This is a genomic window from Leptolyngbya sp. AN02str, from assembly GCF_050565595.1.
GTDB lineage: Bacteria > Cyanobacteriota > Cyanobacteriia > Elainellales > Elainellaceae > Kaiparowitsia.
The window spans coordinates 1-57671 of sequence record NZ_JBNXVR010000029.1; the positions used below are offsets into that span (position 1 = coordinate 1).

A 57671-nucleotide genomic window follows, 5' to 3' on the forward strand; every position below is an offset into this window, starting at 1 on the left:
TAAAGCTTCCCGCGTTGGCATTGGTCGGAGTGCCGCTAAACGCGCGGGTAGATGGGTTGAACGTTAGCCAGGCAGGCAGTGCCGTTCCGTCGCCTCGGGTGGCGCTGTAGGTTAAGGTATCTCCATAAATTGAGTCTGGATCAGAAAACGTTGTGGATGGCACGACATAGCTGAAGGGACTACCCGCATTCACCGTTTGGACGGCGATCGCCTGATTCACAATTGGAGGATTGTTGACCGCATTCACCGTCAGGCCAAAGGTTGTGCTCGTTGTGGCATTTTGGGAATCCCTCGCAATCACCCGCACGTTAAAGCTTCCCGCATTGGCATTGGTCGGAGTGCCGCTAAACGCGCGGGTAGATGGGTTGAACGTTAGCCAGGCAGGCAGTGCCGTGCCGTCGCCTCGGGTGGCGCTGTAGGTTAAGGTATCTCCATAGATCGAGTCTGGATCCGTGAATGTCGTTTCCGGAACTTGAAACGTAAACGACTGCCCGGATGTTGCGGTTTGAGACGAGATCGTTTGACTCACTACCGGAACATCATTCATATTCGCGATCGCCAACACAAACACATCTGAAGCGATCGCGCCGTAGGGATCGGTCACCGTAACCTGAATCGTCAGGTCGCCGACATCTGCATTGCCTGGTGTTCCATCAAATTGTTGAGTTGAGCCATTAAACGAAAGCCATGTCGGTAATGCTCCACCACCCAACAAGGTCGCAGCATATGATAGCGGATGATTGTCTGCATCTGAGAATGTACCACCCGGAATCGTAAAGGAAAATGGCGCACCCTGACTGCCAGATTGATCGCTAATGGCAACACTCAAAACGGGCGATCGATTATCCGCGATCGTGACGGTCGCACCGCCTGCCACCGAGCTAATACTGTAATTGCTAGGGCTAGCAGCAATATCCAGGGAAACCGCTTCGTTGCCTTCCGCATTATCACTATCCGTAATGGGAGTAACATCCACATCAATCGAAGAGGCTCCCACCGGAATCGTGACAGTATAGGTCGTCCCGCTAATGCTGCCTGTACTAAAGGCATAGTCAACATTCGCTTCTGCTGCACCCGATACATTCAGTGTGACAACCAATGCACTCGTGGTTGAGCCATTACGGGCAATCCGAAAGGTTCCTTTACTCCCCACTACAGCTTCAAACGCAGAATTGGCGATCGCCTCAATCGACACCATAGGCACCGGCGGCACCGGCGCAAACGACAACCCGCGAAACACTCTATTCGTTCCTGCGGTGGCAATCGGGCTGATGCTTCCAACACTAAAGTTGGCATCAAACGCCGCCGTATCCTTCAACCGAACTAAGCCATTACCACTGGTGATTCCCAACACAGCAAACAGCTCAACCTCCGCCCCGTTAACACGCCCAGTCAAACCAGTAAACGTGTTCCCTGCAGCGTAGGAAGAGCGCGCTGTCCAATCCGATCCATCAAACGAATACTTATAGAGGCTATTCCCCGCAGCAACATAGAGCGTATCCACTCCCGCTACGGTCGCATCCCGATCCAACAGCACAAATTCCAACGCACCGTTAGGCCCGACTCCACCGCTCAGCAAAGGGGTAAGCGCCTGTCCTGTAGCACTCGAAACCCCCGTACCAACCGCATTGACAGGCCGAAAGCCAGTCGTATCTGCGGAGACATAAAGCTGGTTATTAAAAATTCGGAGCGCCCGAGTCGTCGCTAAACCAGAGGCAATTTGCGTGCTACCTGCTGTGCCACCATAACTCACGAAGCGGACACCGCCATTGCCACCACCGACCCAAAATCCTGTACCATCTACGCTGACAACGCTACGAATTCCCCCAGCAGCATTCTGCAACGAATCATTCAACGAAGTGGTCGTATCCACCACCCCAGAACTATCAACCCGAGCAATTACCCGCTTAACCGTTGCTGGAGCCGAGTTAGAAATACTCGCAGTGCCGGGCTCCGCATTATAGCCACCAAACGTTAAGTAGCGACCGTCAGACGATAACCCCAGTGTTCCTTCATACGCAGCGCTAATACTGAGGGTCAGCCCCAAATGGCTACCCACATCTGAAGGTGACACAGCAATCGTTTGCACGAGCTGATTCGTCGCCAAGTCATATTCATCCAAAAAAACAGGCGCAGAAGCGCCAGTGCTGTAAACCGCACCATCCCCAACCCGCAACACAACAATCGTGCCGCTGCTGAACGCTGCCAAGACAGAAGTAAAGCGTTGCTCCAACCCTGCAAGGTGAAATGCGCTGCCAGCTTCAATACTGCCCGCCGTATATTCCAGATTCCAATCTGCACCTTGCTGATGATTGCCAGTCAAATTGACAGAGGCTGCCACATCGGCACCTGTCAGCTGAGCCAGGCTCTGAACAAAATTTTGACCAACCGCCCCATGCGCGACATTGCAGCCGTACAGCAAAATATCTGCACCCGGCGCTAACGCATCAGACCAAGCAGCAATCTGTTCCTTACGTTGAGACAGGGTAACCGCATCCAAAACAGTGCTACCCAGTTGTAGGCTGCCTTGGCTTCCATGAGACACCACATGGATGCTCAACAATCCAACACGCTCAGCCAAAGCAACAGAAATCTGATCGAGTGCATCTTGGGTCGGATCAAGCAACACGACCTGAGCATCTGAAGCAGCTTGATCAACAAATATCTGGTAATTTGTGATGCTTGTATCTACAAATACGATAGATGAACTATTTCGAGTGAATGACATGCTACAACCCTGAAGTCTAAGTAGACATAAAATAAACTTAGGATTGTATTAGCGTGCCCAAGCCTAGTAGATGCATACTACAGTCAACTAGACTTCACGCAAAAATTCACATATCGCAAGCTAGATTTCAAGCATGAATAAATGTTTGAAAAATTAAAATAGATATGTTGATTTCTCTACTCTCTTGCCGCAGCAAGCCAAAAGTGTCTATAGTCGGCAGTAGCCAATTTGCAATCTCACTGGCTCCCCCTGAAATATGGTGCCCCCACCCAGTCTTGCAATTATTTATTGTATTGGTGCAGCAAGCGTACTCGTTTATTACATCAACGCGTTTTTACAAGACACAACAACATCAAAATCCGACAATATTTCTTGGTTGGTCGTCATGATTGGTACACTGCTGTGGCCAATCGTCCTACCAGTGTCACTCATCACAAAGTGGCGCAAAGCCAGTAAGTAAAGTCAAACTGCGATCTAAAACACAGTATGAGTTGACTGACACGCTTGAAAACTTAAGGCGGTCTAGTTCTTTTAAGCTAAGTATTGACAAAAGTTTCAACAATATCATCTATTCAAATATTGTTGAAACTTTTGCAATCATGTTGAAGAACATTCTTCTGCGATTCAAGCAAACAATGTAGTCTTCGGTTCTACGATTGTTTTGCCAAATCACCAGTTTGCGATACCCTCTTGGACGAACCCCGAGACCAGCGGGTAAGATGCCACATGTAAGCAAAGATAAAGCTGGAGATTAACGCGCTAAGGTTCCATTTCAGAGAGCTTTCCAGCAGAGTATTGCGACGGCTTGTGGATTGTGCGTTGAACTCATTTTCCATTCTTTGCTCGGCCGTTTCCAGTTCTGCTAGAAGCTGTTCTTTAGATGCTTCTGCTGAAACTTCGGCATCCAAGCCCTGACTTTCTAAGAAACTTGCAATATCTTCAACAGAAGCTTGGCTAAGCTGAGCTTCAACTGCAGCAATCTGTTCGCGCTGGGCGCTTAATTGAGTATTCAGCTCAGTCGAGTTTTGAGCATTGATACGTACTGTATTCATCACTCCCCACAATGGAGTAATGATCACGAGGAAGATTGCAAACGCTAAGGACAGCCAAGACAAAGCTTTCAATAAAGGCTTTTCCCATTTACCTCTCAGCTGCGATTCTCCAAAGAAGATGAGCACCAGAGCCAACAGGGGGAGAGGAACGCGTTCTACAATTTGCCCTAATGTTTGAAACTCCCATACTGGATTCATGAGTTGAGGAGGAAGCAAAATTGCCCCAAGATCCAGTGCTGTTAGAATGAGCAATCCATATCCAGCAAGCCGTAATAAGGCTAAGGATGCTGATTTATGTTGGGAAGGTTGGCCTTGTCCATCAGATTTCATTTGCATATTTGAACCTCAGTTAGTTGTGGAGAGTGAAGCGTTATTTACAGAGTTGGAAAGTTAGGTTGCCACCATTGAAGCCATAACTTCCAAAACTCTTCGAGCTGTTGAGCTGCGTCTTTTAGAGACTCTTGTTGAGTCGGCATTTTCATGTAGGTCCACAAGCAGCGACTGTCTTGTACTGTTTGCTGACCCACAAGCACAGGTAAAATTCTTTCAGGGCGAAAGTCGTAAATATAACGGTTATGAACAAACTGGGATGAAGTGACCGTGCTGCCTCCTCTGGGATTAATGCAGGAACTTAAATGCATGGCTTCATCACGGAAGAAAATGCTGTAATAACCGTCTTCATTTTGTTGAATCGTGCTGTTGAAATTGATCTCAGGTGCTCCTTTTCCATATTTCAACAGCAGGTTTCTAACACTAGAATCCATTTGGATTAAATAGCGCATCTCGACTTCAACATTATTTTCATCATTTTGGTATCGATAACTTTTTCCTCCAATTAATTCAGCCTCATCTGGTTCAGCAGAGTTAGCTAAGATCTCTTCATGAACCTGTTTCCAGCCTTTCAACTCTACTGTTTGGTTAAAAACTTCGGGAAGCTTCTTTTCTTGAGCCAAACCAGGCCGGAACAACAGTTGAGAGCATACAAGAACTGTTCCACCGAAGATGCTGGCCAAGAATGCAAGCCTTATGGGATTCTCTTCAGTCATACTCTTGGACATTCAATTCTTCTAAATAGGGCTGAGCATTCTTTTGGCGAAGCAGTAACCAGCAAAATAAACCTAAGATTGCAACAGAGATCATTGAAAAGATAAAAGAGCCATTGCCTTCGTGCCAATACTCAAAGGCTTCTGGAAGGGAAGCAGCAACAAGGTGAGCGAGGAGAGCGACTCGGAAACCATTGACGATAAACGCAATCGCGATCGCCAAGACTGCGACACCAACTTTCTCAATTCGGCGTAATGGGAACATCATGATAAACAGTCCCGCCAGGGAAAGTAGATAGCAAATACTCTCAATTCCAGAACATCCTGGAAAGACCTCGACAGCACTGTCACCAATCTGAATTTGATAACCATTGCGTGCAACTTCGAATCCCATATACCAAAGAACTAAGGCAGAGAATTTTGCCGTTAGAGCGGTTGGATCTATGAAGATTGGCAACAACAATCTTGGGAATCCCAAAAAAACCAGGATTAGAATTTCTTGTCTGAACTTAGACAGACCTGAAACACCCGAGGCAACGAGTGCTAATCCAACGCCAGCGATCGCCGGAAAAGCGAGTAAAAAACTATTACTCGAAATTCCTAAGCTGCGTATTAAAAGAAACGCAAGTAAAGTCGTTCCAACAATACTGGCAATTGAATTACTCTTCAAACTATGAAATGGCGCTTTTTCCTTAATCAAAGATGCGATCGCAGCAATGAAGAGTAGACTGTTACCAAACAGATCACTATTATCACTACGCCAAACCAGAGTTAGATAAATAGCGGTCAAGCCAGCCAAGATACCGAGTAGCCAGACTTGGCTATCCTTGATATTTAAAGAGCCTGATAAATTCATTGCGTGCTTACTAACCAACGGGGCAATTGTTTCTTTCGTGCAAATTCGTTGCTCTTGATTCGTATCTCCGGCTGATTTCATTCATCGTCATCAACCTTCTAAAGACCTTCCTTCAGCAACATTCGCCAAAGTTTTTGACGGAAAGCATAAAGTCTCATCAGCCAAAAAATTTAGGTCTTCCGCCAAATTCGGAATGGCAACAACTCTAGAATTTCGTTGCGCTTTTGCCTTCCCTCGCATCACCCTAAAGAAAGATTGCCCGAAAAAGGATGATAGCTAACACGACCATCCACTAAACTTAAGCCAAACAGAGCCAACTCTCACAATACAGCTCGATGATTGAGTGTGGTCACCAAACAAGGCGTAACGCCATACCAACCAGGCAAACGACACATATCCTGCTACCTGTCTGACAGGCGCTTGGCCAAGGGATAGTACACAGCTACTGATCAACCCTCGCAGACTTGTATCGTGGAGGCCCAACCCTCGTATCTGGCCTAAACGCTCAATCAACGGAAATTTGTCAATCCTATCTGACATTCATCGGCATTCATCACGCCTAACACCCCGGAAAACCCTGAGCCGAGTCTAGTATCATTACGTACAAACTTTATCCCAGCCACACGCAAGCAAGAGTTTGCATAAACTTCGGATTAACGTATCAAACGCCAGTAGCTGCATCTAGGCAAATAGGACTAAAAAGCATTTATTACGTAAGACTAAGCAGACACTCAACCCAAGAGAAAAACAGTCCGTGTTTTCTCCGTGTCCAGAGTCAAGTCAAGAATGTTACACCATGAGAAGAGGTGAGATAGCTCGGCTTTGGGCTCCGAAATGACCTCTAACAGGGTTGAAGGTAAAAGAATCAAGTCAGAATTTGTAGCAACTGAGACGCGGGTTTTCTATGTGCAGGTCTGGCATTTAGCCATAGTCAGCGATTGCGAAACTGAGTTAAGTAACTTTCGGCACAGGTTTCGAATAAATTGGCGCGGGTTATTTGTTAGGGATTTGCTTTCACAGTTTGGAGTTTTTGAATGGATATCGTCAAGATTTTGAACGTAGAAATCGACAATCTATCGATTCACGAGTTTCTGGAGAACCTAAAGGAAGGGTTTGTTGTAACTCCCAATGTCGATCATCTAGTGAAGCTGCAAAAGGATTCAGCGTTTGCTGAAGTCTATCAAGCTGCGGATTACCGGGTCTGCGACAGCAAGATGTTGATGTACGCCGCAAAGTTCCTAGGTACCCCCATTCAAGAAAAGATCTCGGGTTCTGACCTATTTCCAGCTTTCTACAATTTCCACCGAGACAATGAAGAAATTCGTATATTTCTGCTAGGAGCCCGCGAAGGAGTAGCAGCCGAGGCAGCTCGGCGCATTAATCAAGTAACTGGGCGCCGTATTATTGTCGATTATTACTCTCCTTCTTTCGGGTTTGAGAAGAATGAGCAGGAGTGTGCGTTGATTCTTGACAAAGTACGTCAGTCGGGCGCAACAGTTTTAGCAGTTGGAGTTGGCGCTCCCAAGCAGGAGAAATTCATCCACAAATACCGAGATCGGCTCCCTGAGGTCAAAATCTTTTTAGCAATTGGTGCCACGATTGATTTTGAAGCAGGCAATGTAAGTCGTTCTCCCCAATGGGTAAGTGAAGTGGGACTGGAGTGGCTTTATCGACTATTGGCTGAACCTAAGCGGCTTTGGCGCAGATATCTAGTCGAAGATCCGTTGTTCTTTTGGCTTTTGGTATTGCAAAAGTTAAATCTGTATCGGGAGCCATTTCAAGTGTCTCATAAGGTCTTTGAGTTAACCGATAGATACGTCTCAGAAGTGAGTGCGATCGCTGCCGATTAGTATATTTTCTCTCTAATATTCAGGTGTCTAAAAAACGCTCATCTTTCCTTCATCTGATATACACAGAAAAGAGAATTGGGTCGCTTATTTCTTCAGGAATGTGGGTAAAAGAGGATGTTTCTATACTTTATGAATGAATCACTCGAACGCTAAAAGCAGCGTCTAATGACCAGTTCCTCCTATGTTAAGCAATTCACTCGCAGTCCATTAGACTTGAATTCTTCAGTCACTTAGACAGTCCTAGATTTGCTGAAATTACTGAACCTTTAATTTTCAGCTTCTATTTAGATCATCGGGAGCTGTTCGTTATTTCAGACTTGATAAAGCTTGAGATACGAGGGAATCACTTTGCCCTAGATCAAACTAGAGTGAAATACGGAGTTTTCATCCAGCCGCCCATCCTGTTTCTGTAAAATTACTCAGGCATTCAGTCCGTGATTTTGCTGTACTAGAGATAAGGAAATGAGAGAGCCTTTTAGGCCAAATCGTAGGTTATTGAGAGGTTAGTTGCAGATGTTCAATGAAGGCTCACTCATTCAAGCAAGTTCAACCCAGGTTTCTTCCGATTTAGGAGGAGAGGTTATTATTCTTAGCCTTAAATCTGGAATTTACTATGGATTGAATGAAGTAGGAACAACGATTTGGAACCTCATTCAACAGCCCACAACATTTGAACAAATCTTCAAAACTGTTGTTGAAGATTATGAGGTAGAAGCCGAACAGTGCAAAAAAGATTTACTTGAAATTCTCGCAGACATGAGAAAAGCTGGGCTGCTTGAGGTTAATCATGCAATGGTTGTATAAGCTGTTCAATCTTTCCTGGAAAGAGCGCGCACTGTTGCTAGAAACTCTCTTTTTGATTGCTGGCTTTAAGCTAGCGCTATGGGCTTTGCCGTTTCGTTTTGTGCAGCAGTTCGCTGCACGGCCAGCTCAATCACACGCACGGAGTTCAACCGAAGGTTCGCTTGTTTTTAAGCAGGTTCTTCAAGCCGTTGAAATGGTGACTTGGCACATTCCAGGTAGAGCAAGATGCTTGGTACGTGCACTGACAACTCAAGTCCTGCTAAGCAGACGCGGTTACAAAACTGATCTTCGCATTGGAGTTTCAAAAGATGCGCAGGGCAATGTAGAAGCTCATGCATGGCTTGAATACAATGGACAGCTTGTAATTGGCGGAGTAAGTGGGTTTCACAGATACACTCCTTTATCCACCCTGTAGGAACGACAGCATGAGTGCGATCGCTGGTCTCTACAATTTGAATAAGCAACCTGTAGAGCAAGATCATCTCCAGCAGATGTCTGATGCGATGGCTCACCGGGGTCCTGATCAAAACTGCGTTTGGTTAGAGGGAGCAGTTGGTCTTGCCCATCGTATGTTGTGGACCACGCGCGAATCTCTGTTAGAGCAGATGCCACTGTTGTCGCAGGATCAGTCACTGGTTTTGGTTGCCGACGCCCGTATCGATAACCGTGAGGAGTTAATTGCCAGTCTATCTTTGAGCGATCGCCCCGCTGAAAAGATTACTGACAGCGACCTCATCCTTGCCGCTTACCAACAGTGGGGAGAAGACTGCGTTCACCATCTACTCGGCGATTTTGCATTCGCACTGTGGGATGCAACCCGAAACGCGCTCTTTTGCGCTCGCGATCATTTCGGCGTGAAACCGTTCTATTACTTCTATCAACCAGAGCAAGTTTTCTGCTTTGCATCTGAGATGAAAGCGCTCTTCTGCTTACCAAGCGTTCCACATGTCATTAACGAAAGCCGCATTGCCAATCATTTGACAATGATGCTACACGATCAAGCAACTACGTGCTATCAGAAAATTTTTCGGTTGCCACCTGCTCACACGCTCACCGTTGGAGCTGCGCTCGGAGCTAGACTACAGCGCTATTGGAAACTTGATGCGACTCGTGAAATCCATCTCAATTCTGATGAAGAATATGCATTGGCTTTCCGCGATATTTTTGCAGAAGCGGTTCGGTGCCGACTACGGAGTGCCTTCCCCATCGGCTCTCATTTGAGCGGAGGGCTAGATTCTACCTCTGTTACGTGCATGGCCCGACATCTCTTGCAATCCAAAGAACAACCTTTGCATGTTTTTTCAAACGTCTATAACGTTGTCACGGAATGCGATGAGCGCGAGTACATTCAACCGGTTCTGGAACAAGGAAGTTTGATTCCACATGAGGTATATCCTGACCAAACCGGGCCGCTGTCGAATTGGCAAGACTTACTCCAGCCATTGGAAGAACCCTGCTTAATTGGAGGTAATGGATACTTAATCTGGAACCTCAATCAAGCATCGCAGCAAGCTGGTGTGCGAGTATCGCTAGATGGATTTGATGGAGATACAACCGTTAGCCATGGTTTTAATCTTTTTGCAGAGTTGGCTAAAGCGGGTCACTGGCGAGACTTTGCAGACAATGCGGTCGCCCTCTCAGAGCGATTGAATACAAGCCCAGCAGCAATTTTGCAACGCTATGGTTTCGCTCACTTAGTTGATTTAGCTTGGAAGTGGCATTGGATATCCTTTGTCAAAGCGATCGCTGGCATGCAGCAAGTCTTCACGATTTCTCCACGAGTGTTATGGATTCAGTGTGGACTTAAGCCTATCGTTCCCCAGTTTGTGATGAACCTATGGCATTGGCTGAAAGGCCAACAGGGTTCTAGTCAAACATTTTCTAAAGTCATCAATTCCGAATTTGCCCAGCGCGTGGGCTGCGATCGTCAACCAACCGTGCAAGCTCCAGCAGCAGAACATTTGCGCTCTGTGCGAGAGCAGCAGTATCAAGACCTCACCTCGGGTGGTTTCACTTTTGTACTTGAGCTGCAAGATATTGCTGCCGCCGCATGCTCGCTAGAAGCACGGCATCCATTTATGGATAAGCGATTAATCGAGTTTTGTTTGGCTCTACCATCCCATCAAAAGCTAAAGCACGGATGGACCCGCATGATCATGCGTAGAGCCATGGAAGGTTTGCTCCCTGAGAAAGTGCAATGGCGCAGTGGCAAGATGGACGTCACTCCTGGCTTTTTGCACGGTTTGCTCAACATCAATCGAGAACTGGTCGAAGATGTGGTTCTCAATGATGCTGGGAGCATCAAAGCTTACGTAGACCTTAACCATCTACGTGGGGCCTATGACCGACTCACATCAAGCGCTCCAGCGCTTGATGATGATGTTAGAACGGTCTGGGCAGCAACGGCGCTAGCTTTGTGGCTACGCCAAACTGGGTTTACTGCTACAGTCAACCCAACCTAACGGCAACCATGCATGCTTATGCAGCATCGGTCGTACAAACCAACACAACCAACACCGTACAGGAGATAAAACTCATGAAGAAGGCATACACCGCTCCCAAACTGACCAACCATGGCAACGTTGAGTCCTTGACTCAAGCTTTCGGTTCCAGCCCTGCTGCAGACGTTGTCTACATCGGTGGTTCGAACGTTCCTACCAACGTTGGTTCCACTGGTTCTGTTGACGGCATCATCGTCATCAAGTAACCCCTAGGGAGATTTTGATGGTTTAAGGGTTGCTTAAGCCATCAAGCTTTTATTGAAAACCGGACTGCTAGACCGTGTAACACTAAGGCAGTCCGGCTTTTTATTGCGCTACTGCCTGTTGTTTCAGCCAATGGTTTGGGAATGCTGATGTAAACCTCTACAGCATTCTGTTCATCTTCAACCCGTCATTCTTGGATAGCCGGATGTATACCTACACTGCCTATACGTTAATCATCCAGTCTGAGTTGGAACTGCCTGAATTGGTTCCTGCCGAAGGAGCACCCGATGTCGTGATTCGATTCGGCAAGCTCAATGTACCAGGTTACAAAAGCAGCAACGGTGGAGATTACTTTTTAGGTGCTGTAGAGGGTGTTGCAACTTTTTTGGTGCAGAAAGGCTGCGAAATTGTTGTGGAGCCCGAGCCTCAGGTAGAAGAAGCGGTTTTGCGGCCCATTATTGAAGGGCCACTGCTGTCGACCTTACTACGCCAACGCAAAAAATTGGTTCTCCATGCCGGAAGTTTTGTGGCTCACGGTATGTCGTTTGGCTTTATGGCAGATTCGGGATGGGGAAAGTCTACCCTGATCAACACGTTTCATACAGCAGGCTATACGATTCTGACAGATGATGTCATGTCATTGAATTTGGAGGCCGAACAGGTCACGGTTGTTCCGGGTATTCCCCAAGTAAAGCTGTGCTTTGATGCAGCAGAGTTTATGGGGTATAAACCTGGGCAACTGCCGCTTTTGCACTCTCATGCACCTAAGGTAGGACATCGATTAGCTTCGGGATTTTCGGCTCGTGAATTTCCGCTGAAGCGGCTCTATGTGCTGGACTATGGCGATCGCCACGACATTATTCCGCTATCACCTCAAGAAGCGTTTGTTGCTCTTGTGCACCATTCACGAGCGATGACGCTGCTCACATCTGAAGAATTTCGAGTCAGACACTTGCATCAATGCTCAGCGTTATTGCAACATGTGTCGGTTTGTCGGTTAATCCGAAAGCGATCGCTCGAAGAACTGCCAGCCGTTGTGAAATTGATCGAATCTGATATTGCTCAGCTGACAAGACAGCCATCTCAGCATTCGGAACCAATGCTTCACGCTGCGCACTAAGACAAACCTCGCTGACAAACCTCGCTCCAGCAAACAGTTGAAGGGTTTGAAGATTAAGTCCAATCAGCGTTCTAATTCTGAGATATTCAATCATTCTCTGGGCACACTAAGAGAGACTTTTTGGGCTGAAGTCACCTATGGCTTTCACCACGATTTGCCCCCATTCGCTTGGGGTTCGAGCATTGATTAACCTAGCGGTAGCTGCATCGTGATCCAGACTCTTAAAAGAAAGCAGCAGAAAGTTGTCGCACAGCTTGCCTATCTCCCTAGAACGTTTGCCCTCATTTGGGAGGCTTCGCATCACTGGACGATAGCTTGGGTTGGCCTTCTAGTCGTGCAAGGAATTTTACCGGGTGCAACGGTTTATTTGACCCGGTTATTAGTTGACAGTCTGGTGGATGTTGTTGGCGTTGGGCTAGACTGGCAAGCCATCCAGCCTGTGGCCATTCCGGCGGCCTTGATGCTGGGTGTGATTGCACTGGGCGAACTCCTGCGCAGCGGAAGTGAGTGGGTGCGCACCGTTCAATCTGAGTTAGTGCAGGATCATGTGAGTCGGCTGGTTCACAGCACATCAATTGCCGTTGACCTGGCATTTTATGAGTCGTCTGAGTTCTACGACCATCTCGACCGGGCCCGCAGTGATGCAGCCGGGCGATCGCTCTCGTTATTGGAAAACACAGGTGGACTGCTGCAAAACACCATCACCTTACTGACCATGGCGGCAATTTTGCTGCCCTATGGCCTGTGGTTGCCCATTGTGCTGTGTTTGAGCACGCTTCCAGCGTTCTATGCCATGGTGCGCATCAATCGACGACAGCACCAATGGTGGCAGCAAACGACTCTGGCGCGTCGGTGGTTGCAGTATTACGAGCTGTTGTTGACCCAAGGGCCACCCGCCCCAGAAATTCGTCTCTTCGGTCTAGGTTCGTACTTTCAGACAAATTACCAAACTCTGCGCTATCGGTTGAGAATTGAACAACTGAAGCTGCTGAAGGATCAAAATGTATCGCGACTGTTGGCAGCAGCGATCGCTCTAGCATTTACAGGGGGAGCCTTGGCATGGATGGGGCGACAGGTATTGCTTGGCCTGTTGACTCTAGGAGATTTGGCCTTGTTCTATCAAGCCTTTAACCGAGGTCAAAGCATTATGAAAGTATTGCTGGGCAACCTTGGTCAGGTTTACAACAACAGCCTGTTTATTGGAAATTTATTTGAGTTTTTAAGTCTAAAGCCGCAAGTGGTCAGCCCAGAAAATCCGATATCGCTACCGCAGCGATTTCAAACTGGCATTCGCTTTCGCGATGTTACATTTAGCTATCCAGGACAGAGCGATCGTCCTATCCTGCAAAATTTTAATCTCGACATTCCAGCTGGGAAAATTGTGGCGATCGTTGGCGATAACGGAGCTGGAAAAAGCACACTCATCAAGCTACTATGCCGATTCTACGATCCGCAAATAGGAGCGCTCGAACTCGATGGGGTTGACTTTAGAGCTTATGACATTGACCAACTGCGGCGGCAAATTACCGTTCTTTTTCAAAACCCAATTCCTTACTACGTTACCGCCAGCGAAAACATAGCACTCGGGGATATCTCCTACAACTCAACCCCCGAAGACATTCAACAAGCCGCCCAATACGCAGGAATCCACGAAACCATTGAAAAGTTGCCGGAAGGGTATAACACTAAACTTGGTAAACTTTTTCCCAACGGAACAGAACTCAGTGGTGGACAATGGCAGCGTCTTGCCTTGGCACGCTCGTTTTTGCGTCGGGCAGAACTCATCATCCTTGATGAACCCACCAGTGCAATGGATCCTTGGGCCGAAACGGATTGGATCGAGCGCTTTCGAGCACTGGCCAAAGAGCGCACCGCCGTTGTCGTGACGCATCGATTCACCCTGGCCATGTGTGCAGACATTATCTATGTAATGCGCCAGGGACAAATTGTTGAGTCGGGCACCCATGCCGAATTGCTGGAGCAGGGAGGTTACTATGCCGAATCTTGGCGATCGCAAATTGGTGCACCCTCACCTGACCTAGAAAATGTAACAGAAGACCTTGCCCCATCTTGGTGCTGATGGTCGATTCACAAACGCAAAGCCTAGTGTCTTCACCGCTGCGGCCACCTATATCACGCGAAACTATCCGAAACTTGGAGTCTCCGTTGCATGTCTACAGCTTTAGTGCGTACTCTAATTCGAGCCTGTCTTACCCAACCTAATCCACAAAACCAGGCAGAAGTGAGAACTCAGCTAGTAAGCGCTACAGCCGCAGCATGGGAGCAAACTTTTATCACCCTTGCTTTGCACCGCTTGGTTCCCCTGGTTACTTACACCCTGCAAGAGTGGAATTTAACAGATGCACTTCCCAAAAAGTATTGGGAATCGATGCTAACTCACTATCAAGAAGTGAAGACGCGCAATACGTTGAATTTGCTAACACTGGATGGCATTTTAGCCGCGATGCAGCGGAAAGACTTGCACCCTGTTTTGTGGAAGGGTGTGGTTTTAGCCGACAGCTTTTATCCCCTGCCTGCCACCCGATCGATGGCGGATTTAGATTTCTCAATTCCGGCCGATGAAATGCCCCAAGTGGATGCTGTCTTTGAATCGCTAGGGTTTCAACGACGAGACAACATGGAAACCGAGGATGCGGTGTATTACGGCAACACGATGGGCATCTTGTGTGATGTGCATCATCGGGTTCGGTTGTTTGAAACGACAACCGTTAAAAATTTAACCACGTCCCTCACACCAAAACGGCTGAAATGTCCATCCATGACCGTTCTGGAGCCAAATGCAATGCTTGTCCATTTGGTGGTGCATATGGATGGGCACCTAGACGAGACAGGGCCAATTTTAATTTGGATCTTGGATGTAGCGTACGTGTTGCGCCAATGGAGAGACCAACTCGATTTAGCGCGGATTCAGCAATTGATGCCATCGCAGGATTCTGTTGATTCTTTAATGCGCTTGGTGCGATTTCTCCAAGTAGAATTTGGCGAACCCATCCCTGATGTACTGGCAGAATCTGCGCAACATTATCAGCCCTATACGCTAGATTACGTGCTGCGATCGCGACGGCTGACGGTATGGGGATTGCCCAGTGTCAGAGGATGGATGCGGTTGCTGGCTTGCCGCCTTGGCATTGCATCTGACAAAGGCAGAATTTATCCTTACTGGCGTGATTTAATGCCGTGGAGTGCCGCCTAATTCAAAGACTGGATAGAGCGATCGCACAATCTAGCGCAAGCTTTATTTACAAACTTCAGTAAACAACAGGTGACATCTCGCAAAACTCCACTCTGGGCACACCGTTTTTGGCTTGATCAGCCCACACAAAACTTAGTGAAGTGAATTTTTTCTAACTGTAAATCGTGAGTGTAAGGGATTGAGTTAATCTGATGCTATGCAGTAGAAGGTTCTCAATTCCCCGCTTCATCACCAAATTTAGCACCCAGAAATCATTTATATTGGCCGATTGATCGCTAGCCTCTACAAAATTCTAGCGATGCAATTTCCGTTTAGTTTGCCAATTTAAATTCGAATTCTAGGCCATCAAATTTGATGTGGTGATAGCAAATTCACTACACAAATTGGGAGGAAGTCCTAATGAATGAAAGAGTTCCTAATGGTATCCGAAATGTGGCGATTGTGGGTCCATATTTAAGCGGAAAAACGACATTACTGGAGAGCTTACTGTTCGTTACAGGTAGCACAACTCGTAAAGGAAGTGTGACCGATAAAAATACGGTTGGGGATAGCTCGCCAGAAGCCCGCGATCGCCAAATGACCCTTGAGCTTAATGCCGCCAGTACTCAGTATGGCGGCATTCATTTTAACTTTGTTGACTGCCCAGGCTCGATTGAATTTGTGCAAGAAGCTTACAATGCTCTGATTGGAGTAGATGCTGCAATTGTTGTGTGTGAGCCCGAAATTTCTCGGGTACTCACGCTTGCCCCCCTATTTCAGTTTTTGGACGATTGGCAAATTCCTCATCTCGTTTTTGTCAATAAAATGGATCGAGCCAGTGATGCTTTTCCAAACATTCTAGATGCGCTCAAAGGCGTTTCAAGTCGGCCGCTTGTTGTACATCAATATCCAATTGGTCAAGGCGAAACCCTGCAAGGTTTTATTGATTTGGTAACTGAGCAAGCGTACCAATATCATGCGGGTTGTCCTGCCGATCCCATTCCATTACCCGACTCGCTAAAAGAAGCAGAACATGCCGCTCGGGTGGAAATGTTGGAAACTTTGGCAGATTTTGATGACCATTTACTCGAGGAATTGTTAGAAGATATTGAGCCAAGCCAAGAGGAAATTGTACGAGATTTGCGGCTAGAGTTAGGAGCCGATCAAATTGTGCCTGTGTTTATTGGCGTGGCGACTCAAGATTTTGGCGTACGACCTTTGCTAGAGGCGCTCTTGCAAGAGACACCTGAACCAACGGTTGCCGCAGAACGGCGTGGCATTTCGGTATCGGATCAGGGGGCGATCGCCCAAGTTCTTAAAACTTACTACAGTCCTCAAGGCGGCAAACTATCGTTAGCTCGGGTGTGGAGTGGTACTCTAACCGATGGCATGACCCTGAATGGCATTCGAATGGGTGGCCTGTACCAGCTCAATGGGCAACAGCAGCAATCACTCACCAGCGCACCAACTGGAGCGATCGTTGCCTTAGGACGCATGGAAGGTATCAAGACAGGCGACACCCTCAGCGCGGGAACCGTTGCAGTCGATGAGTTGCCTAAGGCAGAAACGCTTCCTCCCGTCTTTGCCATGGCTATTACGCCCGAAAACCGCAATGACGAAGTCAAAATTACCGGAGCCTTGAGCAAACTGCTAGAGGAAGATCCGTCGCTCATGTGGGAGCAGCATGGTGATACCCATGAGGTCATTCTGTGGGGACAAGGCGATATTCATCTCCAGGTTGCCCTCGATCGGCTACGGCGGAAGTACAACCTGCCCATGAGCACTCACTTACCTCAAGTGCCCTACAAAGAAACAATCCGCAAACCAGCGGTCAAGGTGCATGGGCGTTACAAACACCAAACGGGTGGTCATGGACAGTTTGGGGATGTGTATTTGGATATTCAACCCACACCACGCGGCACCGGGTTTAACTTCGCTGAAAAGATTGTTGGTGGGGTCGTTCCAAGACAGTACATTCCTGGCGTAGAAATGGGGGTACGAGAATCGCTAGCCCATGGTCCGCTGGGCTTCCCAGTTGTAGATGTGGCAGTCGTTCTCAAGGACGGGTCGTATCACTCGGTTGATAGCTCGGAGCAGGCATTCAAAATGGCAGCTCGCTTGGCTATGCAAGAGGGAATGTCACTGTGTGAGCCTCAGCTGCTTGAGCCAATTGTCGCTCTGACCATCTCTGTCCCTAGCGACTTTACTTCCAAGGTGCTGCGGCTCGTCAGCGGTCGAAGGGGTCAGGTGTTGGGCTATGACGCCAAACCCAGTTGGCACGGTTGGGATGAGGTACAAGTTCATCTTCCCCAAGCCGAAATGCATGACCTGATTGTTGAACTGCGATCGCTCACCATGGGAGTAGGGTCATTCCGATGGCAATTTGACCACCTGCAAGAAGTCCCAGACAAGGTAGCCGAGCGCGTTCTGCAGCACGCTCCCTCTAACGGCCATCGTTAGCGCTACTGCAATTTCAAGAAACAAGCCAGTGGATTCTAGTATTACAATCCACTGGCTGTTTTTAAGCCTAATTCTTATAGATTACGCGTTCGATTGAAGTTGCAAATACTCGACTAGCGCCCGCAAACCGAGCAGGTAGCTATTTGGCCCAAATCCACTAATCTGCCCGATCGCTACTGGAGCAATATAGGAATGGTGTCTAAATGATTCACGTTTGTGAATGTTGCTGAGGTGAACCTCAACCGTGGGAAGACTTACTGCTGCGATCGCATCTCGAATGGCAACACTGGTATGGGTATAGGCCCCAGGATTGATGAGAATTCCATGGTGCTTGTCCATTGCAGCATGGATACGATCAATCAGTTCGCCCTCATGGTTAGATTGAAAAGTTGACAGCTCACAAGATAAGTGAACTGCCAACTTTTCCAGGGATTGATTAATTTCTGCCAGGGTAGATAAGCCATAGGTTCCGGGCTCACGCTTACCCAAAAGGTTGAGATTTGGTCCATGAAGAACCAAAATGCGATAAGAACGAGCCAAATCTACCAAAGCATTACACTCTAAATCAGTACCGAATCGATGCCTCTTAACGGCGATCGCGGTCTCTTACAGGAATTGGGATAGGCTCAGGTTCAGGCTGGACATCTGGACCCAGGAGAGCCTCAACCAACTTTTTGGCCCACTCCTTAAGCTTTTCCAGAACCTTATCAATATAGTCCATTAGCGAGTAACTCCTTCGGTTACAGACTTGAACCTAGCTGAATCGAGACCGAAATATTCATAGCCAACAGAAGTTAGGAATGAATACATATCCTGATCATAACGAATTCATCAAAATGATCAAGATCCTTACACCAGCATCATACAGGCATTCCCTAAGCGATGTCACTGACTCCAGAGGGATAGGCCTTGGCGAGGGTCCCTAATCCATCGCAAGAACCCCGAGATAGTGAACCCTCCAGTCCCTCTGAAGATTCGTTACGGGCTTAAGCAAGAGCCTCGCCATCCATTTCGGTAATTTGAGGAATGCTGACCACATAGCGATAACCAGACTCAGCCGAGCCTTGAATGGTGATGCGTCCACCGTGCATTTCTGCCAGCTGACGGCTCAAATTCAACCCAAGATTTTGGCGAGATAGGCTAGCTGGCTGCACATCCGCCTCTGGAGCATGAGAGCCTGGTTCGGATGAAGTGGTATGGGGCGATCGCAATAGGGGTTCATGGCCCCACCCTTCACCAGCATCAGTCAGTTCAGACTGGTTTGCATCCCACAGGTTTGCGGACCCATTCAAGCCGGCTCCACTGTCAGCATCTAAATGCATCAAACCATCCCCTAACCAAGGATGTGAGGCCGATACATTCATATTCAAGCGATTTTGTCGACGGGAAACATGAATGCGAATTGTGCTGTCAGTACTGGCTAGCTGAATCACGCTAAACACCAAGTGATACAACATTTGGCGAATCTTATCTTTGTCCAAAAGCCAGATGCGATTTCCTGGCTCAATGCTAAGCCGCAGTTTTTGATTGCGTCGGGATGCAGCTTGCTCCAGCGTATTGATCGCTTGCTGACATAGCATTTCCACGTCAATCGGAGCCAAGTTGAGTGAATAGTTGCGATCGTTGAGCCCACCTAGTTCTAGCATTTCTGTCAAGACCGACAGCAAATACTGTCCACTGTTGTGGATGATATCCAAATATTCCTTTTGCTTACCCGTCAACGGTCCGTAAATTTCACGGGTTAGAACGCTAGCCATGCCTAAGATGGAGGTTAACGGCGTTCTCAATTCCTGTGCCATCTGGCTCATCAGGCTAGCTTTTACAACACTCACCGAAGTTCCTTCTCCATCAAAACCTGATGGATTCCCCGTATCTAGTGACTCTTGCCGACGCAATTGATTGCGTTCATACTCGCTCATCGCCCAGCGTGCAATGAGTTCCAACAGTTCAATATCTTTGAACGAAAAGTTGCGCGGAGCCAAATCCATCACGGCCAGCGTGCCAACGCAGAGGCCAGAAGATGTCATGAGCGGCACCCCTGCATAGGCCTGGATGCCATACCGTTGTACTAGGGGAGCTTTTTTGTAGAGATCATCTGCTGACGCATGATTGATCACTAGAACTTTGCGGGTTTCAACGACCGCGACACAAAATGAATCTTGCCTTGGCAATTGTCGAGACGCAGCCAAGTCGTTCATCAAGCCAATGCGCGACAACCCAATGGCCGATTTGAACCACTGGCGTTCGTGATCCATTAGTCCCAAAATGCAGATAGGAGCACTCAGTAAATGGCCTGCCGTTTGGGTCGCTTCTTCAAAAATTGGAACGCTTTCAACGTCCATTAAGCCCAGTTCTGACATGACTTTAAGACGTTGCTGCTCTTGTCTGCCAACGTCAGTTGTGTCATCAACCTGGCAGATAGATTTACTCTCTGGGCTCAACATCGCAACCCTCTTGTTTACCATAACCTGCGGGAACTATCGGGATTTAATCTTTGTAAAACCATATGGGTTTTTCAATATACTCAGAGTTCCCTAAGTTGCTTCATTCAGAACAAATTGTACGGAAAGAATCTATTGCTTGGTTTACATGGTTTTTGAGAGCGCTTAAGTAACCAAAAAGCGTGTTATCAAACAGCCGTAAATGTACGGACTCGCTCATTATTTTTTACTCGGATCAATAAAACTGCACATAGTTCTACGGCTATCAGGTCGAATCAGATCTCCTTCAACGAAGAGCTGCGTCATAATAGGGATTGATTTGGATGTCGATTGATCCGGAAAAGGTCCGTTCGCATCTGTTTTTATAGTGTGATGTGACGTCAAGCACGCAAGGTCTTGCTGGATGACTGTGCCACAAGTTCCCCCTCCATCCCCTAATCCGACCCGAACTTTTTTGGGCACTTTGACTCAAGCGGTTCAGGCGGCTAAGGTTAATTTTTCGAAGCTCAAGCTTAAGCCCAATTCAAAGGTTCCAGAGCTTTGGGTTCAAGATTCTGATGTTGCCCAGCCGGAAGTTTATCCCCTGCTGGGCGATCGCTACCTGTTGGGACGCAGCTCTCGGTCATGTGACATTGTGGTGCGCAACCCGGTTGTGAGCCAGGTTCATCTATCACTTAACCGCGATAGCCGTAAACCAGGTGCTCCATTTGTCCTGCGCGACGAAGACTCAACCAATGGGATTTATCGCGGCAAGCGACGGCTTACAAAGCTGGCGCTACGCCATGGAGATGTTTTAACCCTAGGGCCAGCGGATTTGGCAACTGGCGTTGAAGTGCGATACATCGACCCGCCACCGTGGTATGTCAAAACCGCTAAGTATGCGATGTATGGGTTTACGGGGATTACCGCCTTGACCGCGGCTTGGATTGCCACCGAGTGGACCAAGTTCTCGGTGCGTCCGTTGCCGCCATCGGTAAATGGGCCTGTAATTGTATACGCCCGCGATAACCAGACTCCGCTCAATCCTCAGCGAACTCGAGGCCATACAGAACTCGATCGCCTTTCAGATTATTCTCCCTATCTCCCCAAGGCACTGACCGCATCAGAAGATAGTCGGTATTATTGGCACTTGGGTATCGACCCCGCCGGGATTGCGCGGGCGCTTGTCACCAACATTTTAGGTGGAGAGATTCGGGAAGGGGGCAGCACCCTAAGCCAGCAATTGGCACGCAACATTTTTCGATCGTATGTAGGAACCGAAGATTCTGCTGGGCGGAAGCTGCGTGAAGCGGTGGTGGCGCTGAAGTTGGAAACCTACTACAGCAAAGACTTTTTGATGTTGACCTATCTCAATCGAGTGTATATGGGATATGGCAATTACGGATTTGAGGATGCAGCACGGTTTTATTTTGGCAAGCCAGCTCGAGAGTTGACCGTTTCTGAAGCGGCCACACTGGTGGGGATGCTGCCGGCTCCGAACCTGTTTAATCCGATTCAAAATTATGATGAGGCAGTGGAGCTGCGCGATCGCGTGATTAACCGTATGGCAGCGCAAGGCAAAATTAGCCTGGAGGAGGCAGAACGGGCACGGCGATCGCGGATTGACATTAACCCCGAGGCCATTGAGGAGTTGCAGAGCAGCATCGCTCCTTATTTTTATAGTCAAGTTTTTTCTGAGCTAGAAGAGTTACTGGGGAGCCAGCTTGCTCAAGAAGGAAACTTTATCGTTGAAAGCACGCTCAATCCCCGGTTTCAAGACCAGGCCGAGCGAACCTTGAAGAGTAGTATCGACTCTCTAGGGGCCAGTGCTGGATTCTCGCAGGGGGCATTGGTCACGCTCGACTCTAGCAATGGAGAGGTGCTAGCACTCGTCGGTGGCTACGATTTTTTTGAGAATCAATTCAATCGTGTCGGTCAAGCCATTCGGCAACCGGGCTCAACGTTCAAAATTTTTGACTACGCCGCAGCGCTGGAACAGGGGGTATCTCCCTACCAATCCTTTTCCTGCTCAAGGATGGATTGGGAAGGCCAATCGTTTCGAGGGTGCGAACGCACGGGTGCAGGCAGCGCGGACATGTTTACAGGCATGTCCCTTTCTGAGAACGTGATTGCGTTGCGGGTGGCAAGAGAAGCGGGCCTAAACCAAGTGGCGCAATTAGCCAAGCGCATGGGCATACAAACAGAGCTGCAAACCGTTCCCGGACTGGCACTAGGTCAAAGCGAGGTTACGCTGCTAGATTTGACCGGAGCCTACGCCGTTTTGGATAACGACGGAGTGTATAACAAGCCCTACACAATTCGACGGATTCTGGACAGTAGCGATTGCGAGAATCCCGATGATTTAGCCACCTGCCGCGTCATTTTTGACATCAATCAGCAGCGTGGCCGCAGCAGGCAAGTCCTTTCAGAAGGAATTGCTTCAACCATGACCTCGCTGTTGCAGGGGGTGGTGCAATCTGGCACTGGGCGGGCGGCGGCGTTGGGCCGTGGCGAAGCTGGAAAAACAGGTACAAACAATGACAACCGAGATCTCTGGTTTGTGGGATACATTCCCAGCATGAATGTGACTACAGGGGTGTGGTTTGGCAATGATGACAACTCACCCACCAACGGTGCAAGTTCCCAAGCAGCGCAGCTTTGGGGCGACTATATGGGTCGCATTGTTCAGTAACTGCGAGAACATCAACGACGAAAACAGCTAAGGAGTCAGCCATCATTAAACATAAAACCTAAAATCTTGTACCATGCGCACAAGATTTTAGGGTCTGGACTTTAATGGTGTCGAGGTACTTAGAACAGCGAGGGCACCCAGCATTTTGAACTGTAAAGTCGAGTTTTAGCTACAAGCCATTGCCAACGAGCGCCCAGGTCTGATGAGATCTCGTTAAAGACGAAGGAGCAACTGTCGGTGCTGGATATGGCCTCACTCGCTGCATACATATACCGATTCACCGTTCATTTCAACCCTGCCACAGCGTCGGCTGACTCCTCGCGAACCCACAAGCTGGCTAAATTCATCTTCGTGAATATTGGCAAGTTCAACAGCTTTGGTAAAAGACAGCAACTCTTGCGAATAGAGAGCGATCGCCAACTCTTTTAATAGCTCAGGCTGAACTCGGCTTTCGGGCAAACGAATGGACTGAGTAACAGAATCTGGAATGGTTAATTGCATACAACACACCTCACCCCACGGACATGGTTGAAGTTTGGGGTTCAATCTCCATACTTCCCTATGGCGAGTTCGACACATGCAATTTGTAACGCAATCTTAATTAAGCGAAGGAATTATTTAGAACGGATGAGCGATCGCAACCTCCATGATGTGCGGAATGGCGATCGCACAGACTGCACCACAAACCGAACCAGGAGAAGCGTTTTGAAACCTGAACTATCCATCCAGGTTTCAAAACAACCGTTGTTGAGCGATGCAAAGGCTTAAAACCGCCAGAATTCGAGAATCATTTAAGAAGCTCATCGATCCAAATTCTGTGTGGTACCAACCGTTGCAATATCAAACCGCGTGAAGTTGAAACTCCGCAAAGTTGGAATATCAGAACTCACTCTTAGGGACAGTTTTCACCGACGGGCCTAAGACGGGTGACTTGCAGCGTAAACGAACCAGCGCCTTGCCCACCAAATGGAGAAACTCGCACAATGTAGTTTCCCGACGTGGCAATTCGCAAATAGAGCTGGGAATTTGTTGTGCCATCGGGGCCATCGTCGTTTTGCCCAACGGTCGTGCCTTCTGGGCTAATTAGCGTCAAAATCGTATCAAACTGATCCGACGTTAAATCCATAACGACCTGATCGCCTTCTTGCAGCGAAACAACGTAGTCGCGAGCATAACCGCCATCTCCAGTCGGAATATCTTGATTGCTGAGGGTGTCGGTAATTTGGTTTTCGGATGGCAAAGGAATGGGGTTATACAGCGGCGATCGCTGCGCAAAGGCAGGCATTCCCCCCAGGCTCATCGTCAAAGCGGTGGCTGGCAGCACACACGACAGTTTTAATAGCAATGAATTTAGAAGCGTAACTGGAGCTTGTTTCATTGGATAAGCAAAGGATACAGAGAATCCCGTTCATTATGCCCTCACTTCCTGGCGACGAATCGCAGGATTGATGAAGTTTTAGAATCGAAGCGCTTTTCACAAAGATTAGCCGATTATGTTCTAAACAGATGAACCACGGCCGATTAGCCGCTCCTCGCAGAATGGGGAATTGCACATTTGGCAACCGTTGTTGTGCGAATGGCTCACCTAGCCCCGCAGGCACTCGCAATACAAGCCTTAATAAAGCCAGTCGGATTTCTTGAACGCTAGTATGATGAAGAAATGTTGCTAGTCGAGAACCTCTATGGCAGCCAAGGTTGAAATTTACACGTGGAGTATGTGCCCCTTCTGTGTTCGAGCCAAAGCATTGCTCGACCGGAAACAGGTTGACTACACCGAATATTGTATTGATGGGGATGAAGCCGCTCGAGCAGGGATGGCAAAACGATCCAATGGACGGCGATCGCTCCCTCAAATCTTTATTGATGATCAGCATGTGGGTGGATGCGATGATTTGCATGCGCTTGATGCCCAAGGCAAGCTCGATCCTCTCTTGGTCGGCGCTCATTAAGTTTTCAGATAAGGTTAGCTGCTGTGAAGTTCGCATTCATCATTGATCCAATTCATCGGTTAGATCCAGGCCACGATACCAGCGTGGCACTCATGGAAGCCGCCCAACAGTTGGGACACGAAGTGTGGATCACAGAAGCAGGGCATCTCAGCGTTATTCAAGGTAAGGCTTGGGGTTTGCTCCAACCTGTTCAGCTCATCCCGGTTGAGCTAGTGGATGGACGCTGGGTTGCCGCAAATCCCTGGTACCAACTAGGCGATCGCATGCTCATGCCATTGGAAAGCATGGATGCCGTGTTCATGCGTACCGACCCACCCGTCAACGTGGCTTACCTGTATGCAACTTACATCCTGGACTACATTGACCCAGAAAAAACTCAGGTGATCAACTCACCTCGGGGGTTGCGAGCAGCGAATGAAAAGATGTACGCGCTTCAATTTACCGAAGCCATTCCCGAAACCATTGTCACCACAGAAAAGTCGGTGATTCGGGAGTTTGTAGAACGGCAGGGCATGGCCGTACTCAAACCTCTTGGTGGCAAAGGTGGGGAGGGAATTCTGCTAGTGGAAGCGGGCGATCGCAACTTTAATTCCCTAGTCGAAATCAGCACGCAGCAAGGCCAGTTTCCCATCATGGCGCAAGCCTACCTCCCCGCCGCCAAGGATGGAGACAAGCGCATCATTTTACTCAACGGCGAACCCATTGGTGCAGTCAACCGCATTCCATCGGGCGGAGACTTTCGCGGCAACATGGCCGTTGGTGGCCGAGTCGCCTCTGTCGATATTACCGAGCGAGAGCGCGACATCTGTCGCCAACTCGCCCCCGTCCTCAAGCGAGACGGGCTATGGTTTGTTGGCATTGATGTCATTGGTGGGTACCTTACAGAAGTAAACGTGACGAGTCCAACAGGCATTCGCGAGATTGATCGGCTGAGTCACGTTCAGCTTGGTCACCAGGTCATTCACTGGATCACACAGCAAGGAGTTAAGAACAACGGGCCAGAATAATCGCTTTTTTAGCTCACCTTGATCGGGTCAACGGTTTATCGCGACAGACTTGACCTCGCGAAACTTAATTGCACCGATCCCTGATTCCGCTTTTGCCTCCAGTTTGGTTTGACTCAGCCGCCACGGGTGCACAACTGCTCATAGCGCCCTCCCACAGCACAGCCTCAGAAACAGGGTCTCATTGCCATACATCGCGATCGCCAGGTTAGTTCGCACCTTTTTTGCCCTCGCTGAGTGAGGATCCTCGCCCAACAGACGATCATTCATCCCTGCATCTAGCGCTGTACGGCCTGCAAGAGTATTCATTCATCATATTCATCCTGTTATTTTTGACATTTTCGTTTTTAGTTTCTACTCCTTCCCACGCAAATACTTGATAAGAGCCAGGTAGCGTAACTCTAAATACAAAACGGCTTTCCTGCTTCTTGTTAGCCTCTGATATTGGAATGCAGGATCATTACATTGCCCGGTTATGATTCCCTCTATGCCAGTTTTTCGGATCTCTTAGGAGGATTTGATGAATCATTCGCGATCTCCGCTGTATCGTTTCGCAGCCATTAAGCGTCGTCGATTTTTGCAATACAGTGCAATGGTAGTCGGTACCAGTTTGCTGGCAGCTTGCACATCGAGTCAGTCCACCTCTGATGAATCCACAACGGATGCGGCTTCTACCACCGCTAGCCCATCCCCAACAGGTGAGCTCACCAAAGTTTCTTACGGAACCAACTGGTATGCGCAAGCGGAGCACGGTGGATTTTATCAAGCCGTTGCCACTGGCATTTACGCCGAGTATGGATTGGATGTGAGTATTCAAATGGGTGGTCCCCAAGTGAATGGCACCCAGCTGTTAATGGGTGGTGCGGTTGACTTTTTCATGGGCTATGCATCAGACGCCATTAAGGCCATTGAAGAGGGCATTCCCAAAGTGACGGTCGCCGCCATGTTCCAAAAAGATCCTCAAATTTTGGTGGCCCACCCGGATACTGCCGATTCGATTGAAGACTTGAAGGGTCGGCCCATCTTTATTTCTTCGGCAGCGAACGTAACCTATTGGCCATTTTTGCAGGCCAAGTACGGGTTTACCGAAGATATGAAGCGCCCTTACAACTTTAACCCTGGGCCTTTTTTGGCGGATAAGCAATCGGCACAACAGGGCTACTTGAGTTCTGAGCCACTATCGATCGCCAAAGAAGGCGGTTTTGAGCCTAAGGTCTTTTTGCTGGCGGACTATGGCTATATCCCTTACTCCACCACCATTGAATGTAAGCGCGAATTGGTGGAGCAAAATCCTGACTTGGTGCAGCGGTTTGTCGATGCGTCGATTAAGGGATGGTACAGCTATTTATATGGGGATCCAAGCCCTGGCAATGAGCTGATTAAGCAAGATAATCCTGAAATGACGGACGAGAAAATTGCGTATGGCATCGAAAAGATGAAGGAATACGGAATTGTGGACTCGGGCGATGCTGAAACGCTAGGCATTGGCGCAATGACCGATGTCCGCTGGCAGGAGTTTTTTGACACGATGGCTGCTGAGTCTGTGTTCAATTCCTCAACCGATTTCAAACAGGCTTATACGCTTCAGTTTGTTAATAAGGGTGCCGACACCTACAAGAGCTAGTTTTGGGTTGGGGTGAACCGGATGGTGCATTAAGCAATGAAATGCGTCGCGATCGCACAAGTCCGGTTCACCCTAGTTCACCCTAAGTTATCCAACCGTCTAAGTTATCCAACGTTGTTTGCCTCGCTTCCTCACGTTTGCAGGAGTTTGCTCCATGAGTTCCACCCCAACGTTTACGCTCAACAACGTTCGTAAGGTTTATTCCAACGGCACAACCGCCCTTCACGATTTGAACTTGACCATCAACGATGGGCAGTTTGTCAGCCTTTTGGGGCCGTCGGGCTGTGGCAAAAGCACCGTGCTGCGACTGGTGGCAGGGCTAGGCAAAATGAGCAGCGGCCAGCTTATCTGGGGCAGCAATGCGCGCAACAAGTTGGCCTTTGTGTTTCAGGAAGCGGCATTGATGCCATGGGCCACCGTAGAAGATAACGTGCGGCTGCCGTTGAAACTGGCAGGCATGTCCAAGGCGGCCTCGGATGCAGCAGTGGCAGAGGCGATCGCCATGGTGGATCTCACCGGGTTTGAATCGTGCTATCCCCGAGAGTTATCTGGCGGCATGAAAATGCGCGTTTCCATTGCGCGGGCACTGGTTACCAAGCCCGAAGTGCTGCTCATGGATGAACCCTTTGGCGCACTGGATGAAATGACTCGCAGCAGGCTCAACAGCGATTTATTGGATTTGTGGCAGCAAAAGCAGTGGACGGTTGTGTTTGTCACCCACAACATTTACGAGGCGGTGTATTTGTCAAACCGGGTGATTGTGATGGCGGCCCGTCCTGGACGAGTGGTGGCCGATGTGGCGATCGAAGCTCCCTATCCTCGCACCGAGGAGTTTCGCACAAGTCCCCTCTTTAATCAGTACTGCCGTGAGATTTCGGCCTGTTTGTCGCGGGCGGCCAATCATCACAAAGAGCCGTTTTCGGAATCGCCATCGCCTCGGGCTAATATGGTTGATTCTGTTGCGTAACTCATCCTGAGCTGAACTGGTGTACAGCCGAACCTGTCGTGCATTGTTGAGGCGATCGCTCCTGCTATGTCCAATCTATTTAGTCAGCTTTCCGCTACGGCCACAGCATCCGAAGCACAACAGGCCGAAATGACGGCCAAGCCCCATCCCCTGCGGCAGTTTTTGTCACCCGATATGTTGGCTCCTGTCATGGTGGGAATGCTGGTGCTGGTGCTTTGGGAGGTGGGAGTGCGCCTCACCAATACGCCGCCTTACATTTTGCCAGGGCCAATTTTGGTTGCCCAAACGTTGGTGAATGAGTGGGGTTCTCTATTTCCATCTTTGCTAATCACACTGAAGATTACGCTGGTGGCCTTTGCAGCGGCGATCGTGTCGGGTTTGGCAGTCGCCATCTTGTTTACCCAAAGCAAATGGGTCGAGCGCAGTCTCTTTCCCTATGCGGTGATTTTGCAAACAACGCCGATCGTAGCGATCGCCCCTCTAATTATTCTGTGGGTGCGGCAAGTCGTTCAGGGAGAACAGGCCACGTTTGTGTCCCTCGTCATTTGCGCATGGATTGTTGCCTTTTTCCCCATTCTGTCCAACACCACCCTGGGGCTCAACAGCGCCGATCACAACCTGCTCAACCTGTTTCAACTGTACAAAGCCAACCGTTGGCAAACGCTGCGCTATTTGCGGTTGCCCAGTGCGCTGCCCTACTTTTTGGGTGGGTTGCGCATTAGCGGTGGCTTAGCGCTGATTGGTGCGGTGGTTGCTGAGTTTGTGGCCGGAACAGGCGGCACACGATCGGGCATTGCCTACCAAATTTTGATGTCGAGCTTCAATTTGCAAATTCCCCGCATGTTTGCCGCCCTATTAATGACAACTGGGCTCGGCGTTCTGATTTTTGTTGGACTAACGCTATTTTCGGATATGCTGCTGCGACACTGGCACGAAAGCGCGATTAAGCGAGAGAACTAGATTTCGGACTCATCCATCCGCCAATAGGCAGAGCCATTGCGCTCCCGATCCATCAATTGATGGTCAAACATCTCTCGTCGCAGTAACGCCGGATCGTGAAATGTGTGATGCTGATTGAGCAGGGCATTGACTTCCGCCTCGCGATACCTCCGGTGAGGTTCAAATTGCAATACCAGGTAGCGCAGCACTGCTCTTTGCTTGTTGCGATGCCGCTTCGATGGCCAGGTACACACCCGACCTTGCTCATCTAAATAATGCTGTAGCTCAAGCGTGCTGCCACTCATCCGCAAAATCCATCGTGAGAGTTATGAGATCGCTCTCTCACTATAACGATTCGGTTCTGTCTTTCTGTTTTCCGCCAAAGGTTCATCATGGTTGATTTTCGGTCTGTCTTTCCTGCTTCCGCTCATTATTGGCTTAAAAATGCCCATGTTCCGGTTTCGCTGCTGACTCAACCGCTCCAGGCCCATACGCGAGATGGGTTGGCCTGGGTAGATGTGGAGATTGTGGACGGGCGCATTGCCCAAATTGTAGAAGCTGGACAGACAACTCATGCCGCCGTTGATGCATCCGTGCCCTGGGTGGATGTGCAGCAAGGCACGCTTTTCCCTGGCTTTGTGGATATGCACACCCATTTGGATAAGGGGCACATTTGGGAGCGATCGCCCAATTTGGGAGGCACATTTGAGGATGCACTGAACACAGTTCGGAACGATTCAGAATCGCGCTGGAATGCAGAAGATGTGTATCGCCGCATGGAGTTTGGCCTAAAGTGCAGCTACGCCCACGGCACGGCAGCCATTCGCACCCATATTGATTCCTTTGGCAAGCAGGCCAACATTAGCTTTGACGTGTTAAAAACCCTGCGAGAGGAGTGGCGCGATCGCATCACGTTGCAGGCGGTCAATCTAGTGCCGTTGGAGTATTTTCTAACCCCAGAAGGCGAAACGTTGGCCGACTTAGTAGCCGAGGTGGGCGGCATTTTGGGTGGGGTCGTTTACATGAATCCCGAATTGGATGCACAGATTAACCGCGTGTTTGAACTGGCCAAGGAACGGCAACTAGCGCTGGACTTTCATACCGACGAGAGTGGCAATCCGGATGATGTAACGCTGCGGCACGTAGCAGCCGCAGCGGTGCGCCATCAGTTTCCGCATCAAATTGTGTGTGGTCACTGCTGTAGCCTTGCGGTGCAGGATATCAGCGATGTGCAAAAAACCATTGGCTTGGTGAAGGATGCGGGAATTGGCGTAGTCAGTCTGCCTATGTGCAACATGTATCTGCAAGATCGCAATCAGCGTACGTCGCAAAACTGGGTGATGCAATCGGGCGATCGCCTCGCCCATCTACCAGACCAAACCAGCTACACGCCTCGCTGGCGCGGAGTAACGCTGCTGCATGAACTGAAGCAGGCCGGAGTTCCGGTGGCGATCGCCAGCGACAACTGCCGCGACCCGTTCCATGCCTTTGGCGACCACGATGTTCTGGAAGTGTTGACTCAGGGCATTCGCATTGCCCAACTCGATTCGCCCTATGGAGACTGGTGCCATGTGGTGACGCAAACGCCAGCCGATTTGATGGGGCTGCCAGAGGTGGGGCGCATTGGCGTTGGCTTACTCGCCGATTTGGTGCTATTCCGAGGGCGCTACTTTAGTGAACTGCTGTCGCGATCGCAGCATGATCGCCTAGTGATTCGCCAGGGACAGCTCATTGATGCCCAAGTACCCGACTATGCCGAACTCGATGATTTGGTGAAATTGACCTAAGGAATGCCGGGGCGATCGCCCAAGGTAGCTTGGGGTTAGCAAAACTGTCACACGCTCCTCCAGTTTTGGTAAAAATGACTATAATATTTTGGTAGAAATGACTAAAACTCTTTCGTAACGATTCCGTGTTGTTGTCGGCCATCGCGACTGGAGCGCATATTTGACGTGTTTGCGACTGTTTTATCTCACCAAAATTCAAGTCACACAAATGCCCTGCCACAAGACCTGTTTGGGGCGATCGCCGACCTCAAGCGCGAGCTAAAAGCGGTCATTCTGGCACATTATTACCAAGATCCAGATATCCAGGACATTGCCGACTACATTGGCGATTCGTTGGGGCTATCGCAACAGGCCGCCGCAACCAATGCTGATGTCATTGTGTTTGCGGGCGTGCACTTCATGGCCGAAACCGCCAAAATTCTCAATCCACACAAGCTCGTACTATTGCCCGATCTAGAAGCGGGTTGCTCCCTGGCCGATAGCTGCCCACCCCAGGCCTTTGCCGAGTTCAAAGCTGCCCATCCGGGGCATTTAGTTGTGTCGTACATCAACTGCACCGCAGAAATCAAAGCGATGAGCGACATCATTTGCACCAGCTCCAATGCGGTCAACATTGTGAAGCAAATTCCGGCAGATCAGCCCATTATTTTTGCGCCCGATCGCAACCTAGGACGATATGTTATGGAGCAAACGGGGAGGGATTTGGTTCTGTGGCAGGGAAGTTGCATGGTGCACGAAACATTTTCGGAACGGAAGTTAGTTGAACTACAGATTCAACATCCCGAAGCCGAAGTGATTGCCCATCCCGAATGTGAACCTGCGCTGTTGCGCCATGCTCGCTATATTGGCTCCACCACAGCATTGCTCAACTACGCACAAATGAGCGCCAGCCAAGCCTTTATTGTGGCGACCGAACCCGGCATCATTCACCAAATGCAGAAGGCCAAACCCAACAAGCAGTTTATTCCCGCACCACCCATGAACCAGTGCGCCTGTAATGAGTGCCCCCACATGCGGCTAAACACGCTAGAGAAGCTGTATTTGTGCATGAAGACGCGCCAGCCAGAAATTACGCTGCCAGAACCCATTCAAGCAGCCGCATTGCGCCCTATCCAACGGATGTTGGAGATGAGCGCATAAAGTGACTTCAATCGACCTCCTGCATGACTGGCTTTTTGCTGCGTAGATCCCTGCGTAGCAGCGCACAGTGATCTACGCAGGAGGTCTCATGATTTGCTCCGTTTTTTGAATGCGCAAAACGCCCAAAACTGTTAAATAAATGAGCGTATTTTTAGAACCTCTTTGCTGAGTCAAGGGACTCAAAAACACTCGTCTTGGCTAACCTGGCGATCGCCATTCCCGCTAGGCAAGGTTATGGGCCCGTGAAACACAACATTTCCGCTAATCTCGACGCTCTGAATAATCCTCGGAGGACTTGGGATCTAGCTCCCAACGACGGTCATCTCGTTGTTCCAACATGTCATTGGTTCTCAAAAAACTGCGATCGTCCATTTGAATGCCAACGGCAGCGGCTAGGTCTTCCACTACATCTTGGTCGGGAGTTGCGGCTGTACCACCCACCCCTTCTTCGCCTACAGATTCGGCATCTTCGTAGTTGGCGTCTACATCTCCACCTGTGAGGGTATAGTCCGGCTCGTTGAGGATATGCTCTTCGCGACGAGAGTATCGCCCAGCGCGATCGCTGGGCTGTCCTTGTAGCCCAGTGCCGTAGGATTCGGTCAACTCTTGAGGTAGATCGCTGATCTGTTCTTGATCATCCATTGCATCCACATTTACGTCATCATTCCCATTCAAATTGTCGTTAGTGTTATTTGTGGCGATGGTGTCAATCACTCCTTGGTTGAGTTCGACTTCTTCTAAACCGATCTCATCTGCAAGATTGGACAAAGCGATCGCATTCGAATCTATTGGAGCTTGCGTTCCAAATTCGTTGTCAAATTCCTGTTCAACCTCGCTTCTTATAGAATCAAGGTTTGTATCTTGTCGGGTTCTTTTGGCGCTGTCCATCGTGGTTGTCCTGGATCGTGTTTCAAATGTGTGGTTATTGGTTGTGGAAGGGGTGCGATGTACCCCTTCCACAACCAATAACCACACATCTAGAACATCACCTTGTCCTGCAAGTATGCTCTCCATCCCTGTACCTTAACGAACTCGCACACAGCCCAACTCTTCACGCAGATAGACAAAGCCTAAGCGGAGGGACTGATTCTAGGGAGAGCGGGCCTGACAATCAGCTCTCTCTCTATTTCGCCTACTGCACTCAGTAACAGACTCCTCAAAACACAACCTGCAAAAAGCCTGCCGAAGTTTAACAACGACAGGCTTTTGCACTTCTGGAGACCTAGGCAAGCAGCGCTCAAACTTAGTGATGCATGAAGTTTTCGAGCTGGCGAGTAAGACAATCGACCATGTTGTCGCAGGTGCTCAGCTCTTGAATGGCTTCAGCTTCGATGCGCTGGGTAGTTTCGGGTGCAAATCCCAGCAAGGAAATGAGCTTTTGGTAGGCTACGGCTTCTTCATCATTGATTAGATCTTCACTGGGGGCACGAGCGCTAGAGCGAATCACTTCGTAGCCAAGGCGCAGCACCAGTTCGCGCTCGGCGGGGGTTTGCAGTTTAGGAATCAGTTCTTCGAGAGGAATGTTCTGCATCATATAGTCGCGCAGCTCCTCGCGTAGGGCGTGGTGCTGGGGTGCATCGGCAGCAAACATTCCGCTAAACCGATCAAGCATGAGGTCAACCTCTTCCTCGGCTAGGTTGCCGTCGGCCCAGGCCATAGATGCAACGATGCGCAACAAATTCATTTGGCCGGGGGTAATGGAGGGAGGAGGAGGGGTTTGTAACACCATAATGTTGCTCCTTCAACGCGTTGGATAGGTGAGCAATGAAAACAAGGCAAGCGGATAAGGCGATCGCACAGGCTGTATACAGTCTTAATTGATGCCAAGGTATCACGCTCACTTTGTTCTCCCCTCAGACTTAAACAAATTGTCCAGAGTTAGTTACACAGCGTTACGCAAGCGAGTGAGTTTGCAGGATTGAATACCGTTTAGGTTGAATTTTAGATTTTGGGTTTTGGATTTTGGGTTTTGGATTTTGGATTTATCGTTTGTTGTCAACATCACTCCAACCCGAAGGCTATCAAATGCCAATCCCCAATCCTCAATCCAAAATCCCCAATCCAAAATCAACCCGATTTAAGCGATCGCCTCATGGGTGATCCCCAGCCATCCGTTGAGAGCGGCTTTTTGCTCAGCCGTGGGGTTGGCAACAGGCGCAATTTGGTAGCTGGTGGGCTGAGGTGCCGCCAGGGTTAGGCTAGCGGTGCGCAGCTCGTCTTGATGAAAGAAAGTGATGTGCACTGCATCGCCGGGTTGAAAGTCTTTGAGGCGATCGCTCAGTTGATCGGCGGTTATGCGCAGACCGTTGAGGGCCAACAATTCATCGCCTGCATCGACTCCAGCCCGTTGTGCTGGGGAATTGTAGTGCACAAATTTCACCATGTCGCGCCCGTTTTCGGTTTTGACGGTCATGCCTGTGAATGGAGGAAGATTGGCAGTGTTGTCGGGCTTGAGCATTAGGCCAAAGGGTGCCAAATACTCGTCGAAGGGTAGGTCTTGGGTGGTGTGCAGGTAGCGGTGGAAGAAGTCGGCCAAGTCGGTTCCGGCGATCGCCTCAATCACCTCTTCCAACTCTTCCGGCAGGAAGCCGATTTCGTCTTTGCCAAAGCGCTGCCACATGCGCCGCATCACATCATCCATGGAGCGCTGGTTTTGGTGCTGGTTACGAATTAGCAGATCCAGCAGCAGCGTTACCATTTCCCCTTTTAGATAGTAGGAAATTTGGTTGTTGTCGCTGTTGGCATCGCGGCGATAGAGCTTAATCCACGCATCAAAGCTGGATTCGCTCAGGGGCTGCACGGTGCGCCCCGGTGTGGTCATAAACCGGGTAATTTCTTTGCTCAGCTCTTTCAAATAGGCACTGGCGTCGTACAGTCCGGCGCGAAAGGGAATGGCTAAATCGTAAAAGCTGGTGGTGCCTTCGCTAAACCACAGCGAGGGGGTGTAATTTTCCTGGTCGTAGTCGAAGACCTCTAATGCTTTGGGACGAATGCGCTTGACGTTCCACAGATGGAAAAATTCGTGGGCGACGAGCTGTATGAATCGGTTGTAGCGATCGCTCGCCCGAAAGGCAAAGCGCGAGTAGTTAAGGGTGCAGCTATCTTTGTGCTCCAGTCCGCCAAAGCCCTGGTTGGAGAGGTGCAGCAAAAAAAGGTAGCGATCGTAGGGCAAGCCACCAAACAGGTTGCTTTCGACCTCAATCACTTTTTGCGTATCTTTGATCAGCTGCTGCGCGTCGTAGTTGCCCTGACCCCAAATCACGAACTGATGCGGCTTCCCTTCTACTTCAAAGTTAAAGCGGGCGTGTTCTCCCACTTCTACGGGTGTATCCACCAGGGTATCGAAGTCGGCAGCCTGAAAGGTGTGGGGCATATCGGCAACGGCGGGCAGGGTGGTGGCCACATGCCAGGAATCGCGAGGGGGCACAACGGTGAGTCGATGGGGAAGGTGCTGCTGACCGGGAATATAGAAGAAGATAGCGGCTCCATTAAAGTAGCCGTGAGTGCCATCCAAATGGTTGGTGCGAACGGTGAGTTCGTTGGCAAAGAGGCGATAGGTCACGGTGATGGGCTCGGCACTGGCTGCATCAATTTGCCAGTGGTTTTTGCCGAGCTTGCGCCAAGTGAGCGGTTGGCCCTGGCTGGTGGCGGCAAACTCTTGCACGTGGCGGGCGTACTCGCGCACTAGGTAGGAGCCGGGTGTCCACACGGGCATTTTGAGATCGAGTTGGGGCGATCGCCATCCCGAAATGGTGAGCGTAACCTCAAATAAATGCGACTCGGGATTGGACATGGCGACCTGATAGTGGAGGCCAACGTTGGTTTGCGATTGCAGTTCTGGCGGTTGCTGGGTTGCTTTTGTCATGAGATTTCGGATGAGGCGATAGGTGGCGATCGAAGAAACGCGCAAGAAAAAAGCGTGAGAAATCGCATTATAGTCAATTTCTCACGCCTTCATTGTTCGCAAACACGCGGTAAACAGGCTCACCAGGGATGGGCACTCCAGGTTTGTGGCCCTCACCCTAAATCCCTCTCCCAAAATTGGGAGAGGGACTTTGAAAGCTAGCGTTAGCGCACCAATACCGTCATCACTTTGCCGTTGGCAAATGGTGCGGGAATGATGGGGGTGAACTTGGCGCGATCGCTCACCAGCTCTTTCACCATCATTTCATTCATGATGTGAACCACTTGCTCCCGCGTGCCAATAATCCAAATCTGCGGCTTGTCGGCCTGATGCGTCGGCAACAGGTCGTTAAATTCTGAACTCATATTCGGTTCCTCGCTAATGCAATGGAGATGTGTAGAGAAGAAAAAGCTTAAGGCGTGGTACCCAACCACGTGTGTAGCATTAGCGAGGTGAAACGATAAAATCGATCCAGCCTAGCCCTCTGCCCAGTACAGAGAGTTAGGTTAGCTGGTTAGGCAGTGCTGCTAACACTCCTAACTAGCGTCCTCACCTTAAGCCTGTCCTTTGCAATTACCGGAACGAATTCCGGTATCGCTCACCATAAAACAAAACGCCAGGGGAACACAAGTATCACCTGGCGTTTTGTTATGAATTCTTGATCTTTCACCAAACCACCAACCAACCCCACAACTCACCTAAAGATATGTGGAAAGATTCTAGCGATACATCTTGCTCAGGATATTATGCAGATTATTTCCGCATAAGCATTGAATTTGGAATATTATGCCGAATCATTCCGCCTATCCACCCTAATTTATGATCTTATGCAGAAATTTTCCGTCTATTAATAGTTATTTCGGCCCTTTTTGTTAGTAATAAATGTTAGCGCTGGGGAACCCTATTAGTAAGCGGGCGAAATAACAAACTCGCTGGAGCCGACGAACACCGCTAGCCCGACGACGTCGTACTCGACGGCGTTCGCGGCTCAGCTCGAACGTTCGACTGCCAAATTGCTGATGTTGGTGCTGCCGTGACTTGAAAGTTACCTGTGAGTTTTACGGGTAATGTTAGAAAGTTGGTAAGCCTTGAAATTGAGGATTGATAGATTTGGAAATCCAAAGAGTATCTCAATGGCAAATTCAGCAATCAATTACTAGCCTTGCTTTTCAGGCTGGAACCTCACGTCTGTTTACCGGAAACCAGGCTGGAAATATACACTACTATGACTTTAAAGGTGGTCTAGAAGTTGCAACTCTTCAGTGGCATAAATCTCCAGTAGTAGAATTGAGTTGTTGTGAAAACTATCTATACTCTTTTGATAAGTTGCAAAATCTTGCTTGTTGGAATATCAACACGCTTCAAGTTGAACGAACTCACACTCTCTCCATAGAGAACATTCCAATCTATGGACGGACAGCAGTGCAAGATTATAGCTCAACTTCATCAGTTCCTTGGACAGTAGAATTTGCTCAGTTTACCCCCAATGGTGAATATCTCATATTCGGAATTTATCAGCTCCCTCGAAATATTTTTACTAAAGTATTATCCACACTTTATATGGTGGATACTAAAACTGCATCACTTGTAAGAACGTTCGACTGGGGATTATGTGGCGATGGACATATTGATACAATCGCAATTTCTAAAGATGGTACACAACTAGCCGCCAGCGGATTAGATATTCATTTTTCCTCTCTCGGCGAGCCGTTAGTTTACCATGAGCTTATTTACCAGTGGTGCATTGAGGATGGTGAGTGTGTCTGCAACTATGGCTATGACCCCATAGATAAACCAGGCGAGCACACAAGAATTGGTCTTGCTTTTTCGCCAGATAATCAGAAGATTTTACTCTCTCAAGGTGATGGGATTGGTGGACTTTCTCTGTGGGATGTACCACCTCTGGAAAGCCGCTGTATGCCTGTTAGGGCTGAGTATTGGGAAAACAGGCTATTTCTGGATTCATCTGGAATAGTTGATTGGTCACCCACTAATGATTTTGTTGCCCTTGGTTCACCAGATGGCTTTCTGCGTTTTGTTGATATCGAGAATGCTGCAATACTTTCTAAACCACCGTTTTCTTGGTCTGCCGAACAATCTGTTCATATTAAAAATGTTGCAGTTCTTCTTGAGCAACAGGTTTTTCAATCTGGTATCGAACAATTGTGGTTTTCACAAACTGGTGAGTTTCTCGCCTTAAGTTCTCAAGATTTGATGCTTGAAGTTTGGCAAATCTTGTAAAACAAGGGTGCAAACATTATTGTGCAACCACACTGAGCATGTACTTCAGAAGTTTATGGCACAGTCGAACACTGCGTTGGAACGGCGGAACAGGAGCGATCGGTTAGGCTGCAAAGGTTGCTTGCCGCCGCTCAACTGCGCCGTTAAACGGCAGGAGTCTCTTGGAATAAGAGCTATGAATACAGACGCTCAAACAGAGTACATTGCCGCCTTGATTGATTTACACCGTGGGCTTGAGCATAAAGGGCCAGGTGACTCTGACTTCTCGCGCAATATTTTGAGCACTCTTTCTACTTTGCCGCTCAAGCCACACATTGCGGATCTAGGATGTGGAAGCGGTGCCAGTGCATTGCTGCTTGCACAACACTACCAAAGCCCTGTCATGGCAGTAGATGCTTCATCTGTGTTTATTGAAGAACTCAAAGTTCGTGCAAAACAGGTCGGTCTTGAGCATCTCATTATTCCGGTTCATGGCGACATGGCTAAACTCGATTGGCCAGCCGGGTTACTTGACCTGCTGTGGTCAGAGGGAGCGGCTTATAATCTTGGGTTTGAGCAGGCTCTTAAAATTTGGCGATCGCTTCTTATAGATAGCGGCATTGCCGTCATATCAGAACTGAGTTGGTTTGCGGATAATGTGCCAGAGCCTGCTAGCACCTATTGGCAAAACGCCTATCCCATGATGGGTACCGAGGCTGAGAATATCAATCGGGCTAATCGATCTGGATTTAGTGTACTTTCTACCCATCGATTGCCAAATCAAGCTTGGTGGGTCAATTATTATGAACCATTGCGTCAGCGGATGGGGCAAATCGAACTCACCCCAATGACTCAACTCGTTATTCATGAAACTGAAGAAGAGATGAGACTGTTTGAGAAATTCAGCGAGTTCTATGGTTATACATTCTATATTCTGCAAGCAACCTAAGAAAAAAAGCCGTTTGACAGTTCAAATGCAGGCCAACAGTGAAATAGGGCTGAATTCGGAGCTGACTGCCGCCGCTAATTTGAGCCGGGTTTTAGGATCTGGTTTTTAATGGTGTCGAGGTACTTACAAATTTGCAACGACTGAACAACACCGTCAGACAGTCATGGATTTGATACAGAGATTATCTGTGGCGGGTGATGGCACCCTTATGCCACTAGACCAGTCACATCACATGCCAACCCTCTAAATAGAAAGTGATCCTCATGCCTGAAGAACTTGTCCCAATTTTTCGCGTTGTAGATGCCCGTGAAACGGCAAAATGGTATGCCCGGCTTGGGTTTGTTGTTGAAGGAGAACACCGCTTTGCTCCGGGGTTTCCCTTGTATCTATTTCTACGTCGCGGGTCAAATGCGCTTCACCTATCAGAACACGAAGGCGACGCCAGACCAAATACGCTCGTCTACTTATACGTCGATAGTGTTGATGAAATTGCTGCTGAGTTTAATGCCGAAATTGAGGATCAACCGTGGGCACGCGAAGTCAAACTAACCGATCCTGATGGAAACCGATTACGCATTGGACAATTAAAGAATTGATTCTAAAGCATTGATCCGCGAACTTACCCCACTGCCAAAAGACGTGGAATAATAACTTGATTCGAGCAGGTTTGCAGCAGGAATAGGCATTATGGAAGAAGTCCTGGCAACTGCTCAACCAATCCTTGAGCGAGATTAGTAGCTGTTGAAATGCAATTTCCACCTACATTCGCGCCAGTGCCGCAACCTTAGCCAGCTTGTCCTGAGCGAGTCCTTCCAAGTCGCTCATGTTGAGCCAACCCTCCTTCAGCAATCCTGCAAAGATAAAGATCAGAGCAGAGTAGGAGTAGTCATACTTACCCTCCATTTCATGCCTTTTAGCGCTTAAAAAGTTGTGCAATCGCCAGAGATCTTCTACTTCTGCGATCGCTCCTGCTTCCTCTCGAACTTGTTTCAGCAACGCCGCAACCTCTCGCTTATAAGCTTCACCAAAAGCGGTTCGAGCAATTTTCTTCTCCAAATCCGTCCAGTTCGATTCACTCACGTGCATGGTTCGATCTAAAACTTGTACAGCAGTTCGGTTGAATACAGCCTTTTCAGACTAGTGATATAAAAATGGAGTGCAGGATCTCCGCCTGGAAGCGAAGCCCACGCACTGTGCATCTAAGTCATCTAAACAATGTTAGGACTTACGCACTTCATCCAAAAAACCAGGGGACTGAATGATGGTTGGGGCACTAAGCTTCCCAAACATCATGCAACTGCGTAAGTCCTGAATGTAAAAAACGCTGTAATTGCGTTTACTCAGAAGAATTGAGCGTCCGTGGTTAGAACGCTCATTGCGATCGTTAATGATGAATCGTTAACGATGAATTGACAGTCAATAGTTTACGAACAGTCTTCTAGCGCATCAAGTTCAGTAGCTCTTTAGGAGAAGCCAGTAGATCGATCGCAACAAAGAAGATTTTGTCTTCAGGGTTGAGCAAAAACCGCCATGCCATGTTCATTCCCACTGCGGCGCCAAACCAGGGGGTTTGTACCTTACCTGTGACTTTAACTTGGGTGTAACCGTCATCTGCAGGTTCAGCAACACCCCGTTCAGGAAGCAGATTGAGGTTCTGACACTCTTCACGGAAAAACTGCATGATTGCATTCTTGCCCACGATCGGTCTCTGGAAAGGAGGCTGCAAAGCACCATCTTCGGCAAACAACTTGATCAGCTCTTCAAAGTCATTCGCATTCAGGTTGTTCATATAGCTCAATACGGTTGGGTGATTGAGACCCTGAATGGTGACTTTGGTGCGCTTAGACATTTCTTTCGGCGCAACCACCGGTTCAGAAACTCTGGTGTAACCACCCAGCTTATTTGCATCAAACCCCATATTTACTACCGAGTTCCGTAGGGCGGTGATTTGCTGCCCCTGATCAAGGGTTTTGAGAGTTTCTAAAACAGCAGTTGCATTGGCAGAAAGCTTATAGCCCGACGGAATGGGTGCGACAATGCCCTGCTCCATCCATTTCCCAAGCTGATTCCAAAATCCCAGCTTGATGTTTGGCGACCAAGTGGCATAAATGCGGCAAATGGGGGTATCTGCATGGTTTGCCAGATCGCACATGACCTGAGTCTGCTCCTCAAAGGTCATCTGCTTGATCTGGTTTAGGGTTCCTTCAGCAAACTGCATACTGGCTGCGCCAGGAGCTGCAACTGTAATCGTTTTGCCCATTTCCAGGAAGGCAAACCACGTCCATGCAAGCTGGTCTTCGGCACTTAACTGGTTGAAGCGTGCGTTGAGTGCAGGAACAGCATCAGCTGACAAGGTTCCGGGGAAAATACTGCGAGCGGAATCGATTGTAATTGCCATAAGGAGGGGTACCTCGTTGAATTTTCAGCAAACTGAATCGTGAAGCAGAACATCCTTGCGGTGTAGTTCTGCCTTTTCTTGTTCTTTGTAACAAATTTATCACATTTTGTTACAAAAGTTAAAACTTTTTAAGGCTTTCCTGTACGGCTTTTGCTACGTCATTAGCTAGAAAAAGCCGTAGCTCTACGCTCATGGGGTTTTCCACCAACTAACCCGTCGCTGCTTGGGAACGCTGCAAGCTGGTCGGCTGAGTTGCATAGGCTATCTGCTTCCAGTGAGCTTGGTCGTTGGGTAGCTCTGCGCCCTCAAGGAGACTCACCGTTTCCAACCAGCTACGAACGCTTATGCCAAATCAACCCTCACCTAGTGGGCACATCTGCGAAATCCTGCTGTTGATCTACCTGAATTTAGAGTAGATCTACAGCACCCTCGTTATTAATTGGGTCATACGGGGTGGATCTACAGCAAAGTAGCCGTTGAGCCATCCAAATCTGGGTAACTCAAGAGCAAAGCTCTGTAGAATCAATCGGCATCCAGCAAATTTGATTCTGAATTGCTAGTTATGCAAGGAAAATAAATGATTCAAAAGATACTTTAAGACTCTTTTGCGGCAAAATGGGAGCTGGCGAATCTAATGTTGTCCCATAAAACATCTCAAGAATGAAATGCAAATTTAGTATCTAAGGATGATTGGTTACTAGCTATTTATCCTGAAGGAATACAGAATTTCGATGATTATTTAAAGTATTCGATAGATTTTTATGCGCTGGCTACTTCAGGGAGCTTTAATAATTTGGCTACTATTTTTCTCTCTTTTAGTTTGGATAGTTCAATTTAATAAGTATGGTGATTTAAGCATTGTTGACTGTGATAGAGATGCTGAAACCGTCTTTGTAAGTTTCATATTCCTAATCTGGCTGACGACTCTGCTAATTTGGGTAATCAATCTGGCTTTCAAGTATCGGTACAGAAAGAAGCCTTTTTGGTTTATTGGTGGGTTGTCGGCATTTCTTTCGATCGCATTCATTCCCAAATTTGTAGAATGGCTTCACTACAATGCAGAACTTTCGCAGCGTTGCCCATAGTTCTCCATCATCGACTAAACGCTGCAGCATAGTCATTCTGGTGCAGCGGATTGACCAAAGCTGCGGCGGGTAGTGGGCATGGTTACCTTTTGCATGCTGAGTTGAGGTTTGAGCAAGGCACTCCATTCATGCTGCACATTGATTGCGTTGCGATCGCCCACAACACTCAAAAGCTGTGTCGTGGAACCTGATGAATTGTTAGCCACTACCACGCCATGGGAATACTGCTATTCAAGCTGAACGACTCGACAGGCAGCATTGTAAACCATGGAAGCCATTCTAACCGCCATCCAACACATACCATTAACGACCATTCTCATTTTGGCAGGATTGCTATTTGTCCTCCTGGGTTTTGTGACCAAGCTGGGAGGCTTTATTGAGGTATCCGCCGAGCAAAAACGGTGGACGATTCCCATGGGTTTGTTCGTTCTGGCCCTTGGTTTAGTACTCCACTTAAAAACGCCTCCCACTGGGACAATTTCTGCACCCGCATCAGCCTCTTCTTCCCTGGCTTCTCAGCCTGAAGCAGCCCATACAGTGATGAATATTTCGCATCTACCTGCCAGCACCTATCAAGATAGCTGCGAGAACATTTCAATTTCCGGCGATTTGCTATCTGCATTCTGTCGAACCAGGAGTGGCGATTTCGTTCAAACTTCCATCGTCTTGAGAGGAATTGATAACGTTAACGGGATGCTGGTTGCCACAAACTTCACTCAGCCCAGCACGTATCAAGACAGTTGCAATCAACTCTCCATCAACGGAAATATCCTAACAGCATTTTGTGAAACAGGTGACGGAAGGAAAAAACAAACCACCATCTCCTTGAGCGGAATTGGAAATGATGATGGGATGCTGGTATATCCAGGTCATGAATGACGAATTATCGGCGTTGCCCAATACATATCCCTAAAACCTTGGTTGGAAAGGTTTTGAGTTGATAATCCCAGCAGCAATTTAAGAAGATGAGTGGATGGTTGTTGTAGAAGGGCGACTTTACTGCCTTCTACAACAACCATCCGCATATTTAGAACATCACCGTGGTAGGAGACACTCCATCAGACATTGCAGTTGTCGGGTGGCGATCGCAACAAGTTTTAGTTTCTCTCCAGTTGGTGGTGGGGAACGTTCACACGAATGTTCCCAAAAGTTTTGCTGACAACATTTAAAGCCACAATCTTGTCACATAGTTTCGGTATCTTTCAAAGTTTAAGGGTGCGATCGCTCTTGCTATGGGGTAGGGCGACGTACAAGCATTTCTCCACCGATCCAGTTTCTTCCTGTTGACGGCTAGAACGGCTAAGTTTCTCAAGCTAAAAGAGCGACAGAGATACAAATACTAAAACTATGCAATTCATTCGTCGTGTATGGCACGGGTTGTGGCCGCCCGTTTCAGAAAACGTCTCTGGTTGGCGCTGGCTGGCACAGGTGCTAACAATTGCCTGTTCCATGGCTGGTTCAGAAGTTTTAGGCACCCAGTTCACAACCCTATCAGAAAATGTGAACGCCATATGGTTTCCTGACGCAATTGCCTTGGCAGCGACCCTAATTTGGGGACCTCAAATTTGGTTTGGCATCTTGCTTGGATCGCTAGGCGCTGGGCTCATGTCTTTCAGCCTTAGTCCACTCATGGTCGCCTGTCTCATCTTCTTCGCAATTGGAAATGTCTTCACTGCGATCGCCAGCGCGGCGCTTATTCAAACTACCACAGGAACACGATACCCTTTTTTGAAAGCAACCCATGTCCTCGTATTCATTGCATTTGGCGTTTGTCTCAATCAACTTTTCAATGCAATGATTGACACATCTTTCCTAAGCCTTGCATCCGTCATGACGTGGTCTAATGCAGGGATCTTGACCCGGTGGATTTCGGGTAGTGTAGGCAGCCTAATTGCAACTCCACTACTATTAACATGTTACTTTCGCATCTACGGCCCTTTGAAATATGGGCAACCACCCAAGCTTCAACCAATAAGCTGGGAGCCAATTGTCTGGATCAGTTTGCTCTTCGTTGTTAGTAAGCTTGTCTTTTTTCATCAAGTTTCTATCGAGTATCTGATTCTTGCCCTACTCGTTTGGTCAGCTTTTCGCTTTTCAAGATTCTTCACCAAACTCACAATCGTAATCGTAAGTTTGGGAGCCGTGATAGGAACATCCCAAGGCCAAAGTGCCTTTACCGAAGCAGATCCAGTTCAGTCCGTCTTGTTCTTAGGTTCATTCATTAGCACTATTTCCATCACCCCACTCTTCTTAATGAGCCTTTTAGAAGAGCGTTTTCAGTCTGTAAAAGCGCTGGAGCAGACGAACCAAGAATTGGAAATTCAAGTCATTCAAAGAACTCGTGCCCTGTCTGCGGCAAATGCACAACTCCGAAAAACTTCCGGTACCGATTCTTTGACTCAATGTTTCAATCGTTTAAAAATCGACGAAATTTTAGACTACAACCTGACTTTACATCATCGATACGAACAGAGATTTAGCGTCATCCTGTTTGATTTGGATCACTTCAAGGCTGTGAATAATCACTATGGACATGTGATCGGCAATACGCTCTTAATTGAAGTGGTTCGTCTTTGTCAAAGCTGCTTGCGGAGTACCGATGTTCTGGGGCGATGGGGTGGCGAAGAGTTTATTGTTATCTGCCCAAATACCAATTTAACGGATGCCAATAATCTCGCTGAACGGTTACGAAAAACTCTGGCCGCTAGATATTTTGAACCGGTTGGGTATACCACAGCGAGCTTTGGCATTGCTGAATGTGATTCCCATCATGCATTGCCAAAGGATTTGATTCGTCATGCAGATACAGCGCTGCGTAAGGCGAAGGCAAAGGGACGAAATTGCACCGTGGCGCACCAGGGTCTGACGGACTCGGCCAATGGACAAAGCCGATAGCGGAAACTGATGCGATCGCTCACCTCCATAAGTGACACAGTTCAATCATTTGTTGTGGGTTTCGACGCCGACAAATGATTCAAACCCATGAGGATTCTGGACAAACCTCGTATAAAAATATGCGGAAAGTTTCTTGCGATTCAGCCCCAGCAGCATATTATGCAGAAATAATCTGCATAAGTATTAAATGCAGGGAGTTATGCCGAATCTTTCTTTCCATACACCTAATATGGGATCTTAGGCGGAAATTTTCCGTCTATTAAATAGTTATGCATACAAAATGATATGACGAAAATATTTTCAAAAACAGACTTCATGAAAATGGCAATTGAGGAACACCTCAAATGTACGAAATATCCTCGAGTGGGGGCTGTGATCGCGAAAAGCGGAGAACTTCTTGCAACTGGCTATCGTGGTGAACGGGGCAATGACCACGCTGAACGTGTAGCAATAGAGAAATTATGTGCCGATCAACTTCATGACTCAACTATCTACACAACTTTAGAGCCGTGCGTCAAACTATTTGATGACCAAGATATTCAATCTTGTGCAGAGTTAATAATCAACTCAGGAATAACTGAAGTTGTTATAGGTGTCTTAGACCCCAACGGAACGATTTATTCACAAGGATTTAGAAAGTTGTTAGAAAATAATATAAGCGTAAGTTTCTTTAATAGAAAGTTACGAGCTGCTGTTGAGGAAGAAACGTTTGAATATGGAGAAATCCACAAAATCTACGGTAATGGCAAGAGACGTGTCCCAGTAGTTCAGAGTGGGATAAGTATTGAAGTGCATTTCAGTAAAACAGATTTACGAAGCATCTCTATAAAATGGGCTACTTTACAGCCAACTCATGGATGTGTAGATCTTTCGAGTAATAACGGAGCTGTAAGAGTGGCTGCTGGAGCAAGCAGCTTTGGAGACATCACTGATCCAATGGTTTTCAGGTTTCCTAGTCACTTTGCAAGAATGAAAAAAGGAATGATTGCAATTGTACAACCAGTCGGATCGACCTTTTTCGTACTCATTAAATTAATTGACATATTTGAAAATGACATAACATTTCAATGGGAAGTGAGAAATCAAAACTAATCTATTTAAATTGTATTTTCTGGCAATTCTCTTCAATCAATGTACGCATAACAAGTCGCTGCACCGGAACGCCGCAAGCCGGTTATTTAAAGCCTGCGTCCGGTGAGCTTGGTCGTTAGCGTGGTATTTGGATGGTGAGATCAATACTCTGGAAATAAGGGTTTAAGTCATTTGAAGGGAAATACTTTTGGGAGAAAGGTGCATTTGCAGGCTGTCTGAAGGAACTATGTATCATCATGGTTATTCAAGCCCAGTTAGGTACATGAATGATGACAAATCTCCCCCTTGGTTTCAATGACCCTAAAGTAGGTTTATCAACGCTGCACGAAAACCATGAGTGGTTTACCAATATCTGCCGACACTGCCCAGGCAATTTATTCAGAGACAAAAAACTGCAACCTGCATGGCAAAACTGGCTGGCGCGACACCCTGATCGATGGTTTCGGCAAGAGCTTGCCTGCAATCCTTCTTTGCTTCCAGACAATATTGCCCTTCTGGCAAGGGATGACAATGCCAATATACGCTCGTCAATTGCTCGCAATCAATCAACCTCTTCTGAGCTATTGCAGCATCTAGCAACTGACCCCTCACGTAGCGTCCGCTTAAATGTTGCTTATCACAGCAATGCACCTACAGCAGCGCTCATACACTTAGCTACAGATCACGATTGGGCTGTTCGTTCGAGCGTTGTTCGCAACCTGAATACATCAGCAGAAGTGCTCATAAATTTGGCTAACGATGCGGATGAACGGGTTCGTCGCGCCGTTGCCGAACATCCAAATATTCCTTCAGAGATATTAATTCAACTTTTCAATGATTCCAGCAAGTTAGTTCGTCGAGTTGCGGCTCAGCATCCGAAGGTGCCCCTTGATTTGTTAGAGGAATTAGCAAATAGCCCAGACTATTTCTTACGTTCTGGCGTAGCTAGGAATCCGGGTACATCAGCCGAGCTATTAGTTCAATTATCCGACGAGGAAGATATAGGCATTCTTAACGATGTTGCTAAGCATCCCAACACCCCGATTGAAGTATTAGTCTGCTTGGCAAGTTGTAGTTACGAATATGATACTGTTCATTTCCATATTGCTAGAAATCGCAATACACCTAGCGATATCTTAGCCAAATTAGCACATCATCATAGTAGAGATGTCGTTTACGAAGTGAGTCACAATCCTAATGCTTCAAAAGATACCAAGGAAGTCGCTTTTGAGAACTATAAGAATCATCTCCCTCCGTATCCCATAACTTAATGTGATTTGGGCAAGGTGGGAGGAACTTCTGGCACAGCGCGAGGGCTAACCCCTCGGTGCAGCGGATTGATGGGCAAGCCTGGCACTGAGTTTAAGGTTGTCTGCGATCGCTGGCTTTTGCTGTTATAGCTGTCGCCAGCTTAGTTGGGACAAGGACATTTTTGGGGAATGGCAAAGCCATTCCCCAAAAATGTCCTAATCAAACTGGCCATCGCTATAGCTGTAGATCTTGCATGAAGTTGGAAAAAGCTATATATACAGGGAATATCAGTACCGCTGAGTGCATGAGCTGGCTTGATACTTAATATTGTTCAATCTCACATGGCCCTTTAGCAAAAGCTTATTTTTTTGGGAAGGTGAAGACATGAATCCGTGGCAAGTTGGTATGTTCTTGAGACGATGCTCCAAGTGGGGCATCAATATCCTTTCTGTTTTCATGATCGTCGGCGGTCTGCACCTCACCTTTTTGGGAGAAGACCAAGACGACAGCCTGATTGGGGCGACCAATATTATCCTTGGGGCGACTCTCTTTTCCCTTGTTGAAGATTAGCAGGTGAGCCGATAGGTGTCTGTGGATCAGCCCTTTCAAGCAAGGCGGATTGAGCGACTTGTAACCATCAGGGGAAGTTTCTTTTGGTAGGGGTTTCAGATTCTTAGATAGAGTGAGTACTCTCCACAACTTGAAAGATTCCTGATAGCGATCGCCAAAAGCCTCAATGCGATCGCCGATCTCGTCGTGTGTATTCTCCGCTTTAACTTCCACTACCCCATCGATAATTTTTCACGAAAGTAACTTGGTATTGATGCAAAGATTATCTGCGGCGGGTGATGGGCGCCGTTATACAGTTAGTACTTCAGGTCAGGATTTAGCTTCCGTTCTGGGTGCCAAAGTCTGGTCTAGGTAGGTTTTGCAGTTTTGCAATGATGAATGACTGTTTCGGTAGATCACAGCTATTGAGAGGTGCATTTTTCACTATCAGTTTCTTGTGGGGTGGCTTTCTATCCAGACCATGGTGTGGATTATTCCACGCTGTCATGATGGACATCCGCATGGTGAAAGGTTGGGAAGCGCCGTTCCCTTGCACTGCTGGGTCTAGCCATTGTTTGAATATTTGAATATGGCAAAAGCTTTTGGCGGCGATCGCACTCCTGACACCCACACAGCAAGCCTCCAATTCCGAATTCCAAACTGCGAATTCCGAATTACCTCATGTTGGAATCAGGGGCGATCGCCCTCTGGCACAGTTGGAAGACGCTGCTCAACCCACAGCAGCTAGCACCAAGCAGGCCAAAACAGCATCTTTACTAATTCGGAATTCGGAATTCGTAGTTCGTAATTACGACTTCCGAATTCCGAATTCCAAATTATTCCTACCGCACCAACACCGTCATGACTTTGCCATGGGCAAACGGTGCCGGAATGATGGGCGTAAACCGCGCTCGGTCTTGCACCATCTCTTTCACGTACATTTCGTTCATGATGTGAACGACTTGCTCTCGCGTACCGATAATCCAAATCTGCGGCTTTTCGGGCTGGGGCACAGGCACCAGCTCGTTAAACTCCGATGTCATATTCTGTTCCTCGCTAATGCAATGGAGATGTGGAGAAGAAAAGCTTAAGGCGTGGTACCCAACCACTTATGTAGCATTAGCGAGGTGAAACGATAAAATCGATCCAGCCTAGCCCTCTGCCCAGTACAGAGAGTTAGGTTAGCTGGTTAGGCAGTGTTCCAGCACTCCTAACTAGCGTCCTCACCTTAAGCCTGTCTTTGGTTAAATCACCAGAACGAATTCCGGTATCGCACACAATAAAACAAAACGCTAAGAGAACACAAGTACCCCTCAGCGTTTTGTCATCATTTCTTGATCTTTCAACTGAACCGTTCAATCGACTCTGCAACACGCATAAAAATATATGGAAAGATTCTGGCTATACAGCTTGCTCAGCGTATTATGCAGACTGTTTCTGCACAAGTATTAAGAACGCACTGAGAGTATGAGCGAGATTACTATCACTGGCATTGCCACAAAGCAGATGTCGCAGCCTGATGACTCCGGGGATATCTATTATGCGATAAAAGCAACCGTGCAGAACAACTCAGGTCGTCCTCTAGAAGTGAATATATCAATCCAAGCAGTTGATGAAGACGACTTCGAACTAACAGACGTTTCGTTGAGTAGCGAAATTGCCGCAGATGAGACGAAAACTATCACTGATAAGACATTCATGCCACACAGCGATTACGTTCAGATTGCGAAGTGGCAGATAAAGAGCGTTAGCACATACGACGTGTAGAGCAAGCACATCGCGCAGTCATCTAACGAATTGCTACAACCGAACTTGGACATTAGCGCGATCGCTCATATTCCCCTTTCGCTTCAACCCCATGAATGTGGTGTGCCTTTGGCGATCGCTCCACTATCCCCAACATGTGTTTTTGTGGGAGAGCATTGCTGGTAATGAAAACGGTGCGATCGCTACAATGAAACAACCGTGCGATCTCTGGGGAAATATGCAAATCACGATCGACCTACCGCCAGATCTTGAGCAAGACTTGCTCCGCCAAGCAGAGCAATCGAATGTTCCATTGCAAACTTTGATTCTGCGGGCTTTACGCCAGATCATTCAAACGCCGCTTGTTTCCAGCGCTCAGTGGCCAGAGGCTATTTTGTCCTACCAGGGAATCCCTAACTTTCCAGCATTCGAGTCCTACCGAGACGAACTCCTTCCGCCCCGCGAACTGGAGCTGTTTTGATGCGCTATCTCCTTGATACCTGCGTCATCAGCGACTTCATCAAGGGTGAAGCTGGAACCACAGCCAAACTTAAACAAACGTCACCTGTTGATATTGCCATCTCAGCCATTACAGTTATGGAGTTGCATTATGGCTTGGCACTCAATCCGCAACGTGCTCAGAAAATTGAACCCGCGATCGCCAGCATTCTTTCTTCTGTGACAATTCTGCCATTCGGCGCTGTAGAAGCTGAACGGGCCGCTCAAATCCGTGCTGTGCTCAAAGCCCACGGGCAACCCATTGGTGCTTACGATGTCTTAATTGCAGCTACCGCACTTCAACATAGCCTGATGATGGTTACAGCAAACCAACGAGAGTTTGTTCGGATTTCTGGCTTGCAAACCGAAGATTGGCGACAAGCTTGATGAGCGGTCAACTAGCGCGATCGCCTAAATTTCCCTTTCCGCTTCAACCCCATGAATTGCGGTGTATCTTTGGCGATCGCTCCACCATCTCCAACATGTGTTTTTGTGGGAGAGCATTGCTGGTAATGAAAACGGTGCGATCGCTAAAACACAGCAACAGTGTGATTGTTTGGATCAATTAACTCATCAGGAATTCGATTTCGTTCAATGTACTGATTAATCTCATCTTGATGATCGCTGTAATACGTCAGCGCTCCAAAAACCTGTCCCAGTGTTAGATGTGGCATCCCTTTGAGAATTTCTTCGGGCGCAACACCCATTCGCCACGTTTCAACAATTGCCCTAACAGGTGTTCGGGTTCCCCGGATAATCGGTTCTCCGTGCAAAATCTCATCATCCCGCACAACGTAAAGATAATCTGTTGTGTGAACCATGTTTCCTTTCCAAACTGGTTATCCTACATTGTATCCCTGGCATCAATCAGCCCTCGTCACGTCTACAACTGACGCCTCTCAAATATGTGTTGAGTGATGGCGATCGCCTACTGCAACCGCACTTTCCCAATTTTTCATCAGTAGAATAGGATTTAAGCTTGAATCTGGTGAAGCTGGAGCCAGCAAATGGTACAAATTCCATCAAAACCATTAACCTTAGCGGAGTTTTTGGAATTGCCAGAAACCAAACCCGCGAGTGAGTACATTGATGGCCACATCATTCAAAAACCAATGCCACAGGGAAAACACAGTGCAATTCAGGGAGAATTGGTTCCTGCCATCAACAGCATTGTGAAGCCCAAGCGCATTGCACGGGCCTTTCCCGAATTGCGGTGTACCTTTGGCGATCGCTCCATTGTTCCCGACGTTGTAGTGTTTGTGTGGGAACGCATTCCCCGCGATGAAAACGGCGCGATCGCAAATACCTTTTCAATGGCACCCGATTGGACGATTGAAATTCTGTCGCCAGACCAAAGCCAAACAAAAGTCACCAAAAATATTCTGCACTGCCTCAAGCACGGCACCCAAATGGGTTGGTTAATCGACCCAGAAGAACAAACCGTTTTTGTTTACCGTTCCAAACAGGAAACTGAAGTGTTTGACGAGCCAAGCTCAGCTCTTCCCAAGCCATCCTTTGCTAGCGAAATGCAGCTTACTGTTCAAGACCTGTTTGCCTGGTTGCTGGAGTGACGCGCAGTTGAGCTTAAACGATTCCTTGAACCCCGACCCACAACAAAAAAGAACCCGCCTTGTGAGCGAGTTCTCTTAAGAAATTGCGTTTAAGCGCGATCGCTATTCGCCCGTAATCGATAGCTCATCCACCCACACATAGGGGGCAATACCGCCGCCCACCAGTTCCAGCTCCTTGCCCACATAGATGATCGATTGCAGCACCTTGCGAAAATCGCCTGCTACCGTAGCCGACTCAATACTGGTGCGTTTGCCATTCTCAATTAGCCAGCCATCAAACGGCAGAGAGAAAGAACCCTGCAACGACTGCACCCCCGCATGCAGCGCTTGCAAATCGTCAATCAAAATCACACCATCGGCATCATCCAGCGAGTATTCCTTCTCCGCAGGCTGACCGGGGAAAACATGGTAAAAGTGGCGACCCACACTCACCTTTGCGCCAATGTTGGCATGTCCGGTGGGTTGCGCCCCCAGGCGCTTGGCCGTTCCCGCACTGTGCATAAAGTTGGTGAGAATGCCATTCTCAATCAGACTAAGGCGACGGGTGGGTGTGCCCTCGCCATCAAAGCTTTCGCCGCCCACATTTTCGGGATGCAGCGCATCATCGCACAGGCTCAGCAACGGAGAGGCGATCGCCGTTCCAATCGATTCCGGCGTGGACAGGCTTTGCTTATCCAACACATTCTGCGCATTAAACAGGTTGGAGAACGCCCCCAACAGGCTCAAAATCGCATCGGGCGAAAACACCACCGGATACTTGCCCGTCTTCACCTTGTCGTAGGCCAAGTGGCTAATGGTTTTCTCCGCGGCTTCCTGCACACAGGCGGCAATATCCAGCCCATCCAGCGCTCGGCTCACCCGAAAGGCTCCAGCACTGCGGGGTTTGCGGCCCTCTTGCTCCGTTTTGCTGTACAGGTAAATCGAGGCCACAGAATGCCCCTCATTCCGTCGCGCCCCCTCGCTGTTGAGGTAGAAGCGATCGATATGGCGCTGCGCCATGCCATTGTAGGGAACCGAGGCGATCGCCGTATGGGCAGCCAGCAGTTCTTTCTCGGCATGCACCAGTTTATCGATCAGCTCCGTCACGGGTGCTTGGGGGGCTTTTTCCTCCGGTGTGCCGCCAATTGGGGCGATCGCCTCTGGGCTAAAGTCGGGAATGTTCTCCTTCGCCCCAAACAGACTGGCATCATAAGCAGTTTTGAGCGCCATTTCCAAACCCAACGGGTCCACATCCGAGGTGGACGTGACGCCAACCGTGCCGCTGTCATTCCACACCCGCACCGTTACACCCGAACGGTTAGAAGCCTTCACCTGCTTCGGTTCGCCCCGATCCACCTGGGCGCTCATTTCATCCACCACCGCGCCGTACACATCGTACTTGGGAATGCCCAACCGCTTGGCAATCTCTTGGGCCTGGGTAGCAAGGTTATCAATCTGTGTCGTCATAGAAATTCTGCTGTGTCAAAAGGGTTTGCAACGAAGCCAACAGAGTGCATCCCACTCGTGTCGCCCTCTCCCAAAATCCTTCTCCCAAACTAGGAGAGAGCTTTTGAATCTTGTCCCCCTTCTCCCAAGATTGGGAGAAGGGGCGGGGGGATGAGGGCCAGAGATACATCCACCAAACCAGCGCTATCGACCGCCCACGGTAATGGAATCGACCTTGAGGTGAGGCTGGCCCACCGTCACGTAAATGCTGCCGCTCACCGAACCGCAGAAGCCAGCGGCCAAGCCCAAATCATTGGAGCACATGGAAATTTTGTCCATAATTTCCGTTGCCTCGCCAATGAGGGTTGCACCCTTCAGCGGCTTGGTCACTTTGCCGTTCTCGATCAAATACGCTTCCGCCACTGCAAAGTTGAACTGTCCGGTTGCGCCCACGCTACCACCGCCCATGTTCTTGCAGTAAATGCCCTTGTCGATGGAAGCAAACAGGTCATCCATCGAATAGTTGCCGGGGGCAATGTAGGTATTGCGCATGCGGCTGGCGGCGGCGTAGGTATAGTTTTGGCGGCGACCGCTGCCTGTGCGAGGATGGCCCGTACGCACTGAACCCGCGCGATCGCTAATGAAATTCTTGAGGATGCCGTTTTCGATCAGCAGCGTGCGCTGGGCGGGCATGCCCTCATCATCCATATCAATCGTGCCAAAGGCATCGGGCGACAACCCCTCATCCCAAGCCGTCAGATTTTCGTGGGCAATCTTTTCACCCTTCTTATCCATAAACGGCGTGGTCTTGCGCTCAATCTGGGTGGTTTCCAGCAGGTGACCGCAGGCTTCGTGGAAGATAACCCCCCCAAACTGGTTCGCCATCACAATCGGATAGGTGCCCGATTCCACATAGTCCGCGTAGAGCATCTTTCCAGCCGATTCGGCCACTTCCTCCGCATCGGTCTGATAATCCCACGCTTGCAAGAAGCTGGGGCTGCCCGTGTTGCCGTTACGCTTGCCAATAGAGGCGCGATGCTCCCCATCGGCACACAGCAGGCTGTACCCCACAGACTGAGTGAGGCGAATATCGCGCGCAAAGGTGCCATCGCTGGCAGCCACCAACACTTCCTGCCAATCGCGGAAGTAGCTGGCACGGCGCGACTGAATATGGCTGGCCTTGGTGGCAATGTGGGCATTGGCTTCTAGCAACACTTCGCCCATTTCGCGAATGGGGCTGCTTTGGGCAAACCAGTTGTCCTTGCCGCGCGCGGTGGCGTAGTCGCGCATCAGCTCCAGGTTAATTTCCGGCACAAAGGCAGCCGGCGCAGGCAGCGACAGGCCCATAATGCCCAAGCCTTTTTCCAGCGCGGCTTTCAAGCCTGCAAACGAAAGATCATTGGTGCTGACATAGCAATCGGCATTGCCCTTAAACACGCGCACACCCGCGCCCGTGCTCAGGCTGGGCGAAATGCTGGTGATGGCATCTTCTTCTGCCAAACAGCTAATGTAGTTGACCCGCTCTAGAAAAAACTCGATGAAGTCGGCTCCAGCAGCACGTCCCAACCCCAACAGGGTAGACAGTGGCGCTCTCCACGATTCGTCGAAGCGATCGCGCGCCATAGGATAGTCTAATTGGGGCAACTGCTTGGTCAGTAGCAATGTATCCGACAGAGTAGTGAGGTTCATGCAACAGTCCTTTTGCGGATCACCAATGAAGAGATGAATTGCCTTCCAGTGTAGCAAGGGGGCTAATGAGATATGGGTCTTGCGCTTGGCGGGATGCCGAACCCAATCTCCGGCATCACCCAGCACAGCCACATCACCCCCGTCCCATTTCTAAACGCCATCGCCAATATCCAATCCTTCGCTTGTCACGCTAGGATGCGGTCGATGATGATGGTGGAGGTCTGGGATGCTTGCTTGTGGAAGTAGCGCACCACCCCCACCCATCCCTCCAGATTGCGAAACACCAGCCGGTCGATCAATTCATCCTCAAATACTTAACTGAATTCTTCCTAAAAATATGACCTCGATTGAAGAACTTTCCTCAGAAATGATTCTCGCGCTTTTGCTCAGCCTGCATGTGTTGATTGGGGTTGTGGGGGCGATCGTCGCCTACTACAAAGGCCGCAGCCTCAAGCAATGGCTCCTAATTGGCATTGCATGCGGGACACCAGCCCTGCTCGTTGCCCTGGTGATGAAGCGCGAAACCACAGCATGAGCATGGTGCTTCATGATTGCCCATGGTTGCCAATGAGTTGCCAAGATTGCCAACGGTTGCCAACGGTTGCCAACGATTGCAGCCGCTAAAGGCTATGGGTCAGGCTTTGAATTTCTTGAACAACCCGAGCCTTGCTCGACACTAAATGAGTTTGAATCGCCTCGGTTGCAGCATCGGTATTGCGCTGGGCGATCGCCTCATAAATTTGCCGATGTTCCAGGCGAATATCCAACACTTGGGGATTGTGGCACAGCGTTTGAATTCGCAGCAGCGCCATCGCATCAAACACCTGCTCCAGCAAAAAGACCAAGCGCTGATTGCCCGAACTCTCGGCAATGAGATGGTGAAACTGGTAATCCAGATCTAACAGTTGCAAATTATCCGGCTTGGATTGGCTACGACCCAATTTTTCGGCTTGCTCAACATAGTTTTCTAACTGCTGCAATTGCGTTGCCGTCGCATGCTCACACGCCCCTGCCACCGCCAACTGCTCCAAAGCTAGGCGACAGTCATATAGCTGCGTGGCATCTTCCGCCGAAATGGTGGTGACCCGCAGGCCACCGCTGGTATCAGCCGTGGCCAACCCCTCGCGCTGAAGCTGCCGCAATGCCTCGCGCAGGGGAGTACGGCTAACCTGCAAGCGCTGAGCCAGCTGCGTTTCAATTAGGCGATCGCCCGGTGCCAGCTCACCCGACAGAATGCCCATGCGCAACGCTTCATAGGCTTGCTCATGCAAAGACTTACCCCGTTGAACAGACTGAGACGATAAAGCCAATGGTGGTAACTCCTCGGGCGATCGCAAAATTTAGGATGCTTCTGGCATACAGTATACGGCGCACATTCGCATCATCGGCGCTTGGCCGTCGTCGGCAGACTTAAGCCAAAGGTCTCAACCAACATGCACCCTCTCTTCATTCTATTCTCACGGAAGGTAGGGTAAAAACACGGGCACGCCACATGAAGGAGCGTGCAGGATTCCGTAGGGATACAGGTTAGCGCACGCAGCAGCCAGGGCACTTCTTAGAAGGTAGAGTTTGCTGGAGCCTTTATGTCTTCCCCTGCCCAAACATCAGCGCTATCCCCTGCGATCGCCCCAACCTATCCCCTATCGGGTGTGGCTCAGCCTGGGTTGCCCGAGCTTGCAGGCAAATGCTCCCTTTCCCCGTCCGGAAACGCGTCATCGCTGCTGTTTATTGACTCCCAGGTTGAAGACTACCAAAGCCTGATTGCTAGCATGACCGCTGGCACCCAAGTTTTTGTGCTCACGCCAGAAACGAATGCGATCGCCCAAATCACCCAAGTCCTTCAGGGACAGTCGGGCATCAGCAGTCTGCACATTGTTTCCCACGGAGCCGATGGGAGCCTGCAACTAGGAGACGACTGGCTCACAGGCACCACGTTGGCAACCCATGCCTCCCAGCTTCAGCAATGGAGCAGAGCCTTGACCGAGCAGGCCGATATTTTGATGTACGGCTGCAACGTCGCCGCTACGCCCCAGGGAGCATCCTTTGTTTCAAGGCTGAGCCAGTTCACCGGAGCTGATGTCGCCGCT

At 48.8% G+C, this 57671-nt stretch carries 53 protein-coding genes (1 of these 53 running past the window's edge); 30 read left to right on the forward strand and 23 right to left on the reverse strand.

Annotation, left to right across the window (positions count from 1 at the left end):
- The 4 genes from ACQ4M4_RS19380 to crtA form a co-directional block, all read right to left on the reverse strand.
- Window positions 1-2728, reverse strand: a 2728-nt coding sequence (locus tag ACQ4M4_RS19380; RefSeq protein ID WP_430686101.1) for a putative Ig domain-containing protein, incomplete at its 3' end; no start/stop codon positions are given.
- A gap of 650 nt (window positions 2729-3378) precedes the next feature.
- Window positions 3379-4116, reverse strand: a complete 738-nt coding sequence (gene hpsJ-A / locus ACQ4M4_RS19385; protein WP_430686102.1) for an HpsJ-like protein, cyanoexosortase A-associated — start codon at window positions 4114-4116, stop codon at window positions 3379-3381.
- Between the two features lie 38 nt (window positions 4117-4154).
- A complete protein-coding gene (locus ACQ4M4_RS19390; protein WP_430686103.1) occupies window positions 4155-4826 on the reverse strand; it encodes a cyanoexosortase A system-associated protein in 672 nt (223 codons plus the stop codon).
- Entirely contained in the window at window positions 4819-5760 is a 942-nt protein-coding gene (crtA, locus tag ACQ4M4_RS19395) for a cyanoexosortase A (RefSeq protein ID WP_430686104.1), read from the reverse strand. Before crtA ends, ACQ4M4_RS19390 begins: the two co-directional genes overlap by 8 nt.
- A gap of 953 nt (window positions 5761-6713) precedes the next feature.
- Between crtA and ACQ4M4_RS19400 the strand changes: the two genes are divergently transcribed.
- The 9 genes from ACQ4M4_RS19400 to ACQ4M4_RS19440 all read left to right on the forward strand — a co-directional run bounded on the left by ACQ4M4_RS19400 (window position 6714) and on the right by ACQ4M4_RS19440 (window position 17811).
- Window positions 6714-7529 carry a WecB/TagA/CpsF family glycosyltransferase gene (locus tag ACQ4M4_RS19400; protein WP_430686105.1) on the forward strand — a complete coding sequence of 272 codons (816 nt, stop codon included), beginning with the start codon at window positions 6714-6716 and terminating at the stop codon, window positions 7527-7529.
- Between the two features lie 513 nt (window positions 7530-8042).
- Window positions 8043-8333: a PqqD family peptide modification chaperone gene (locus ACQ4M4_RS19405; RefSeq protein ID WP_430686106.1), complete on the forward strand. Its 291-nt coding sequence runs from the start codon at window positions 8043-8045 to the stop codon at window positions 8331-8333.
- The gene (locus ACQ4M4_RS19410; protein WP_430686107.1) at window positions 8317-8748 is read left to right on the forward strand and encodes a lasso peptide biosynthesis B2 protein; all 432 of its coding nucleotides are present in this window, start codon (window positions 8317-8319) and stop codon (window positions 8746-8748) included. The genes ACQ4M4_RS19405 and ACQ4M4_RS19410 overlap by 17 nt, the downstream gene beginning before the upstream one ends.
- A gap of 10 nt (window positions 8749-8758) precedes the next feature.
- Window positions 8759-10795: a lasso peptide isopeptide bond-forming cyclase gene (locus ACQ4M4_RS19415; RefSeq protein ID WP_430686108.1), complete on the forward strand. Its 2037-nt coding sequence runs from the start codon at window positions 8759-8761 to the stop codon at window positions 10793-10795.
- Between the two features lie 8 nt (window positions 10796-10803).
- On the forward strand, window positions 10804-11040 hold the full coding sequence (locus ACQ4M4_RS19420; protein ID WP_430686109.1) for a lasso peptide: 237 nt from the start codon (window positions 10804-10806) through the stop codon (window positions 11038-11040).
- Between the two features lie 203 nt (window positions 11041-11243).
- Complete coding sequence (locus tag ACQ4M4_RS19425) at window positions 11244-12158, forward strand: hypothetical protein (RefSeq protein WP_430686110.1); 915 nt, start codon at window positions 11244-11246, stop codon at window positions 12156-12158.
- A 334-nt stretch (window positions 12159-12492) separates the two neighbouring features.
- On the forward strand, window positions 12493-14238 hold the full coding sequence (locus ACQ4M4_RS19430; RefSeq protein WP_430686111.1) for an ABC transporter ATP-binding protein: 1746 nt from the start codon (window positions 12493-12495) through the stop codon (window positions 14236-14238).
- A gap of 90 nt (window positions 14239-14328) precedes the next feature.
- Window positions 14329-15372: a nucleotidyltransferase family protein gene (locus ACQ4M4_RS19435; RefSeq protein WP_430686112.1), complete on the forward strand. Its 1044-nt coding sequence runs from the start codon at window positions 14329-14331 to the stop codon at window positions 15370-15372.
- A gap of 399 nt (window positions 15373-15771) precedes the next feature.
- Window positions 15772-17811, forward strand: coding sequence for an elongation factor G (locus ACQ4M4_RS19440; protein WP_430686113.1), 2040 nt, complete (start codon window positions 15772-15774; stop codon window positions 17809-17811).
- A gap of 81 nt (window positions 17812-17892) precedes the next feature.
- Here ACQ4M4_RS19440 and aroQ read toward each other — a convergent pair whose 3' ends face one another.
- From aroQ to ACQ4M4_RS19455, 3 genes are all read right to left on the reverse strand, one after another.
- Window positions 17893-18351 (reverse strand): type II 3-dehydroquinate dehydratase, encoded by a 459-nt coding sequence (aroQ, locus tag ACQ4M4_RS19445; RefSeq protein WP_430686114.1) that lies wholly within the window; start codon window positions 18349-18351, stop codon window positions 17893-17895.
- Between the two features lie 46 nt (window positions 18352-18397).
- Window positions 18398-18532, reverse strand: coding sequence for a hypothetical protein (locus ACQ4M4_RS19450; RefSeq protein ID WP_430686115.1), 135 nt, complete (start codon window positions 18530-18532; stop codon window positions 18398-18400).
- 265 nt (window positions 18533-18797) lie between these two features.
- Window positions 18798-20255, reverse strand: a complete 1458-nt coding sequence (locus tag ACQ4M4_RS19455; protein WP_430686116.1) for a GAF domain-containing sensor histidine kinase — start codon at window positions 20253-20255, stop codon at window positions 18798-18800.
- A gap of 400 nt (window positions 20256-20655) precedes the next feature.
- On the opposite strand from ACQ4M4_RS19455, the gene ACQ4M4_RS19460 reads away from it, so the two are divergent.
- Window positions 20656-22923, forward strand: a complete 2268-nt coding sequence (locus ACQ4M4_RS19460) for a transglycosylase domain-containing protein (protein WP_430686117.1) — start codon at window positions 20656-20658, stop codon at window positions 22921-22923.
- Between the two features lie 252 nt (window positions 22924-23175).
- On the opposite strand, the gene ACQ4M4_RS19465 is transcribed toward ACQ4M4_RS19460, so the two are convergent.
- Both ACQ4M4_RS19465 and ACQ4M4_RS19470 read right to left on the reverse strand, forming a co-directional pair.
- On the reverse strand, window positions 23176-23424 hold the full coding sequence (locus ACQ4M4_RS19465; protein WP_430686118.1) for a UPF0175 family protein: 249 nt from the start codon (window positions 23422-23424) through the stop codon (window positions 23176-23178).
- A 391-nt stretch (window positions 23425-23815) separates the two neighbouring features.
- Entirely contained in the window at window positions 23816-24301 is a 486-nt protein-coding gene (locus ACQ4M4_RS19470; protein ID WP_430686119.1) for a pre-peptidase C-terminal domain-containing protein, read from the reverse strand.
- 304 nt (window positions 24302-24605) lie between these two features.
- Here ACQ4M4_RS19470 and grxC point away from each other — a divergent pair, with 304 nt between their 5' ends.
- The 5 genes from grxC to ACQ4M4_RS19495 all read left to right on the forward strand — a co-directional run bounded on the left by grxC (window position 24606) and on the right by ACQ4M4_RS19495 (window position 29427).
- Entirely contained in the window at window positions 24606-24872 is a 267-nt protein-coding gene (gene grxC, locus ACQ4M4_RS19475; RefSeq protein WP_430686120.1) for a glutaredoxin 3, read from the forward strand.
- A 23-nt stretch (window positions 24873-24895) separates the two neighbouring features.
- Entirely contained in the window at window positions 24896-25879 is a 984-nt protein-coding gene (gene gshB / locus ACQ4M4_RS19480) for a glutathione synthase (RefSeq protein WP_430686121.1), read from the forward strand.
- A 517-nt stretch (window positions 25880-26396) separates the two neighbouring features.
- Window positions 26397-27500, forward strand: a complete 1104-nt coding sequence (locus ACQ4M4_RS19485; RefSeq protein WP_430686122.1) for an ABC transporter substrate-binding protein — start codon at window positions 26397-26399, stop codon at window positions 27498-27500.
- A 154-nt stretch (window positions 27501-27654) separates the two neighbouring features.
- Window positions 27655-28467: an ABC transporter ATP-binding protein gene (locus ACQ4M4_RS19490; RefSeq protein ID WP_430686123.1), complete on the forward strand. Its 813-nt coding sequence runs from the start codon at window positions 27655-27657 to the stop codon at window positions 28465-28467.
- Window positions 28468-28533: 66 nt separating this feature from the next.
- Complete coding sequence (locus ACQ4M4_RS19495) at window positions 28534-29427, forward strand: ABC transporter permease (RefSeq protein ID WP_430686124.1); 894 nt, start codon at window positions 28534-28536, stop codon at window positions 29425-29427.
- Here the strand turns inward: ACQ4M4_RS19495 and ACQ4M4_RS19500 are convergent.
- On the reverse strand, window positions 29424-29711 hold the full coding sequence (locus ACQ4M4_RS19500; protein ID WP_430686125.1) for a DUF2087 domain-containing protein: 288 nt from the start codon (window positions 29709-29711) through the stop codon (window positions 29424-29426). The genes ACQ4M4_RS19495 and ACQ4M4_RS19500 overlap by 4 nt on opposite strands.
- Before the next feature lie 87 nt (window positions 29712-29798).
- Here ACQ4M4_RS19500 and ACQ4M4_RS19505 point away from each other — a divergent pair, with 87 nt between their 5' ends.
- On the forward strand, window positions 29799-31193 hold the full coding sequence (locus ACQ4M4_RS19505) for a cytosine deaminase (protein ID WP_430686126.1): 1395 nt from the start codon (window positions 29799-29801) through the stop codon (window positions 31191-31193).
- Window positions 31194-31358: 165 nt separating this feature from the next.
- Window positions 31359-32333 carry a quinolinate synthase NadA gene (nadA, locus tag ACQ4M4_RS19510; RefSeq protein ID WP_430686127.1) on the forward strand — a complete coding sequence of 325 codons (975 nt, stop codon included), beginning with the start codon at window positions 31359-31361 and terminating at the stop codon, window positions 32331-32333.
- Window positions 32334-32594: 261 nt separating this feature from the next.
- Here the strand turns inward: nadA and ACQ4M4_RS19515 are convergent, their stop codons facing one another.
- The 4 genes from ACQ4M4_RS19515 to ACQ4M4_RS19530 all read right to left on the reverse strand — a co-directional run bounded on the left by ACQ4M4_RS19515 (window position 32595) and on the right by ACQ4M4_RS19530 (window position 36602).
- A complete protein-coding gene (locus tag ACQ4M4_RS19515; RefSeq protein ID WP_430686128.1) occupies window positions 32595-33221 on the reverse strand; it encodes a DUF6335 family protein in 627 nt (208 codons plus the stop codon).
- Window positions 33222-33576: 355 nt separating this feature from the next.
- Window positions 33577-34062: a TerB family tellurite resistance protein gene (locus ACQ4M4_RS19520; RefSeq protein ID WP_430686129.1), complete on the reverse strand. Its 486-nt coding sequence runs from the start codon at window positions 34060-34062 to the stop codon at window positions 33577-33579.
- A 348-nt stretch (window positions 34063-34410) separates the two neighbouring features.
- Entirely contained in the window at window positions 34411-36198 is a 1788-nt protein-coding gene (locus ACQ4M4_RS19525; RefSeq protein ID WP_430686130.1) for a M61 family metallopeptidase, read from the reverse strand.
- 203 nt (window positions 36199-36401) lie between these two features.
- Window positions 36402-36602, reverse strand: coding sequence for a hypothetical protein (locus ACQ4M4_RS19530; protein WP_430686131.1), 201 nt, complete (start codon window positions 36600-36602; stop codon window positions 36402-36404).
- 745 nt (window positions 36603-37347) lie between these two features.
- Here ACQ4M4_RS19530 and ACQ4M4_RS19535 point away from each other — a divergent pair.
- The 3 genes from ACQ4M4_RS19535 to ACQ4M4_RS19545 all read left to right on the forward strand — a co-directional run bounded on the left by ACQ4M4_RS19535 (window position 37348) and on the right by ACQ4M4_RS19545 (window position 40002).
- The gene (locus ACQ4M4_RS19535) at window positions 37348-38478 is read left to right on the forward strand and encodes a WD40 repeat domain-containing protein (protein WP_430686132.1); all 1131 of its coding nucleotides are present in this window, start codon (window positions 37348-37350) and stop codon (window positions 38476-38478) included.
- 121 nt (window positions 38479-38599) lie between these two features.
- The gene (locus tag ACQ4M4_RS19540) at window positions 38600-39406 is read left to right on the forward strand and encodes an SAM-dependent methyltransferase (protein WP_430686133.1); all 807 of its coding nucleotides are present in this window, start codon (window positions 38600-38602) and stop codon (window positions 39404-39406) included.
- Between the two features lie 263 nt (window positions 39407-39669).
- Complete coding sequence (locus tag ACQ4M4_RS19545) at window positions 39670-40002, forward strand: bleomycin resistance protein (protein WP_430686134.1); 333 nt, start codon at window positions 39670-39672, stop codon at window positions 40000-40002.
- Window positions 40003-40165: 163 nt separating this feature from the next.
- Here ACQ4M4_RS19545 and ACQ4M4_RS19550 read toward each other — a convergent pair whose 3' ends face one another.
- The 3 genes from ACQ4M4_RS19550 to ACQ4M4_RS19560 all read right to left on the reverse strand — a co-directional run bounded on the left by ACQ4M4_RS19550 (window position 40166) and on the right by ACQ4M4_RS19560 (window position 43095).
- Window positions 40166-40492, reverse strand: a complete 327-nt coding sequence (locus ACQ4M4_RS19550; protein WP_430686135.1) for a hypothetical protein — start codon at window positions 40490-40492, stop codon at window positions 40166-40168.
- A 352-nt stretch (window positions 40493-40844) separates the two neighbouring features.
- Entirely contained in the window at window positions 40845-41804 is a 960-nt protein-coding gene (locus tag ACQ4M4_RS19555; RefSeq protein WP_430686136.1) for an orange carotenoid-binding protein, read from the reverse strand.
- A 1117-nt stretch (window positions 41805-42921) separates the two neighbouring features.
- Complete coding sequence (locus ACQ4M4_RS19560) at window positions 42922-43095, reverse strand: hypothetical protein (protein ID WP_430686137.1); 174 nt, start codon at window positions 43093-43095, stop codon at window positions 42922-42924.
- A 148-nt stretch (window positions 43096-43243) separates the two neighbouring features.
- Here ACQ4M4_RS19560 and ACQ4M4_RS19565 point away from each other — a divergent pair, with 148 nt between their 5' ends.
- The 4 genes from ACQ4M4_RS19565 (at window position 43244) to ACQ4M4_RS19580 (ending at window position 48126) form a co-directional block, all read left to right on the forward strand.
- Window positions 43244-43768 carry a CVNH domain-containing protein gene (locus ACQ4M4_RS19565; RefSeq protein WP_430686138.1) on the forward strand — a complete coding sequence of 175 codons (525 nt, stop codon included), beginning with the start codon at window positions 43244-43246 and terminating at the stop codon, window positions 43766-43768.
- A gap of 570 nt (window positions 43769-44338) precedes the next feature.
- Window positions 44339-45784 carry a diguanylate cyclase gene (locus ACQ4M4_RS19570; protein WP_430686174.1) on the forward strand — a complete coding sequence of 482 codons (1446 nt, stop codon included), beginning with the start codon at window positions 44339-44341 and terminating at the stop codon, window positions 45782-45784.
- 285 nt (window positions 45785-46069) lie between these two features.
- Window positions 46070-46876 (forward strand): deaminase, encoded by an 807-nt coding sequence (locus tag ACQ4M4_RS19575; RefSeq protein ID WP_430686139.1) that lies wholly within the window; start codon window positions 46070-46072, stop codon window positions 46874-46876.
- A gap of 266 nt (window positions 46877-47142) precedes the next feature.
- On the forward strand, window positions 47143-48126 hold the full coding sequence (locus tag ACQ4M4_RS19580) for a HEAT repeat domain-containing protein (RefSeq protein WP_430686140.1): 984 nt from the start codon (window positions 47143-47145) through the stop codon (window positions 48124-48126).
- 340 nt (window positions 48127-48466) lie between these two features.
- On the opposite strand, the gene ACQ4M4_RS19585 is transcribed toward ACQ4M4_RS19580, so the two are convergent.
- Both ACQ4M4_RS19585 and ACQ4M4_RS19590 read right to left on the reverse strand, forming a co-directional pair.
- Complete coding sequence (locus ACQ4M4_RS19585; protein ID WP_430686141.1) at window positions 48467-48889, reverse strand: hypothetical protein; 423 nt, start codon at window positions 48887-48889, stop codon at window positions 48467-48469.
- A gap of 608 nt (window positions 48890-49497) precedes the next feature.
- Entirely contained in the window at window positions 49498-49698 is a 201-nt protein-coding gene (locus ACQ4M4_RS19590; RefSeq protein WP_430686142.1) for a hypothetical protein, read from the reverse strand.
- A 424-nt stretch (window positions 49699-50122) separates the two neighbouring features.
- On the opposite strand from ACQ4M4_RS19590, the gene ACQ4M4_RS19595 reads away from it, so the two are divergent.
- From ACQ4M4_RS19595 to ACQ4M4_RS19605, 3 genes are all read left to right on the forward strand, one after another.
- On the forward strand, window positions 50123-50422 hold the full coding sequence (locus ACQ4M4_RS19595; RefSeq protein WP_430686143.1) for a hypothetical protein: 300 nt from the start codon (window positions 50123-50125) through the stop codon (window positions 50420-50422).
- 91 nt (window positions 50423-50513) lie between these two features.
- Window positions 50514-50882 carry a hypothetical protein gene (locus ACQ4M4_RS19600; protein ID WP_430686144.1) on the forward strand — a complete coding sequence of 123 codons (369 nt, stop codon included), beginning with the start codon at window positions 50514-50516 and terminating at the stop codon, window positions 50880-50882.
- On the forward strand, window positions 50882-51286 hold the full coding sequence (locus ACQ4M4_RS19605) for a type II toxin-antitoxin system VapC family toxin (RefSeq protein WP_430686145.1): 405 nt from the start codon (window positions 50882-50884) through the stop codon (window positions 51284-51286). The genes ACQ4M4_RS19600 and ACQ4M4_RS19605 overlap by 1 nt, the downstream gene beginning before the upstream one ends.
- A 143-nt stretch (window positions 51287-51429) precedes the next feature.
- Here the strand turns inward: ACQ4M4_RS19605 and ACQ4M4_RS19610 are convergent, their stop codons facing one another.
- Window positions 51430-51720 (reverse strand): DUF433 domain-containing protein, encoded by a 291-nt coding sequence (locus ACQ4M4_RS19610; protein WP_430686146.1) that lies wholly within the window; start codon window positions 51718-51720, stop codon window positions 51430-51432.
- 186 nt (window positions 51721-51906) lie between these two features.
- On the opposite strand from ACQ4M4_RS19610, the gene ACQ4M4_RS19615 reads away from it, so the two are divergent.
- Window positions 51907-52470: a Uma2 family endonuclease gene (locus tag ACQ4M4_RS19615; RefSeq protein WP_430686147.1), complete on the forward strand. Its 564-nt coding sequence runs from the start codon at window positions 51907-51909 to the stop codon at window positions 52468-52470.
- A 102-nt stretch (window positions 52471-52572) separates the two neighbouring features.
- On the opposite strand, the gene ACQ4M4_RS19620 is transcribed toward ACQ4M4_RS19615, so the two are convergent.
- Together ACQ4M4_RS19620 and ACQ4M4_RS19625 are read right to left on the reverse strand one after the other, a co-directional pair.
- Window positions 52573-53916: a TldD/PmbA family protein gene (locus ACQ4M4_RS19620; protein WP_430686148.1), complete on the reverse strand. Its 1344-nt coding sequence runs from the start codon at window positions 53914-53916 to the stop codon at window positions 52573-52575.
- 183 nt (window positions 53917-54099) lie between these two features.
- Entirely contained in the window at window positions 54100-55584 is a 1485-nt protein-coding gene (locus tag ACQ4M4_RS19625; protein WP_430686149.1) for a TldD/PmbA family protein, read from the reverse strand.
- Window positions 55585-55921: 337 nt separating this feature from the next.
- Between ACQ4M4_RS19625 and ACQ4M4_RS19630 the strand changes: the two genes are divergently transcribed.
- A complete protein-coding gene (locus ACQ4M4_RS19630) occupies window positions 55922-56119 on the forward strand; it encodes a hypothetical protein (protein ID WP_430686150.1) in 198 nt (65 codons plus the stop codon).
- Window positions 56120-56204: 85 nt separating this feature from the next.
- On the opposite strand, the gene ACQ4M4_RS19635 is transcribed toward ACQ4M4_RS19630, so the two are convergent.
- Window positions 56205-56894, reverse strand: a complete 690-nt coding sequence (locus ACQ4M4_RS19635; protein ID WP_430686151.1) for a GntR family transcriptional regulator — start codon at window positions 56892-56894, stop codon at window positions 56205-56207.
- Window positions 56895-57167: 273 nt separating this feature from the next.
- Between ACQ4M4_RS19635 and ACQ4M4_RS19640 the strand changes: the two genes are divergently transcribed.
- Window positions 57168-57671, forward strand: partial view of a DUF4347 domain-containing protein gene (locus ACQ4M4_RS19640; RefSeq protein WP_430686152.1) — the start only. The gene runs 1485 nt beyond the window's last position; only the first 504 of its 1989 coding nucleotides appear in the window; the start codon lies at window positions 57168-57170; the stop codon falls past the right edge of the window.

Bases quoted from the DNA above. Each gene is read 5' to 3' on its own strand.
- hpsJ-A (WP_430686102.1), bottom strand. From the start codon at position 4,116: ATGCAAATGAAATCTGATGGACAAGGCCAACCTTCCCAACATAAATCA.
- ACQ4M4_RS19390 (WP_430686103.1), bottom strand. From the start codon at position 4,826: ATGACTGAAGAGAATCCCATAAGGCTTGCATTCTTGGCCAGCATCTTC.
- crtA (WP_430686104.1), bottom strand. From the start codon at position 5,760: ATGAAATCAGCCGGAGATACGAATCAAGAGCAACGAATTTGCACGAAA.
- ACQ4M4_RS19400 (WP_430686105.1), top strand. From the start codon at position 6,714: ATGGATATCGTCAAGATTTTGAACGTAGAAATCGACAATCTATCGATT.
- ACQ4M4_RS19405 (WP_430686106.1), top strand. From the start codon at position 8,043: ATGTTCAATGAAGGCTCACTCATTCAAGCAAGTTCAACCCAGGTTTCT.
- ACQ4M4_RS19410 (WP_430686107.1), top strand. From the start codon at position 8,317: ATGCAATGGTTGTATAAGCTGTTCAATCTTTCCTGGAAAGAGCGCGCA.
- ACQ4M4_RS19415 (WP_430686108.1), top strand. From the start codon at position 8,759: ATGAGTGCGATCGCTGGTCTCTACAATTTGAATAAGCAACCTGTAGAG.
- ACQ4M4_RS19420 (WP_430686109.1), top strand. From the start codon at position 10,804: ATGCATGCTTATGCAGCATCGGTCGTACAAACCAACACAACCAACACC.
- ACQ4M4_RS19425 (WP_430686110.1), top strand. From the start codon at position 11,244: ATGTATACCTACACTGCCTATACGTTAATCATCCAGTCTGAGTTGGAA.
- ACQ4M4_RS19435 (WP_430686112.1), top strand. From the start codon at position 14,329: ATGTCTACAGCTTTAGTGCGTACTCTAATTCGAGCCTGTCTTACCCAA.
- ACQ4M4_RS19440 (WP_430686113.1), top strand. From the start codon at position 15,772: ATGAATGAAAGAGTTCCTAATGGTATCCGAAATGTGGCGATTGTGGGT.
- ACQ4M4_RS19450 (WP_430686115.1), bottom strand. From the start codon at position 18,532: ATGGACTATATTGATAAGGTTCTGGAAAAGCTTAAGGAGTGGGCCAAA.
- ACQ4M4_RS19455 (WP_430686116.1), bottom strand. From the start codon at position 20,255: ATGTTGAGCCCAGAGAGTAAATCTATCTGCCAGGTTGATGACACAACT.
- ACQ4M4_RS19460 (WP_430686117.1), top strand. From the start codon at position 20,656: ATGACTGTGCCACAAGTTCCCCCTCCATCCCCTAATCCGACCCGAACT.
- ACQ4M4_RS19465 (WP_430686118.1), bottom strand. From the start codon at position 23,424: ATGCAATTAACCATTCCAGATTCTGTTACTCAGTCCATTCGTTTGCCC.
- ACQ4M4_RS19470 (WP_430686119.1), bottom strand. From the start codon at position 24,301: ATGAAACAAGCTCCAGTTACGCTTCTAAATTCATTGCTATTAAAACTG.
- grxC (WP_430686120.1), top strand. From the start codon at position 24,606: ATGGCAGCCAAGGTTGAAATTTACACGTGGAGTATGTGCCCCTTCTGT.
- ACQ4M4_RS19485 (WP_430686122.1), top strand. From the start codon at position 26,397: ATGAATCATTCGCGATCTCCGCTGTATCGTTTCGCAGCCATTAAGCGT.
- ACQ4M4_RS19490 (WP_430686123.1), top strand. From the start codon at position 27,655: ATGAGTTCCACCCCAACGTTTACGCTCAACAACGTTCGTAAGGTTTAT.
- ACQ4M4_RS19495 (WP_430686124.1), top strand. From the start codon at position 28,534: ATGTCCAATCTATTTAGTCAGCTTTCCGCTACGGCCACAGCATCCGAA.
- ACQ4M4_RS19500 (WP_430686125.1), bottom strand. From the start codon at position 29,711: ATGAGTGGCAGCACGCTTGAGCTACAGCATTATTTAGATGAGCAAGGT.
- ACQ4M4_RS19505 (WP_430686126.1), top strand. From the start codon at position 29,799: ATGGTTGATTTTCGGTCTGTCTTTCCTGCTTCCGCTCATTATTGGCTT.
- ACQ4M4_RS19515 (WP_430686128.1), bottom strand. From the start codon at position 33,221: ATGGACAGCGCCAAAAGAACCCGACAAGATACAAACCTTGATTCTATA.
- ACQ4M4_RS19520 (WP_430686129.1), bottom strand. From the start codon at position 34,062: ATGGTGTTACAAACCCCTCCTCCTCCCTCCATTACCCCCGGCCAAATG.
- ACQ4M4_RS19525 (WP_430686130.1), bottom strand. From the start codon at position 36,198: ATGACAAAAGCAACCCAGCAACCGCCAGAACTGCAATCGCAAACCAAC.
- ACQ4M4_RS19530 (WP_430686131.1), bottom strand. From the start codon at position 36,602: ATGAGTTCAGAATTTAACGACCTGTTGCCGACGCATCAGGCCGACAAG.
- ACQ4M4_RS19545 (WP_430686134.1), top strand. From the start codon at position 39,670: ATGCCTGAAGAACTTGTCCCAATTTTTCGCGTTGTAGATGCCCGTGAA.
- ACQ4M4_RS19550 (WP_430686135.1), bottom strand. From the start codon at position 40,492: ATGCACGTGAGTGAATCGAACTGGACGGATTTGGAGAAGAAAATTGCT.
- ACQ4M4_RS19555 (WP_430686136.1), bottom strand. From the start codon at position 41,804: ATGGCAATTACAATCGATTCCGCTCGCAGTATTTTCCCCGGAACCTTG.
- ACQ4M4_RS19570 (WP_430686174.1), top strand. From the start codon at position 44,339: ATGGCTGGTTCAGAAGTTTTAGGCACCCAGTTCACAACCCTATCAGAA.
- ACQ4M4_RS19575 (WP_430686139.1), top strand. From the start codon at position 46,070: ATGACGAAAATATTTTCAAAAACAGACTTCATGAAAATGGCAATTGAG.
- ACQ4M4_RS19580 (WP_430686140.1), top strand. From the start codon at position 47,143: ATGATGACAAATCTCCCCCTTGGTTTCAATGACCCTAAAGTAGGTTTA.
- ACQ4M4_RS19590 (WP_430686142.1), bottom strand. From the start codon at position 49,698: ATGACATCGGAGTTTAACGAGCTGGTGCCTGTGCCCCAGCCCGAAAAG.
- ACQ4M4_RS19595 (WP_430686143.1), top strand. From the start codon at position 50,123: ATGAGCGAGATTACTATCACTGGCATTGCCACAAAGCAGATGTCGCAG.
- ACQ4M4_RS19600 (WP_430686144.1), top strand. From the start codon at position 50,514: ATGAATGTGGTGTGCCTTTGGCGATCGCTCCACTATCCCCAACATGTG.
- ACQ4M4_RS19605 (WP_430686145.1), top strand. From the start codon at position 50,882: ATGCGCTATCTCCTTGATACCTGCGTCATCAGCGACTTCATCAAGGGT.
- ACQ4M4_RS19610 (WP_430686146.1), bottom strand. From the start codon at position 51,720: ATGGTTCACACAACAGATTATCTTTACGTTGTGCGGGATGATGAGATT.
- ACQ4M4_RS19615 (WP_430686147.1), top strand. From the start codon at position 51,907: ATGGTACAAATTCCATCAAAACCATTAACCTTAGCGGAGTTTTTGGAA.
- ACQ4M4_RS19620 (WP_430686148.1), bottom strand. From the start codon at position 53,916: ATGACGACACAGATTGATAACCTTGCTACCCAGGCCCAAGAGATTGCC.
- ACQ4M4_RS19625 (WP_430686149.1), bottom strand. From the start codon at position 55,584: ATGAACCTCACTACTCTGTCGGATACATTGCTACTGACCAAGCAGTTG.
- ACQ4M4_RS19630 (WP_430686150.1), top strand. From the start codon at position 55,922: ATGACCTCGATTGAAGAACTTTCCTCAGAAATGATTCTCGCGCTTTTG.